Raw genomic sequence first — 53,671 nt, forward strand, 5'->3', positions numbered from 1 at the left:
CGGCGGCGCCGGCGGCCACCGGGTCGAGCGCGCCTTCCGAGACCTCGGGCGCGGCGCTCATGGTGCCGCCTTCGGCGTCCTCGCCGGGGGCGGGCGTCGCGGCGGGCACGGTTTCGGCCCCGGCGGGGGACTCCTCGCGGCGCAGGGCCACGACGTCGAGGTTGGTGGGCGAGCCCGCGAGCATTCCCAGCGCGGCGGCGGCATCGGAGGAGACCTGCAGGCGCGGGCCGGGGGTCTGCCGCTCGCGCCGGAAGAGCGCGCCGATCACGAACTGGCCGTTCTGCTGGTTGCGGATGATGACGCGCTCGGGCTCGGCGACCTCGGGGTGGGCGACCCAGACACCGCCCAGCGAGGGGCGGCCATCCCAGAGCCCGGCCTCGCGGACCTGGAAGACCTCGGGGGCCTCGACGTCGCGCTCGGTGCCGCGGGCGGCGCGGCTGACGGTCCCGGTGCCGCCCTCGGCCTCGGCCGCGGGTTGCAGGAAGCCGGGCATCTGCGCGTCGTCGCAGCCGGCCAGCAGGCCCGCGGTCGCGCAAAGGAGAAGCCCGCGCCGAAGCGCGCTGCGGAATGTCACGTCGTGTCTGCCCATCGTCTGTCCCTGCTCGTCAAGCCTGCCCGGGCCGCGCCGCCGCCCCGGCATGACAGCGACCCCCTGCGGATTTTCCGCGTTTTGCGGGCAAGGGTACAGTTTCGACCGGGGCAAGAAAAGCCTGCAGTCCGGCGGCGGGCGGATTTTCCCATGCATCGCTTCCAGAATCGCCCGTCCCGGCGTAGAGCACGGCGACGGAGGCTTGGCAGAGTGGTCGAATGCGGCGGTCTTGAAAACCGTTGACCCTTCACGGGGTCCGTGGGTTCGAATCCCACAGCCTCCGCCACCCATCTTCGCCGCTGTTTCCATAGGTGTCTGACGCGCTATCGAGGGGCGCCAGGGCATTTGGGTTCCGTTGTGCAGGGACGGCATGTCCGACGCGGGTCCGAAGGCCGGGCGATCCGAAGAGCATGTGATGGCCGAGCCCGTGAGCGCGGTCGACATGGCCGATCTCATGGCCGGGGCCCGTGACGGCGGTGTCGCCCGGCTGGCAGAGCCATGCCTGACGTTCCGGGGCGAGCTTTGATATGATCTTTTCGGTGATCCGACCGGACACCAGACGATTCCGCTTCTCTTGTTTGCCATGACCGACATCGACATCTTCCAGCGCCTCGGGCTCGCCTTGCTGATCGGGCTGCTGCTCGGCCTCGAGCGCGGCTGGCATGAGCGGGTATACGACGAGGGGCGGCGCGTGGCCGGGGTGCGGACCTTCGCGCTGGTGGCGCTTTTCGGCGGCGTGCTGGGGTGGGTGGCCACGGAGGTCTCGCCGATCATCCTGGCGGCGGGCCTCGTATCGCTCGCCATGCTGCTGGTCGCGAGCTACTGGATCAGCCTCGGCCGCGAAGACGACGTCGGGATCACGACCGAGATCGCGCTGCTGCTGACTTTCGCGCTTGGCGCGGCCTCGATGCTGGGTCCGATGGAGCCGGCCGCGGCAGCGGCGGTGGTGGCCGCCCTGTTGCTCTCGATGAAGACGAAGCTGCACCTCTGGGTGGCGCGCATGGAGCAGATCGAGGTTTCGGCGGTGCTGAAGCTGGCCCTGATCTCGGTCGTTGTCCTGCCGCTCATGCCGGACCAGGGCTACGGGCCGGGCGGGACGCTGAACCCGCACGAGATCTGGTGGGCCATCGTGGTGGTCGCAGGGCTGTCCTTCCTGGGCTATGTCGCGATCCGGCTCGGCGGGGCCGACCTGGGCATGCTGATGACGGGGGCCTTCGGTGGTCTTGCCTCCTCGACCGCGACCACGCTGTCGCTGGCGCGCGTCGTCCATGCGCAGCCGGCCTTCGCGGCGCGCGCTGCCGTGGGGGTCCTCGTCGCGGGCTCGGTCACCTTCCTGCGCATCCTGGTCCTCGCCGCCATCTTCCAGCCGCTGCTGGTCGCGCCGCTCGCGCTGCCGATGGGCGTCATGGCGGGCGTGGGGCTGGCCGGGGCCGCGGCGATCTATGCGCTGTCGGGCAGGGGGCGGAAAAGCGGCGAGCGGATCGAGGGGGTTGGCAATCCGCTGGAGCTGGTGGCCGCGCTTTCCTTCGGCGTGGTCCTGGCGGTGGTCCTGCTGGGCGTGCATTACCTCCAGCAGTGGCTCGGTGCCGGAGGGGTCTACGCGGCCGCGGCGCTGTCGGGGGTGACCGACGTGGATGCGCTGACGATCTCGGTGTCGCGGCTGGTCGGCACGGATCTCGTGGCCGCGCGCGGCGTGACGGCGATCTTCATCGCGGTCTCGGTCAACACGGTCGTCAAGGGAGGCATCAGCCTCATCGCCGGGAACGCGGCCCTGGGGCTGCGTGTCCTGCCGGTCTACGCGGTGGCGATTGCGGCGGGAGGCGCGTCCCTGTTTCTCTGAAGCTGGAGTGCCGGTGTGCCGGCTGGTGACCCTACCACTCACCAGCCAACCCTGGCATGATCCTGACCGACCCTTTCGTCAGCCTTGCGCCATCCTGAGGGAAAGGACCTCGAAACCGGGTTTTCGCGCGAGGGCGTAAGGTCGACCCCGCCCAGAGCCAAGAAAACAAGGGGTGCGCGCAGGAGCGCGCCTGAGATGCCCTTTGCCTCATGCAGTGCGGGCCCGCGGGTGCCGCCCGGGATCGCGCTCAGCGCTCAGCACGGCCAGCCCGTCAGCGTCCTGGCCCAGCTGCATTCGGTCTGCACGGCGCGTGCCGTGCCGTTGCGCCCAAGCGAGGTCAGTCCGCCAGGTCGGCGAGGTTTGCGTCGAGAAGCGCCTGCTGCTCGGATGGGGCAAGCCCCTCGTCGAGGATGTCGCAGAGAACCTCGAAGACCGCGGCGGCCCGTCCGTCCGACGCGGTCTGCCAGATCCATTCGGATCCCTCCATGGCGACATCGATGAGGTCGCCACGCACCGCGTCGAGATCATTCTCGGGCAGATCGAGCGCGATGCGCACATCTCCGCGGCCCTGTCGAGGCAGGTTCGGCTCTTGGGCATAGCGCTCGAAGTTGGCGAAGAATTCCTGCTGGATACCGGAGGAGAGGGCTCGGCTTATGATCTCCAGGATCGGGCGCAACAGGGCCTTGGTCTGCTTTCTTCCCTCAACGGCCTCCAGCGCATCCAGCATCTGCGTCTGGCCGCGAAGGCTCGTCGGAACAGTCAGTTCGAGTCTCAATCTGGTGCCAACCCCCCGGCAATGATCGTTTGAATCAACCTATCGTGCAGCAAGGGGATGGCAAGGCGACTCCGGGGGGCTTCGATCTGCGAGACGGTCGACGTCCTGGTGTTCCTTGGCCGCTGTGCAGGTCAAGACGCGCTGGCGCTTGCGCGCCGTGTCGGATCGCGTGCGTGGCAGCTTCGGGGGCGGGTTGGCAACCGGACAGGCCGGACAGGCCGGGCAGGGAGCCGAGCCACGGCCCCCTGCGTCGATGGATCAACGCTGCGCTTTCGGCGTCCAGGCGAACTTCTGCATCGGCGCATCGACCGGCGTCTCGGCCAGGTGGTTGGTGTAGTTGCTCATCACCTTCTGGGCGAGGCCGAGCACGATCTCCAGCACCTGCTGTTCACCGTAGCCCTCGGCGTAGAAGGCTTCCAGTTGCGCATCCGTCGGGTTGCCACGGCTTTCGGCCATCGCCAGCGTGAAGGTCCGCAGCGCCTCGAGCTTCTGCGTCGGCAGCGGGGTCTCGTCGCGCAGCGCATCGGTGATCGCATCGTCCACCTTCATCGCCTTGGCGATGCCGGTGTGGGCGGGAACGCAGTAATGGCACTGGTGGTAGACGTTGATGGTCTGCCAGACGACCGTCTTTTCGTCGGCGTCGAAGGATGTCTCCTCGGCGAACAGGCGGTGCAGGACCTGGTAGCCGTCCAGCAGGGCGGGAGCGCGCGCCATCACCGCGTGCAGGCCCGGCAGGCGGCCAAACGCGGCTTTGGATTTCTCGATCAGGGGAAGGGCCGCGGGGGTTGCCGACGTTTCGTCGAGCTTCTCGAACTTGGTCATTGGGGGCTCCTTTCTGGGTGTGCCTCGTTGCAGCAGCACCAACCTGTCGATTATTGAGTGATTGCTCAAGAATATATTTGAGCGTTCGCTCAAACGTTTTCGTGAAGCCATTGTGCCCGGGCGCGCGACGTTCTTAGATGCGTGGCATGGCACGCACCGCTTCATATGACCGGGACGCCGCGCTCGACGCGGCGATGGTCCTGTTCTGGACGAAAGGCTACCACGCGACCTCGCTGAAGGATCTCGAGGCCACGCTGTCGATGAAGCCCGGCTCGATCTACGCCGCGTTCCAGAGCAAGGAGGCGCTGTTTCGCGCCACACTCGACCGCTACGCCAAGCGCATGACATCGGAGCTCGAAGCTCTGATCTCCAGCAGTGCCTCGCCTCTGAGCGCGATGCAGGCGCATCTTCGTGGCCTTGCCGACCTCGCGCCCTGTGACCGCCCGTCGACGGCCTGCATGCTGGTGAAGTCGCTGCTCGAGGTCCCGCAGGAAAGCGAACTGCGTGCCTTCATCACCGGGCATCTGGATCGGGTGGAGCAGGTGATCGGCGCGGCTCTCGTCGAGGCCCGGGACAAGGGCGAACTTCCGAAGGACTGCGACACCGGGCGGCTGGCGCGCCGGGTGCAGACCTACATCTTCGGCCTGAAGGTGCAGGCGCAGCGTGAAACCGACCCGGAGCGCATGCGCGACCTGTGTTCGGATCTGGCCGAGGAGATCGGCCGCATGACCGTCGCCTGATCGAATGGCGCGTCACCCGGTCTCCGGCGGGCGTGAGCAAGCCCGCCGGCGAGAACACGCGTCTTGGCGATCCTCGGCCAGCATTGACGGCTCCGGCCCGAACGCCTGAGGCCGGGGAGCGCAGGCGCGTTCCCCGGTGGTCCGGCGCATCCTGCCCCGTGCCCGCGTCAGGCGATCCGGGCGGAGTGCTCCACGGTGGTGCCGCGTGTTCTGACGCCAGCGGGGCGGTTTGCCCGCTGGCCGAACCAGACCGAGCCGAGGACGATCATGGCTCCGCTGATCTGCAGAGGCGTCAGGGACTGACCCAGCCAGCCCCAGCCGAGGATCACCGCCGTGACGGGGCTCATCAGTCCGAGCATGGAGACCGCGCCGGGTTCCAGCCGGGCGACGCCCCGAAACCAGATCGCATAGGTCGCGGCAGCCCCGATCAGGCCAAGCCAGGCAAGGCCGGCCAGGTTGGACATCGTGAGCGGCGGCAGGGGCGGCTCCAGCACCAGCGCGAGGGGAAGAAGGATCAGCCCGCCTGCGCTCAGTTGCCAGGCCGTGAAGCTCAATGCCGACACGGGTGGCTGCCACTTGCGGCTGAGCACGGTGCCGGCCGCCATGGATGCCGCACCACCGAGGCCGGCCGCGATGCCGACGGGGTCGAGCCGCGCCTCCGGCCCCGTGAGCAGCAGTGCGACGCCACACACACCGGCGGCGGCGGCAAGTACGGCACCGGCCCGGATCGGTGTGCCGAGCCAGCCGCGTGCCATGCCGATGACCATCATCGCCTGCAGCGCGCCCAGCGTCGCCGCGACCCCGCCGGGAAGGCGGTATGCGGCCACGAACAGCAGCACCCAGAACAGCGCGAAGTTGAAGGCGCCCAGCAGGAACACCCGGGCCAACCAGTTGCGCGGCGGCAGGCAGCGCGTGAGCGCCAGCAGCAGCAGCCCCGCGGGCAGCGCGCGCAGCGTCGCCAGGGTCACGGGATAGCCCGGCGGCAGAGCTTCGGTCGTGACAAGATAGGTGCTGCCCCAGATCGCCGGGGCAAGCGCGGTCAGAAGAATGTCGGCGCGGCGGGTCATGTCCTGCCTCCTTGCCGGGGCCGTTGCCAGAGCGGATGAGACTGGCCTTGCGGGCAGGGCGTGGTGCTCTCGAGGCCGACGTCACACAGCAGGCCGGGCGGCACGTCGGGGCGCGTCCGGGGTATGTGCGCGGGCGCGAAACGCATGCTGTGGGAGCGGATGAGAAAAGTCATTCCGTGATCCTTTCAGACGGTCAGGTGAAGGGCGGCGCCGATCTGCGCGGCGAGAGCCTCGCGCGGCCCGTTGATCAGGCGTGTGCCCGTCTCGCGGATCACGAGGGCGGGAATGGCACGGACCTGAAGCGTCCGGGCGTGTTGGCGGTCGGCCTCCACCGCGCCTGAGGTGGTCGGAGCGTCGAGCATCCCGGCAAAGGCCTCGGTCTCGAAGCCGAGTTCGTCCGCGACATCCAGCAAGGTTGCCCGGTCCGCGATGTCGCGCGCCTCGGCCAGGTTGCGCATCCGCGAGGATATGTTGAAGCACCAGCAGCAGACGACGTCGTGAAAGAAGTCGATGGTGAGCGAGGGCATCATGCGGCCTCCTCTTGCAGGGCCGCCCCGGTGAGTCGCGCGGCGATCCGGGCGACGTGCGCCCCCTGGAAGCGTGCTCCGGCAAGGTCGGTCTCGGTGGGGCTGCGCGATCCGTCGGCGCCGGCGATCGTTCCCGCGCCGTAGGGCGCCCCGCCGACGATGGCATCGGCGGTCGTCTGCCCCGCAAAGCTGTAGGGCATGCCGACGATGAGCATGCCGAAGTGCTGGAGCGGGATCTGGGTGGACAGCATCGTCGCCTCGTGCCCGCCGTGCTGCGAGCCGGTGGAGGCGAAGACGGCACCGACCTTGCCGACCAATGCGTTGCGTGCCCAGAGGCCGCCGGCCTGGTCGAGGAAGGACTTCATCTGCCCGGCCATCATCCCGAACCGGGTCGGCGTGCCCAGAATGATGGCGTCGTAGGCTTCGAGATCGGCGGGGGCCGCGACGGGCGTGTCGTCGGAGATGAAGCCGGCCTTTCGCCGCAGGTCTTCCGGCATGGTGTCAGGCACGCGGCGCAGGTCGGCATGGGTTCCGGGCACGGACAGGGCGCCGTCGGCCTCGGCCTGCGCGAGGGCGCGGACATGGCCATAGCTGGAATAGTAGAGAACGAGAACGCGGGTCATGGGATCCTCTCGGGTTGGGGTTTCTGTGCCCGGAAGGATCGCGGACGCGCTGCGGCGCAATAAGCCGCGCGCGCTCACTTCATTCTTTACGCTGGTTGAAGAATGTCAGGACCGCAAGGCGTGGCCCAGGTGGTCGAGAAAGGCGGTGACCTTTGCATCCATTCCAAGCCGCGACGCGGTGACGGCGAAGATCTCGGGCGCGGGAAGCTCCCAGTCCGGAAGCACGCGCACAAGCTCGCCGCGCGCCTCCGGTTCGTGCGAGACGAAATCGGGCAGGGTGCCAAGCCCCTGGCCTGCGACCAGCAGGTCGCGCAGCACGAGGCTGTTGCCGAGGCGGACGGGCGGGTCGAGCGCGACGGTGGTCGTGCCGGCGGGCCCGTGCAGGACCCATGAGGTCAGGTGATCTGCCAGCAGGAACCCCAGAACCCGGTGGTTGGCGATGTCCTGCGGCTCCTGCGGCGTGCCGGCGCGCTCAAGATAGCCGGGGGCGGCAAAGATCCGTTGCCGCATGGTCCCGATCTTTCGCGCGAGCAGGGCCGAGTCCGGCATGGCGGCACGTATGCGGATCGAGACGTCGAACCCGCCCTCGATCATGTCCACCACGCGGTCGTCCATGGAGAGGGTCACGCGCAGATCGGGGTAGGCATCGAGAAAGCCCGGCAGGATCGGGGCGATGACGGCCTGCCCGAAGGAGCTGGAGGCATTCACCTTCAGGTGGCCTCCCACGGTCCCGGCGCCGTCGCGGATACGTGTCTCGACTCCGGTGACGGCATCGAGGATGCCGCTGGCCTCGTCGTAGTAGAGCCTGCCTGCATCGGTCAGGGACATGGCGCGCGTCGTGCGCGTGAGCAGCGTGGTCCCGAGGCTTTCCTCGAGCAGCTTGATTTCCCTGCTGAGCAGCGCCGGCGAAACGCCGAGATCCTCCGCTGCCCGTGCGAAACTGCCGCGTTCGACGATGCGCCGAAAGGCGCGCATGACGGAAAGCTTGTCCATATGTCGTCAGTCATTCGCTCCGGGGTCGGGCTGCGCGTCGAGGCGCCCTGTCAAGGTGATAGCACGTGGTCCCGACCCCCGCGAAGGGCATCGCCGATGGCCGGGGGAGATCGTTGCGCGCGGGCGATTGGCGCTGGACGGGGAGATCGTGCTGCGAGCGTGTTCCACAAGGCGTGATGGCTCAATGTCCGGTTCGCGCCTCCGGCATGGTCAGCAGCTGGAGACCGTCCTCAAGCGTGGACGCGCTTCCGGTCGTCGCCAGCCGTGCATCCCGCCCCTCATTCGCCTGCAACGAGGGGGGCTGAGCGACCCAAGTCGCGACCCGACCGAATCGTGCCCGGCGGGCTTCTCCAGTGCGAACTCCGGTCGTCCCGGTCCCGGTCTCCGTCGCGTCGATCCTGCTGTCGGTCTCAGCGCGCTGGATGTGCCGCGCCAAGGGCGGGCGGCGGCTGCCGGAGGCGCCGGCGGAAGGCCGCGAGGCAGAGCGCGGCGATCACCAGTTCGACGACGAGCGCGCCGATGACGCTGCCGGACGGCGTCCCGTCCATCGCAAGCCCGACCAGCCGCCCCGCCGGAAAGGCGATGAAGACCGTCAGGGCAGCCGCAATGGAGGCGGGCAGCACCTCGTGCCGCCAGATCCCGAGCAGCATCAGGACGCCGAACCCGGCGAGACCGGCGCCGGGGGCGCGCAATTCGCTCAGCAGGCTGGCATCCTTGCCGAGCGTGATGCCGTAGCCGGCATAGAAGGCCTGCGGTGCGAGCAGGATGAACGCGCCGATGGTGAGCGCGGTGAGGCCGGAGACGCCGAGCGCGAACGTCTCGAACGTGGTGGATCTCATGACGTGTTCCTTTCGGGGCGGGGTGTCAGGCGGCGCTTGTCCAGGCGCCGGTTCGGGCGGCGGCCCGGGCGAAATCCGCGAAGTCGCGGGGCGGGCGCCCGAGCGCGCGCATGACGCCGTCGGTGGTTAGCGCGTTGCGCCCGTCCAGCGTCTCGCGTGCGATGGCGGTGAAGACATCGGCGACGAAGGTGCCGCCCGCTTCGGCGACATTCGCGTGGAACGCCTCGAAGCTGATCGGGACATGCCGGATCTCGCGGCCGGTGGCCCGCGACAGCTCGCCCGCCATGTCCGCGAAGGTCATCAGGCGCGGGCCGGTCACCTCGTAGAGTGCGTCCCTGTGACCCTCTTCGGTCAGTGCCGCGACCACGACATCGGCGATGTCGTCGATGTCGATGATGGGCTCGGCGATATCGCCACCGGGCATCGGCAGGACACCGGCGAGGACCGGATCGCGCAGGTAGCCCTCGGAGAAGTTCTGCGCGAACCAGGCAGCCCGGACGATGGTGAAATCGACGCCGGAATGGCGCACCACCTCTTCGCCCAGCTGGGCGTGGTGTTCGCCGCGGCCGGAGAGCAGCACGAGGTGTTCGACACCCACGTCGCGAGCGGTCTCGCAGAGGGACTCGAGCTTTTCCACGGCGCCGGGGAAGGCGAGATCGGGGAAGTAGGTGACATAGGCCGCACGGGCTCCGCGCAGGGCCGGGGCCCAGGTCTCGGGCGCCTCCCAGTCGAAGGGCGTTGCGGAAGTGCGCGCGCCGCGCCGCAGGGGCAGGCCCCGCGCTTCGAGGCGGCTGGCGACGCGGCGGCCGGTCTTGCCGGTCGCGCCGATGACGAGGATCGGTCGGTCTTGCATGGGGTGTCTCCCTGGCTTCGGTTTCGGTCGCCAAGGGATAGACGTGTGGCGGCCGCGCGGTATTGACCGGCCTTGCCAGCCTTTTGACCGACCTCGCCAATGCGCCCGTCAGCGGCGGGACACGTCCTTGCGATAGGCCGCGGGCGTCGTCCCCATCCAGCGCTTGAACGCGCGGGTGAAGGCGCTCTGCTCGGAAAAGCCGGTGAGAAACGCGATCTCGGCCAGTGAATGGCTCTCGTCGCGCAAGAGCCCCTCGGCGAGGTCGCGGCGCGTTTCCTCGGTGAGGCCCTGGAAGCTGAGCCCGTGCTCCGAGAGGCGCCGGTGGAAGGACCGCGCGCTGAGCCCGAGGCCGCGGGCGATCTCGGCCATCTTGGGCGTCCCCTCGCTGAGGGCCTGGGCGATCGCGGCCTGGGCCTGCGTGACAAGCGCGGGCGCCCGGGTGAGCTCGGACAGTTCCGCGTCGAGATGCGTGGCGAGGTATTGCGAGATCCCCTCGTCCCCGAGGATGTTGGGCCGGGCCAGCGTCTCGTCGTCATAGAGGATCGCGTCGAGGTCCGCGCCGAAGCGCACCGGGCAGCCGAACCACGCCTCGTGCGCGGCGACCGAGCGCGGGGCGGGATGCCGGACCAGCACTTCCACGGGCGCGAGCGGCACCGGGCAGACCTGCCGCGCGATGGACACGGCGCTGGCCAGCGTGGCCTCGTTCGACAGCCGCATTCCGAGGCGCCGCTCGCCCGCCCGATGCAGGATGAAGAGCGTGCCCCCGGTCGCCGGCCGCAGCTCGTATTCGACGACGCTGGTCCACAGGCGCGCATAGCGTTCCACCCGCGCGTAGGACGCCCCGAGCGTCGTCGCGGCCTTGAAGGCCAGCCCGAGCGCGCCGTATTCGTCAAGCCGCATCGAGGCGCCTGTGCGCACCGGAAGATCGGTCACATCGATCTGATCGGCGATCCTTTCGAGCATGTCGTAATAGCGCTCGGCCGGGATCATCTGTCCGGGGTCCCAAGGCGCTTCGGGCGCGATCCCGACGCTGGCCAGCATGGCCGCAGCATCGATCCCGCCGCCTGCCGCGGCGACCACCTTGCGCGCGAAGAGCGACGTGACATACCCCATGCCGCGTAGTCTACGGTGCGCGCGGTGAGCCGCAAAGCTCGGGGTGTAAACGGGCGCATGACGGACGGGATGTCGTCCGTTCGGTCGACCGCAAATCCTGCTTCCACGCGCGGGCTAGACGCGTCCTGTCCGCTCCCAGAATGCCGATTTGCGGCCGTGAACGGCCCGCAGATGCTCCACGAAGGCATCATGGCCGGGGTGTCGCTGGTAATCGGCAATCGAAGCATCTGCCGCAGCACAGGAGGCGAGATGGCGCGCGGCGTGCCCGTAGCGGCTCGACCTGCCGCGCTCGAGCGCGAAGGTGATCATGGCGCGCCAGATCAGGACCGCAGCCAGCGGGTGTTCGCTGCACAGAGCCTCCGCAGCCGGCGTGAGGATCTCGTAGGCGTTGCCGTCCAGCTCGTCGGATCGGTTGTGCACCAGCCTGGCCGCCAATGCCGTGTCCGGCCAGGACAGGCAGAACGCGAGCCCGGCCTCGACGGGCGTGTAAGCCAGGACCACCTCGCGGGCCCGATCCTCGGCCTCGATATCGTCGAAGTCGGGCAGACGTTTCAGAAGGCCCCCGAGTGCATGGGGGCAGAGGCGACGCTCGAAGCGGGCCCAAAGGGCGTGCCGAAGTTCCTCCTCGCGTCCGAGGGCCTCGAGGCAGGCAAAATGCGCCTCGTCGAGGTCCGGCGTGTCGAACCATGAGCTGTCGCGCGCGTCACGGCTCAGCGCCTGGCTGACGATCCGGAGCGCCTCCTCGGCACGTCCGGCGTTCAGCAGCCGGGCGGCGGCGTCGGGGGCGATGGTATGATACGTGAGCTGCTCGGCCGAGTATCGTTCAAGCCAGGCATCGACATCGCCTTGGAGGTCCGCGACGTCCTGCAGGATCATCTCGGCCGTCAGGTTTCGGCGATCCCGCGCAAGCGCCTGCTGCCGGTCCGGGTCACCGACGAAATCATAGATTGCCAGATCCGCGTCCGTCAGAGGTGCCGCGCGCATCTCCTCGGCAAGGTCCTTGAGACGCTTGAGGCCTGTCTGACCGAGAGGGTCGGCAAGGGCCGGCACCACTTGATCGAATTCGCCATAGCCGTTGTCCCGCAGCGCATCGAAGATCAACTCGGCCAGGTGCACCGGGTCCTTGTCGATCTTCGAGGAGAGGCGCGCGATGGCGCTCATCGCCTCGTCCATGACGTCACCGATCAGGCCGTTGCTGTCATCGGTCCGCTCGTGGATGCCGGGCGCGAGGCCCAGCAGGTCCCAAAGGAGATCGAAGGCGATGTCAGGGCTGTCCGGTGCGATCCGGGTCTCGATCAGTCCGGTGAGGTCGGACAGCTCCGTCGCGACCTTCTTTTGCGTCTTCCGCGAGATGTAGCTGCGGGACCGGCGGATCGATGCAAATCGCTTGCGAACGTCCGCGGCCGCGTCCTGCGGGCTCTGCTCGGCGGACAGCGCCATGCGCACCCGCCGTTGTCGCGCCGCGTCTCCCTTGACGGCCTCGAGCAGCAGGTCGGCCAGGACGTCAGGTCCGAGCTCGACGAGGTTCTTCTTGTTGAGGCTCTTCCGGGCCATTGGCGATCCTGTTGGCAGTCGGATCACTCATGCACCGTCTCGTGGGCGAGCGCAAACCCCGCCAAGTCCGCCAGCACGGGGGCGCCGCGTCGGGACCATGTCGTCGCGACCACCGGTCGCTTCGCTCCCGCATGGAGCGTTGCCATGCGGGAGCGGTGCCGTCACGCCTCCGACGCCAGCAGGCTCCGCAGCTGGCTCGGGAACAGCTGCATCAGCCAGGTCTCGGTGCGTGCGCTGCCGTTCACGTCCACGTACATCCGCAGGTCGATGGGCGCGTCGTCATCCTCGGGGATTTCCGAGAAATCCAGGTCGAAGATCGCGCGCCAGTAGTCTTCGCCCACCACCGGGTAGGCCGTCTCGCCCGAGATCTCGCCGCGCGAGGTGGTCACCACCGGCCGGATCCCTTCGTCCCGGGCAAGCCCGGCAAAGCCCATGTCGTCGAAATCGCAGACGATCTTGACCACGCCCTCGGGGCGCGGCTGACCGGGCACGCCGCCCGCGCCCAGGCGGGTCGCGATGAAGCGCGCGGCGTTGGGCGGCACCGGGGCGTCCTCGAACCACGTCAGGCGATAGCCGAAGTGGTGCTCGTTTCCGGCCTCGGCCCCGGCGGCGGGGGTCCACATGGCCACGATGTTGTCGTGGATCTCGTCGTCGGTGCGCAACTCGATCAGCGTCACCGCGCCGTCGCCCCAGTCATAGCTCGGCTCGACCCAGGCCGAGGCGCGCTTGTCGTAGAACACGCCGTCGTCCTGGTACTCGTCGAACTCCCGCTCGCGCTGCATGAGGCCGAAGCCCTTCACGTCGGGCGCGACGAAGCTGTTGGCGGTGGTGCGCGGCGGGTTGTTGAGCGGACGCCAGATGCGTTCGCCGCCGGCCATGTGGATCTCGAGCCCGTCGCTGTCGTGTACCTCGGGGCGCCAGTCGGCGGCGACGTGGGCGTTGGGCTTGCCGTACCAGTACATCGAGGTCAGCGGGGCGAGGCCGAGCCTTTCGACCCCGCTGCGCAGGAAGACATGCGCCTCGACGTCCTGCAGCACGCCGCGGTCTTCGTGGACGGAGGCGATCTTGTAGGCGCCCGTGGCACTGGGACTTTCCAGCAGCGCGTAGGCCGTCAACGCGCCATCGCCGTGCTCTTCGAGCCAGAAGCGGGTGAAGCGGGGGAATTCCTCGGGCCCGGTCGGCACGGCGGTATCCAGCGCAAGACCGCGGACCGAGAGGCCGAACTGCCCCGAGTAGCCCGAGGTGCGCCAGTAGGAGGCGCCGAGGAAGGCCATCCAGTCGTTCCCGCCCGGCTCGTCCTGCACCCGGAAGCCCGCGAACCCTTCGGTCTGGGAGAGGCGGCGGGCCGGGTTGCCCTCGGGGATGTCGAAGAGCTCGGTTGAAAAGGGCACCTCGCGGGCGAGGCCGTCCTCGAGCGCGTAGATGTGCACCGGTTCGCGGAAATAGCGGCCCGGGAAGAAGAACTGCACCGGCGAGCTTTCGTCGTCGTTCCACAGAGTGCGGTCGGCGCGATAGCGGATCTGGTTGTGGTAGTCGTAGTCCACCTGTTCGAGGATATCCTCGTCGGCGACCTTCATGGGGAAATAGTCGCCCTTGGCCAGCGCCTTTGCCAGGTCCTGCAGCCCCTCGAACGAGAACTCCCGCGCGGGGCCGAGTGCCAGGCCCTCGGAGGTCGCCTCGTGCTGGGCCCGCGCCGCCTCGGGCAGCAGGAAGAACGCCCCGGCCCCGAGCCCCGAGGCAAGCATCTGTCGTCGGTTCAATTTCGATCCGGTCATTTGCACCATCCTGGATAACTGAATCCTGTGATCCGGATTGGCGTGCCGTGGTGGCAGGGACAAATGCTCAAATCAGCATGTGGCAGTTTCCTGCCCAAGTTGCATCGGTGTCGGGTGGATTGCGGCTCATGAGCCGCCCTTTTCATCAAGAGCCTTGTCAAAGACCGGGCAGGATGACCGAAGGTGGCCACGGAGCCGTCGTGACATCGCATGACCGTTGGCCTGCGCAAAGGCGCAGGCCTGACCGGCTCGCCGGCGGGGCCTTCGACGGTCCGAGCATCGCCATGCCATCAGCGCGGGCGTGCTGCGCTGACCGACTTCGGGGGGATTCCGCCGCGCGTCAGCGGCGGCGCGGGATCCCGCGTTCCAGCTCCGGCGTGATCGGGATGAACTCGTCGTCGTCGCCGGGCGGCAGACGGAAGGGGCCGTTCTGCCAGTCGCCGGCCTTCCAGGCTTCCTTGGCCGTCTCGATGCGGTCCCGGGACGAGGAGACGAAGTTCCACCAGATGTAGCGCCCTTCGTTCATGGTGGCGCCGCCGAGCGCCAGCAGGCGTGCGCCGCGTGCGCCCGCGCGCACCGAGATGCCGTCGCCGGGGCGGAAGACCATCATCCGGCCGGCCTCGAAGGTGTCGCCCGAGACCTCGACGGAGCCCTCGGTGATGTAAAGTCCGCGGTCCTCGTGGTTGTCCGGCAGCGGGAAGCTGGCGCCGGGTTGCAGCGTCACGTCGAGGTAGAAGGTCTCGGAGGGCAGGGTGACCGGGCTGCGCTCGCCGTAGGCGTCGCCGAGGATCAGCCGCGCTTCGGCGCCGCCGTCGCGGATCATCGGCAGCGCGCCCCTGCCGTGGTGCTCGAAGGCGGGTGCCATTTCCTCGCGGTCCTCGGGCAGGGCGATCCAGGTCTGGATGCCGAAGAGGTCGTGCCGGGTCTTTCGCGTCTCGGCGCTGGTGCGTTCCGAGTGGGTGACGCCGCGGCCGGCGATCATCCAGTTGACCTCGCCGGGGTAGATCATCTGGTGCGTGCCGAGACTGTCGCGATGTTCGAACTCGCCCTGGTAGAGGTAGGTCACGGTGCCGAGCCCGATGTGCGGGTGCGGCCGCACGTCGATGCCGCCCTCGTTGATGAACTCGGCGGGGCCCATCTGGTCGAAGAAGATGAAGGGCCCGACCATCTGCCGCTTGGGCGAGGGCAGGGCGCGGCGCACCTCGAAGCCGCCAAGGTCGCGGGCGCGGGGGATGATGAGAGTCTCCAGCGCGTCCGCGCCGGCGTCGGGGCATTCGGGGCTCTGGGTCGGGTTCCAGCTCATGACGGGGTCCTTTCGGGGATGGGGCGATTTCGGCGCGGCCTCGGGGCCGTCACCACTGGATGACGTCGGCGAGTTCCTCGCGGTGACGGTGAGCATAGGCCTTGAAGAAGGGACAGAGCGGAACGATGCGCTGTCCGGCGGCGCGGGCATCCTCGATCACGCGCCGGGCGAGGGCGGCGCCGATGCCCTGGCCGCGCAGCGCGTCGGGCACGCCGGTGTGATCGACGATGATCGCGCGGTCCGACATCTTCGAGAGGGTCAGCTCCGCCTCGGCGTCGATGCCGTCGACGCGGGCGAGGTAGCGGCCCTTGCCGCCGGTTTCGGTGTAGGTGATCACGGGGTCGGTCATGGGCCTGCCTCCTGGTTGCGCGGTTCAGTCGGCCAGAAGCCGGGAGAGAGCCTCGATTTCCTGCGGCCGGAGTTCGTGGCCGCCCTCGTGGATCTCGGTCGTCACGGTTGCGCCCTGCGTTTGCGTCCAGTCGATGAGCGCGCTGGTCATGGGCCAGGGGCAGATCGGGTCGCGGCGGCCGGCGGCGATCAGGACGCGCTTGCCCGAGAGGCCCGGCACCGGCGCCGGCTCCCAGGGGATCAGCGGGTGCAAAAGGCCGATCCGGTCGAAGAGCTCGGGCCGGCTCATCGCGACGGAGGCGAGGATGTTGGCGCCGTTCGAATAGCCGAAGCCGTAGACCGGCGCGCCCGGGTGCCGCGCGCGGTGGGCGGCGATGTAGTCCGCCATCCGCTCGGTGCGCAGCGCCAGATCCTCCATGTCGTAGACGCCCTCGCCGGTGCGGCGGAAGAAGCGAGCCGCCCCGCGCTCGGAGACGTCGCCGCGCGGAGAGACCACGCCCGCCCCGGGCAGCAGCTTTCGGGCGAGGTCGAAGAACTGTGCTTCGTCCCCGCCGGTGCCGTGGAACGCGAAGAGCAGCGGGGCGCCCGGGGCGGGCTCGGTCGTGAGGGCCGTGTAGAGGTCGGTCGACATGGGGTGGCTCCTCACTCGGCGATCTCGGGCAGGATCGCCTCGATCCTGTCGCGCAGCGGCTCGTAACGGGTGGGCAGCTTCAGCGCCTCGCCGAGATGGGTGGTGTCCTCGTCGCGGTCGAAGCCGGGCTCGTTGGTCGCGATCTCGAAGAGCACCCCGCCGGGGGTGCGGAAGTAGATCGCGTAGAAGTAGTCGCGGTCGATCACCGGGGTGACCTGGTAGCCGGTGTCGAGCAGAGCCTTGCGCACCTCGGCCTGCGCCGCGCGATCCTCGACCGCGAAGGCGATATGGTGCACCGAGCCGGCGCCCTGGCCCGCGGCGGCGGCGTTCGGCAGCTCCTCGATGTCGATGCTGTCGGCGGCGTTGCCGCCTTCGATGACATAGCGCGTCACCGCGCCGCTTTTCTCCGCCTGCCGGTAGCCCATGAAGCGCAGCAGCTCCGCCGCGCCGCCGGCGTCGCGCAGCCGCAGCCGGGCGCCGTGGAAGCCGAGCACCGCCGCCTCCTTGGGCACGTCCGCGCCGTCCCAGCCGGTGCGCCCGCGCCGGTCGCCCTCGACGAGCGCGAGGGAGTCGCCGTCGGGCCCGTCGAAGGCGAGGCGGCGCTGGCCGAGGAAGCTGTCCTGCTGAAGCCCGCTCACGCCGCGCGCGGCAAGGCGCCCGGCCCAGTAGTCGAGCGCACCTTCGGGGATGGCGAATTCGGTCACGCCGACCTCGCCGGTGCCGCGCCGGCCCTTCGGCATGCGACCGAAGGGGAAGGTGGTCATGACAGAGCCGGGGGTCCCGACCTCGTCGCCGTAGTAGAGGTGATAGACCTCGGGGGCGTCGAAGTTGACGGTCTTCTTCACGCGCCGGAGGCCGAGCGTGCCGGTGAAGAAGCGGTTGTTGGCCGTGGCATCCCCCGCCATCGAGGTGATGTGGTGCAAGCCCTTGATCTGGTCGATCATCTGCGGTCTCCGATCTGTCGTCGTTCGCTGTCTGGATCAAGATAGGGCTGGCTTGCCGTTTCGAGAATGATAATGTGTGCTGATCCTTCATTGTCGGAAATGCAACGATGCGCGATCTCAAACCCGTCCGTGTCTTTCTCGAGGTCTCGGCGCGGAAGAGCTTCGCGCAGGCCGCGCGCAATCTTGGCATGACGCCGGCCTCGGTCACGCGGATCGTCGCGCGGCTGGAGCAGGACCTTGGCCAGCAGCTGCTGGTGCGTACCTCGCGGCAAGTGGCGCTGACGGCGGCGGGGGCCCGCGTCGCGGCACGCTACCGCCCGATCGTGGCGGAGTTCGACAGGGCCTCCTCCGAGCTCGACCGGGCGATGCAGCCCGATCGCGGCAGGCTGTCGATCAGCGTGCCGATGTCCTTCGGGCAGCGGACCATGCCGGGGCTGATCTCGGCCTTCCGGCTGGCCTGTCCGCACGTGCGCCTGCAGGTGAACCTCGCCGACAGGCTGATCGACATCCTCGACGAGGGCGTCGATCTGGCCATCCGCATTTCGGCCCCGCCGACCGACAAGTCGACGATCTGGCGCCGGATCTGCGCCATCCCCCGCCACGTTGTCGCCGCGCCGGACCTGTTCGACAGGGAGCCGCGCCCCGGCGAGCCGGGCGCGCTCGACCCGCGGCTCTGCATGTCCTACGGCGCCGCCGGCAAGGCCGAACGCTGGCACTTCGCCAGGGACGGGGAGACGCGCAGCGTCACGGCCGGGTCGGAGATCATCTGCAACAACGGGGACGTGCTGCTGGCGCTCGCCGGCAGCGGCGTGGGGATGACCCTGCTGCCGGATTTCCTGACCGCGCGGGCCGAACGGTCCGGCGCGGTGGAGAAGGTCTTTCCCGACTGGGAGGGCGAGCCGCTGTCGCTGGGCATCTTCTATCCGCCCTACGACACGCTTCCGCCGCTCGTTGCGACCTTCACCGACTTCTTCGAGGCCTACCTGCGCGACGAGGCGGGGTTCGAGTTCCAGGGGCCTCCGCAGGCCTCCTGACCGATCCGGCATGCCACGAGGTCGTCAGGCGGGGCCGCGTTGCAGGCCGTGTTCGCCGCACAGGTCGGCGAGGACCGCGTGCAGGCGCGCGATGATCGCCTCGCGCGGGGAGACGGTGCGCTCGACAAGGCCGATCTGGCGCTTCACCTGCGGGGTGCCGAAGGGCAGGCGCATCAGCTTGAGATCCTCGGGCTCCTGCAATGCCACGTGCGGCACGACCGAGATGCCCAGTCCCTGCCGCACGCAGGTGACGATGGCCCCGATGGTGTCGATCTCGGCGATGTCCTGCGTGATCATGCCCATGCGGGAAATCTCGGTGTCGATCATGTTGGCGAGCGGCACGGCGCTGCGGAACCGGATGTAGGGAAGGGTGCGCATGAGCTCGGTCGGGGGACGCTCGGGCGTGCCCTGCGGCGCGATCAGCCAGAGCGGCTCGCGCAGGAAGGGGCTCCAGCGGAGGGCCTGCGGGAAGCCGACATGCTCGGCCACCACCGCCGCGTCGAGCCGCCCGGCGGCGACATCCGCGATCAGGGTGGACGAGAGCGAGACCCGGAGGCTGGATTTCAGGGCCGGGTACTGGTGCCGCATCCGCACGATGGCCTGCGGCAGCAGGTTGAGCGCGCTCGACCGGACCGAGCCCAGCATCAGCGTGCCGGCGATCTGGTCGCCGCGCAGGGCCGCCTTGGTGTCCTCTTCGCGGCGCAGGATGTCCTTGGCCATCTCCAGCACCTGAAGCCCCTGCGGCGTCAGCTTCGGCGGCCGCGCGCTGCGGTCGAAGACCTGGATCCCGAGCTCCTGTTCCAGCGCCTGGATCTGCTGGCTCACCGCCGACGGCGTGAGCCGCACCACGTCCGCCGCCTGGGCGAAGGTGCCATGGGTGTCGATGGCGATAAGGGTCTTGAGCTGGCGGGTGTCCAAGGTCTGATCCAGTTTTGCTTAATCTGATAACCAGAATTACGCGCTGCCGTGAAGTAAAAGTTTTCTATAACCTCTGTCGACAGGAGGAATGCCGCGCCCCGCTGGGAGGCAGGGTGCGTGCTTCACGAACACGGAATGATCAGAACCAGCGTCCCGCCATCGTTCGGGACGCGCCGGAGACATGCGCGATGAGCAAGACCATCCTCGTAACGGGCCCCGATCTCGATCCTGCGGCCGTCGCCCTGGCGAAGGAGCATGGCTTCGACCTCGTCCACACGCCCGCCTATGCCGAGAGCGCGGTGATCTCCGAGCACCTGCAGGCCAGCGGCGCCGTGGGCATCGTCTCGCGGATGGGGCGGATCGACGCCGAGGTCATGGACGCGGCCCCGCAGCTCAGGGCGATTTCCAAGCACGGGGTGGGGGTCGACAACATCGACCTCGCCGCCGCCGCCGCGCGGGGCATTCCGGTGTTGGTGGCAAGTGGCGCCAACGCGGTCTCGGTGGCCGAGCATGCCATCGCCCTGATGCTCGCGGCGGTGAAGCGGCTGCTGCCCCTCGACGCGGGCCTGCGCGCGGGGCGTTGGGACAAGCCGGGCTTCGCCGGGCGCGAACTTGACGGGGCCACCATGGGCCTGATGGGCATGGGCGCGATCGCGCAGGCGACGGGCCGGATGGCGCAGGGGCTGGGCCTGACGCTTGTGGGCTTCGATCCCTACGCGCCGGACAGCGTCTTCGAGGCGCTGGGCGTGACCCGCTGCGAGACGGTCGACGAGCTGCTCGCCCGGTCCGAGGTGCTGAGCCTGCACTGCCCGCTGACCCCGGACACCCGCGAGATGCTGAACGCCGAGAGCATCGCGAAGATGCCGAAGGGCGCCTACGTGGTGAACACCGCGCGCGGCGGGCTGATCGATGAGCCGGCGCTGGTCGCGGCGATCCGCTCCGGTCATCTCGCCGGGGCAGGGCTCGACACCTTCGCCTCCGAGCCGCCGGCGGCCGACCACATCTTCTTCCAAGAGCCCGCCATCGTGCTGACCCCGCATATCGGCGGCGTCACCCGCCAGGCCGGCGCGCGCGTCGGCGTCGAGGCGGTGCGCGGCATCATCCAGATCGTCGCGGGGGACGAGGTGCCGCAGTCGCGGATCGCCAACCGCAAGCTGCTTGCGGACGCCCCAGCATTCGCAAACGTGGAGAAATGAACATGACCATCGGCTTCCGCATCCTGAACCGTGACCGCGCCGCCCCGAAGGAGCTGGTCGATGCCTTCGCCAAGCTGCCTGTGGCGAATGTCTCGGACAGCATGTCGCGCATGACCGCCGGCGGCCCGGGCCTGCGCCCGATGCATGCCTCGGGCGGCATGGCCGGTGTCGCGCTGACCGTGAAGGCGCGGCCGGGCGACAACCTGATGCTGCACAAGGCCATCGACATGGCGGTGCCCGGCGACGTGATCGTCGTCGATGCGGGCGGCGATCTTGCCAACGCGCTGATGGGCGAGCTGATGCTGGCCTACGCGATCAAGAAGGGCGTCGCGGGCTTCGTGCTGAACGGCGCGATCCGCGACGCGGACAATTTCGTCGAGACCAACCTGCCGACCTTTGCCGCCGGCATCACCCATCGCGGCCCCTACAAGGACGGCCCCGGCGAGATCAACGTGCCCGTCGCCCTCGACGGCATGGTGATCCATCCCGGCGACATCATGATCGGCGACAGCGACGGCGTTCTCTGCGTGCCGATCGACGAGGCCGAGGACATCCTGGCCCGGACGCAGGCGAAATCCGACGCCGAGATCAAGCAGATGGCGGCCATCGAGGCCGGCACCAACGACCGCAGCTGGGTCGACCGCGCGCTCAAGGAGCGTGGGTGCGAATTCCCGGCTGACTGAACCCCAAGCGTGTAAACAGGAGGAGAACACATGCTCAATCTCATCAAGACCACCACCGCCGCCAGCGTCATGGCGCTCGCCGCAGGCGCCGCCTTCGCGCAGGACTACCCCAGCAAGCCGATCGAGGTGATCGTCGGCTATTCCGCCGGCGGCGGCACCGACGTGATGGCCCGCACCGCGGCGCCCTTCATCGAGAAGTACCTCGGCGACGGGGCCAGCCTCGTGGTCAAGAACATGCCCGGCGCCAGCGGCCAGATCGGCGTGACCGAGGCGGCCACCGCCGATCCCGACGGCTACACGCTGGGCACGTTCAACCTGCCGGGCATGATGGCGCGGACCATCGACCGCGAGGCCGACTACGACCGGGACAGCTTCACCTATCTCGCCAACGTGGTGAACGACCCAAACGTGATCGTCACCACCAAGGGCGGCGGGCTCGACACCATCGACAAGCTGGTGGAAGAGGCCAAGGCGAACCCCGGCGCGGTGACCGTGGGCATGTCGAGCCTCGGCGGCGACGACCACTTCATGCTGATCAAGCTGCAGGAGCTGACCGGCGCCGAGTTCACCATCGTGCCCTTCAAGGGCTCGGCCCCGGCGCGCACGGCGCTGATGGGCGGCCACGTGGCGATGGGCATCCTGAACATCTCGGAAGTGGCCGAGTTCCAGGAAGAGCTGAACGTGCTGGGTGTCGCGACCGAGGAGCGTTCCGACTTCGCGCCCGACCTGCCGACCTTCGAGGAGCAGGGCTATGACCTGATCAACGGCTCGATGCGCGGCTTCATCGCTCCGGCGGGCCTGCCCGAGGACGTGGAGGCCAAGCTGCTCGACGCCTTCGCCCAACTCGAGACCGACGAGGAATTCCTGGAGGCCATGAAGGCAACCGCGAACCCCGTCGAGGTCGTCACCGGCGAGGAGTTCAAGGAGCTGACCAGCGATCTCTACGACCTTGCGAAGGGCGTCTGGGAAGAAACGCCCTGGAACTGAGGCGCGCCGGCGCGGGGGACGTCCCCCGCGCCACACCTTCCCCTGATCCCGGAGCCAGTGTCATGTCCCATCGCCTGTCCCGCCCCGAGACCCTGACGGCCCTCGGCATCGTCGCGGTCGCCGCCGGCTTCCTCGTGCCCGCAATGTCGCTGCGGCCCATTTCCGCCCTTCTGCCGATCGCGATGCTCGTGGGCCTCATCGTGCTGGCCGTCATCCTGCTGCTCATGGACCAGCGCAAGGCCGCGGCGGGCGAGCCCGCGCAGCAGATGACCAAGTCGCCCGGGCGCGTCGCGGGGGCCTTTGCCCTGATCGTCGTCTATGCGCTCGCCACCGATTTCATCGGCTTCTACGTAAGCACCGTCGTGGCGGTGCCGCTGACCGCCTTCCTGTTCGGCTTTCGCCACCCGCTGGGCCTCGCCCTGGCCACCGCCATCGTGGTGGGCGCGATCTGGCTGATCTTCGACTTCGGCATGTCGCAGGATTTCCCTGCCGGCCGTCTCTGGGCCGCGTGAGGTCACCATGTATTCCGATCTTCTCCACGCCCTTCCCGAGGTCATGGGCCTCAGCAATTTCGCCGCCGTGATCATCGGCGTCATCGCCGGCATCGTCGTGGGCGCCATGCCCGGCCTCAGCGCCACCATGGCGATCTCGGTCCTCGTGCCCTTCACCTTCGGTCTCGAGCCGCTGGTGGCGCTGGGCCTCATGGCCGGCATCTACAACGGCGCCATGTACGGCGGCGCGATCCCGGCCGTCCTGCTGCGCATCCCCGGCACCCCGGCGGCCGTGGCCACGACCTTTGACGGCTACCCGATGGCCCGGAAGGGCGAGGGCGGCTTTGCGCTTCAGGTCGCGGTGGTTTCCTCGGCCATCGGCGGCATCGCCTCGGCTTTCGCGCTGATGCTGCTGGCGCCGCCGCTTTCCAAGGTCACGCTGCTCTTCGGCCCCTCCGAGGTGTTCTGGGTCGCCGTCTTCGGCCTGGCCTCGATCATCTTCCTGCTGGGCGGCAACCCGGTGAAGGGCCTCATCAGCGCCTGTTTCGGGGTCTTCGTGTCGGTCATCGGCGCGGATCCGATCTATGGCACCGACCGTTTCACCTTCGGCCAGCTCGAGATGCTCGACGGCATCAACATCGTGATCCTGCTCGTCGGCCTCTACGCGCTGCCGCCGGTGATCGACCTGCTCGAGACGCCGCTCAAGACCGACAGCGTCGAGAGCTCCAAGCTCGGGACCGAGCCGATCTGGAAGGCCATGCCGCGCATGAAGGGGTTCTGGAAGACCTGGCTGCGCTCGTCCGTCTTCGGCATCTGGATCGGCATCCTGCCCGGGGCGGGCGGCTCGATGGCGGCCTTCATGTCCTACAACGAGGCGCGCCGCACCTCGAAGAATCCCGAGAAATGGGGCGAGGGCGAGCCCGAGGGCGTCGCCGCCTCCGAGACCGCCAACAACGCCGACACCGCCTCGGCCCTGATCCCGGCGCTGACGCTGGGCATCCCGGGCACCGCCGTCGCGGCGGTCATGCTGGGCGGGCTGCTGGTGCACGGCCTGCAACCGGGGCCGATGCTCTTCCGCGAGAACCCCGACGTGGTCTTCGGCTTCATGTGGCAGTTCCTGTTCGGGGCGATCCTGCTGATCCTGCTGGGCGGCTCGCTCGCGACCAACAGCTTCGCCCGGCTGCTCAACCTGCCGCGTCCGCTGCTCGGATCGGTGATCATCGTGCTGATGCTGATCGGGGTCTACTCGATCCACGGGCGGATGTTCGACGTCTACCTGATGCTGGGCTTCGGCGCCGTGGGCTGGGTGATGGACAAGCTCAAGTTCCCGCTGCCGCCGGTGGTGCTGGGCCTGATCCTCGGCGGCTTTGCCGAAGAGAACCTGCGCCTCGCCCTGCGGATCGGTCGCGGCGACTGGGGCGTGCTGTTCCAGAACACGACCAGCCTCGTGCTCGTGGCGCTCACCGTCGCGGTGGTGGTCGGCCCGATCATCAAGCGCCGGGTCATCGACCGCCGCAAGGAGGCGGAAGGCTGACGGCCGCCGAGAGGTCTCGGGAGGGGCGGCAGGATGTGCCGGCCCTCCCGCCACGAGAAGACCGCCCCGGCATGTCGCCGCTCTCTGCAAATCGCGGAGGGCGGCGATGTCCCGGGGGTCTTCATGTCCGCGCATCAGAGGCGCCGGGCGGCGCGCCCATTGACGGCGCTGATCGCCGGTTGGGGTGGACGCGTCCGGGGAGCGCGGCAGCCCCCCTGGTCTGCGCGGCGCACGCAGGAAGATTGCGGGGCCCGCCGCCCGGTGTCAGAGTGGCAGTTCTTCATCTGCCCTGGAGGTCCGCCGGTCCACATGGTTCAACTCGATTCCATCGATCTGAAAATCCTCAAGGCCTTGCAGGATGATGCGGAGATATCGAATGTCGATCTCGCGGATCGGATCGGGCTTTCCCCTTCGCCGTGCCTGCGCCGCGTGCGCATCCTCGAGGATGCGGGGGTCATCAAGAAGCGCGTCACCCTGGTGGACGCCGCCGTGCTGGGGCTGAACGTCTCGGTCTTCGTCTCGGTGCAGCTGGAAAAGCAGTCCAAGGAACGCCTGATGGAGTTCGAGAGGGAGGTCAGGGAGCGGCCGGAAGTGGTCGAATGCTACCTGATGACCGGGGAGAGCGATTACCTGCTGCGGGTGGTCGTGCCCGATCTTGCCACCTACGAGCGCTTCCTGAAGGAAAGCCTGACCCTGATCCCCGGCGTTGCGAACATCCGCTCGAGCTTTGCCCTGCAACAGGTGAGCTACACCACGGCGCTGCCGCTCGATCACCTGATGTAGAGGCGCCCTCGGACGTAGGCTCAGGCCGCGCGGTCCCGCGGCACGTTGCGCAGGTGGCTGCCGACAACGCCGCCGGGCAGGGCGGCGATCCGGTCGCCCACGGCGAGGAGCCTGTCCATGTCGATGCCCGTGTCGAGCCCGCCCTCGTTGAAGGCAAAGACGAGATCCTCGGTCGCGGTGTTGCCGGTTGCCCCCCGGCGCGAAGGGGCAGCCGCCGAGGCCTTGTCGCGGTCGCGGATCCAGTTGATCACGCCGCCGGCCATCAGGATGTCCAGCTGCAGCGGGCTCAGGTCGTGGCGCAGGGTCAAGGTGCGGGGCCCGACCTCGGCACGCACCTCGGGCCGCTCGGACATCCGGGTGCGCAGATCGCGGATGCGGATCGTGTCGCCGCGGCCGATCTTCTTGCGGTCGGCCGGATCGGCGAAGGTCAGCGTCTCGAGCACCTGCCGCGACGATGGATTGATGTCGAGCGAGGCATCCTCGGCGATCTGCCGGCCGGCGACGATATCCGCCACCATGGCGAAATCGCGGTAGCCCGGATTGGCCGAGGAGCCGATGTCGCTCTGCCAGCAGGGCTTGCCCGCGATCTCGGTGACAGGCACCACGTTGCCCGGCGAGGACGGCGTCGCGATCGGCGGTTCGAGCGTCGAGAGGTCGACCGTGTCGTGCAGGTCGTAGTCGCAGCCGGGGTCGGCCGAAAGCGGGGTGAAGGCCTCTCCGCGGCCGCGGGCTTCGAGGAACCGACGCACCGCCTCGTCGGACGGAAACACGGTGGTCGTCGCCCCCATTTCGGTGCCCATGTTCGCGATGACATGACGGTCCATGGCCGAGAGGCCTGCGAGCCCGGGCCGGTGAAATTCGAGGATGCAGTTCCTGGCCCCGGCCACTCCGTGGCGGGGCAAGGGCTCGAGGATGACGTCCTTGGCCGAAACCCGGTCGGGCAGGGTGCCGGTGACCTCGATCCCCCAGAGCCGGGCATCGGGATGCAGAGCGGCTCGCGCGTCATGGCAAGCGCCACCTCGATCCCGCCCGCGCCGATGGCGAGCATCCCCAGCGAGCCCGCCCCCGTCGTGTGGCTGTCCGAGCCCACGAGGCTCTGGCCCGGCACGCCGAAGCATTCCATGTGCACGGGATGCGAGATCCCGTTGCCGGGCCCGGAGTAGGTGATGTCGAACCTTGCGCACGCCGACTTCAGAAAGAGGTGGCTGTCGGCGTTGAGGTGGTCGGACTGCACGAGCCCGTGGTCGATGTATTGCACCGAAGGGTGCGTCCTGATCTGGCCGATGCCCATCGCCTCGAACTCGAGCATGACGAGCGTGCCGAGCATGTCCTGCAGCAGCGCCTGGTCCATCCCGAGCGCGATCTCCTCGCCGGGTGTCATGTCGCCCGAGATTAGCTTGGACGCGATCAGTTTGCGGGCGAGGTTCTCAGACATTCTGCAGATCCTCGCCATCCTCCTGGTCGCGGCCGGTGATGGCATCGAGGATGTTCAGCGCGAAGCGGATCGCCAGCAGGCCGAAGCCGAGGGGCAGCATGGCATAGGGATAGACCATCGGCGTGCCGAAGCTCGACGAGACCCGCTCGCCGTATTCCCAGGCCTGGTAGGCCATCAGGAAGCCGCGCCACGCCATGATCCCCGAGAAGACGACCCCGAAGGCGCCGATGATCATGCGGTTCACCCGCTGGGCGCCCCGTCCCATCATGTCGGAGAAAAAGGAAATCCGGATGTGGCTGTCGGTCCGCTGCACGTCGGCCGCCGTCATGACCGCGACGTAGACGATCAGGAAGGTGTTGACCTCGAGCGACCACGAGGTCGGTGCCGTGAAGAGGTAGCGCATGATCGCGTCGTAGCAGATCGTGATCACCATGAAGGCGAGAACGAATTGGCCGCCGACGCGGGTCAGCTTCTCGATACCGTCGATGATCCGTCGCATGAGCGCATCCTTCTGTCGCGTTGGTCGGTCGTGTCCGCAGGCGGGGCGGCAACCCCGCCTGCGGCCGTGGTCTGGATCAGGCCTCGTTGCCCATGGCGAGCGCGATGGCGCGTTCGCCGACCTCCGGGCCGACTTCCTCGATCCATGCCTCGTGCACGGACTGGGAGGCTTCCTGGAGCGTGGCGATGTCTTCCTCGGAGGGCTCGACGATCTCGAGGCCGGCCTCCTCGATCATGGGCCAGTACTCGTCCTTGTAGATCACGTCGTTCGAGTAGGCGGCGCCGTTTTCCTCGAACCAGGCGCCGGCCTCCTCGAAGGCGGCCTGTTCGTCTTCGCCCATGCTGTCCCAGCGCTGGGTCGTGGTGAACAGGCCGATGCCGTAGGCCGTCATCGGCAGCTTGTAGGCGACGTCGAGCTGCTCCTGCAGCGAGCGGCCGATGATCGTCGAGATGTTGGCGACCGCCGCGTCGACCGTGCCGCGCTGAAGCGCCAGGTAGAGTTCCGACGAGGGGATGCGCACGGCCCCGGCGCCGAAGCCCTCGATCAGCTTGGTGGCCTCGAAGCTCACCACGCGGACCTTCTTGCCGCCCACCTCGGCGATCGAGTGGATCGGGCCGGCGTCGGTCGACCAGATGTATTCCGGCTCGAGGATGTTGCCCATCATGGAGACCATGTAGAGGTCTTCCTTGGCCAGTTCCTCGTTCACGAGATCGAACAGCGGCGCGCCCTTCGCGATGCGACCCGGGTTCTCATAGAGGGCCTCGACGACGCCCGGCAGGCCGGTGATCCCGAGGATCGGGATCGAGCGGGTGACGTAGGAGGTCGTGTGGAACATGAAGTCGATCGTGCCGGCGCGCAGCGCGGGCAGCTGCTCGTCCGCCTTCAGCAGCTTGCCGCTGTCGTAGTAGTCGACATTGACCGCGTCCGAGGCGTTGAGCCGCTCGACGAAGCCGGCCGAGCCGTAGGACAGCGCCTTGTAGCTGGGCGGCAGATAGCTCACGCCGGTCAGCGTGGTTTGCGCGGCCGCCGGGCTGGCGAAGCCGCCGAGCCCCAGGGCGGTGCCGCCCATCAGCAGGCCTGAATTGGTCAGGAACGTGCGTCTTGTCTGGGTCATTTCGTTCTCCTCCTCTTGGTGAAACGACAGGTGGTCAGAGCAGTCCCGGCAGCCAGAGGCTGATCTCCGGGAACAGGATGAAGATCATCAGCATCACGAACTGGACGATGACGAAGGGCACGACGGAGCGGATGATCTCTTCGACCTCGAGCTGGGGGCAGACCCCCTTCAAGGCGTAGAGATTGAGCCCCACAGGCGGCGTCACCACCGCGATCTCGAGGTTCATCACCAGCACGATGCCGAACCACAGCGGGTCGTAGCCGAGGGTCGTGACGAGCGGCAGAAGGATCGGCGTCGTGACGACGATCAGCGACACGGCGTCGACGAGCATGCCCAGCAGCACTAGCGCGATCATGATCAGCGTCAGGATGGCCCAGGCGGGCAGGTCGGTCGCGGTCAGGGCCGCCGAGACGGTTTCGGGCACCCGGACGAGGTTCAGGTAATCGCCGAAGATCTTGGCCGAGCCGATGATCAGCATGATCGCGCCCGAGACCTTGATCGAGCTCTTGAAGATGTCGAGCGCGGTCTTCCAGTCGAGACAGCGGAAAATGACGGCGGCGATGAAGATCGCGCCCGCGGCGCCGAAGGCTGCCGCCTCTGAGGGGGTCGCGATGCCGGTGTAGATCGCGCCGAGAACGATGATGACCAGCAGCATGGCGTGCCAGATGTTCCCGAGCGACCGGATCTTCTCGGCCATGGCGGGCTTCGGGCCATCCATCGCCGGGGCCTGGTCGGGGTTCCTGAGCACGCGCAGGTAGATGTAGACCGACAGGGCGAGCGCCAGCGCGAAGCCGGGAAGGATGCCGCCGATGAAGAGGGCGCCAACGGAGACGCCCGAGACGGCGCCGTAGATGATGAAGGGCACCGAGGGCGGGATCAGCATCGCGAGCGCCCCCGAGGAGGCGACGGAGCCGGCCGCGAGCTTGCGCGAGTATCCGCGTTCGAGCATCTGCGGCACGGCGATGGAGCCGACCGCCGCGACGCCTGCGACCGACACGCCCGAGACCGCGCCGAAAATCGCCGAGGCTCCGACCGTGGCGATCGCGAGCCCGCCGCGCAGCCATTGCAGCCAGAGCGACGCCGCGTGGAACAGGTTTCGTCCCACCGGCGTTGCGCCCAGGACGTTGCCCATCAGGATGAAGAGTGGCAGGGCAATCAGCTCGAAGCTGTTGAGCTGACCGAAGAAGGACGTCGGCGCGAAGAAGAAGGCGATGGACCCGCGGGCCATCCAGAGGCCGAGGAGCCCGGAGGCGCCGAGTGCCAGGAAGATCGGAGCGCCGGCCCCGATGAGTCCGAGCAGGACCACCACAACGATAGTCGGTTCGATCATGGGGCCTGCCCCACGGTTTGTCCGTGCATGTCTGTTCTCCTCCCGTGCGAGCCGCGCGTGACGCGGAGCTCGGCTTTGATGTCCGGCCTGCCTTCGGCGCGGCCTAGATCACGCCCCGGTCGCGCAGCGCGCTTATCCTGTCGGCGTCGTAGTGCAGCACCGACGACAGGACGTCGTCGGTATCCTGGCCCAGCTCCGGCCCCAGCGCGCGGATCTCTCCCGGGCTCTCGGAGAGGCGCGGGAAGACGTTCTGCATGGCCAGCGTGCCGCGTTTCGGATCGGGCACCCGGACGATGCTCTGCCGTGCCTCGAAATGCGGGTCGTCGATCATGTCGGCGGCCGTGTAGGCGAGGCCCACTGGCACGCCCGCCTCGGCAAGGCGGTCGACGATCTCCTGCGCCGGCACGGTCCGCGTCCACTCCCCGACGCGGGCGTCCAGCTCCTCCTGGTTGCGGCCGCGGGCCTGGTGATCGGCGTAGCGCTCGTCCGTCGCCAGCTCGGGCGCGCCCATGACCTCGCAGAGCCGCGCGAAGACGGTGTCCTGGTTCGCGCCGATGATGACCTCCTTGCCGTCGGCGGTCGGATAGGCGTTGGACGGGGCGATGCCGGGCAGGGCGGAGCCGAAGCGCTCGCGTATGTGGCCGCCGGAGTCGTATTCGGCGACGAGCGCCTCGGTCAGCCCGAGGACCGCCTCGTAGATCGCGCTGTCGACGACCTGGCCCTTGCCGGTCGCGTGGCGGTGCTGGAGGGCCAGCAGCACTCCCATCGCCGCGTTGAAGCCCGCCATGCTGTCGCCGAGGCTGAGCCCGACCCGCACCGGCGGCCGGTCCGGGTAGCCCGACAGGTATCGCAGCCCGCCCGCGGCCTCGCAGACCGAGGCAAAGCCCGCCCGGTCGGAGTAGGGGCCGTCCTGCCCGTAGCCCGAGACGCGGGCCATGATCAGGCGCGGATTGACTTCGGACAGGGTGTCGAACCCGAGGTCCCAGCGCTCCATCGTGCCCGGACGGAAATTCTCGATCAGGACATCCGCCTCGCCCACGAGGTCCTTGAGGACCGCCTGGCCCTCTTCGGTGCGAAGGTCGAGCGTGATCGAGCGCTTGCCGCGCGCGATGACAGACCACCAGACGGGGTCGCCGTCAGCGTCGGGGCGGCCCCACTGCCGCATCGCGTCGCCCTTGCCGGGCGGTTCGACCTTGATCACCTCCGCGCCGAAGTCGGCCAGAATCTGCCCGCAGTACGGTCCGGCGATCAGCTGGCCGAGTTCGACAACACGGACGCCCGTCAGTGGCCCCATCACGAATTCTCCTCCCTGCCTCCCGAACAAATTATGTCAGCCTTTCAGAAGGCACATTCCAAACTTCGCCAAGTCAGTCGGCGATCTTGAACAATTGTTTCAAGAATTGGGCCGCTTTTGGCAGATCGCGCCTGGGTGAGCCTTGGCAGGGCCTTGCCGGGCAAGCAGGATTCCGGTCGGGCCGGCGGCCCGTGTCCGAGCGGGCTTTCCGGACGGCGGACGTCACGGGACCCCTCTGCGCCGCGGCCGCGTTCACCGCGCCCCTGATTTCGCACTGGGAAACCGGAGCAGGGCCTGACACTAGGGGGCGCAGACTTGCCAGACACCAGGACGACCCAGATGACCATCACCACGCTTGTCACTCACTCCGGCGGCTTTCATGCGGACGAGGTCCTGTCGACCGTCATCCTCACGCGCCTCTACCCGGAGGCGGAGGTGGTGCGCAGCCGCGCGCCCGAGTGGATCACGCCCGCCGAGGGCCGCGTGATCTATGACGTCGGCGGTGCCCATGACCCCGAGGCGGGAATCTTCGACCACCATCAGCGCGAAAGCCCGCTGCGCGAGGACGAGACGCCCTTCAGCTCCTTCGGGCTTGTCTGGACGCACTTCGGCATGGACTACCTGCGCAGCTTCGACATCCCCGAGGGCGACCTCGAGAAGATCCACGCCTCCTTCGACCGCAGCTTCGTGCTGCCCGTGGACCAGGTCGACAACGGCGTCGTGAGCGTCTCCGACGCGGGCCCGCTCGCCTCGCTGACGCTGCCCGGCCTGATCGAGACGCTGAAGCCGGTCTTCGATGACACCGACCCCGAGAGCGAGACCCGCGCCTTCCACGCGGCGGTCGGCATCGCGCGGCAGTTCGTCGAGGCGCGCGTGAACCGCAGCGCCGCCAAGCGCCGCGCCGAGGTCCTGGCCGCCGAGGCCGTTCGCGCCGCGGGCGACAGCCCGATTCTCGAGCTGCCGATGGGCATGCCCTTCCGCCCCGCCGTGGTCGAGGCCGGGGCCGATCACCTGCTCTTCGTGGTCACCCCGCGCGACGGCGGCGACTGGACGCTGGGCGGCATCCGCAAGCATGACGAGGGCTTCGAGCAGCGGGCCGATCTCCCGGCCGCCTGGGGCGGTCTCACCGACGCCGAGCTGGAAGAGGTCAGCGGCGTCAAGGGCGCCAAGTTCTGTCACAAGGCGCTTTTCATCGCCGCCGCCTCGAGCCGCGAGGCGATCATGAAGATGGCGGAGCTGGCGGTGGAAGAGGCGCGCTGCCGCGCGACCGAAGGCGGCAGCGCTACCGGCGCCTGAGCGACGCGACGAACGCCAAGGGGCAGCGACATGCTGCCCCCGGGCATTTGCGAAGGTTGTCTGCGCTTCTGCCCCGGCGGGTGTCCATCGACAGGCCGCAGCCGGGGTCAGCATCGCTTCGGGCGACAGCCCGTAGCGGTCCCGGTCGCGACGATCCAAAACCCGGGAAGCGCCCGGCGCGAGCGCTCCCCCGCGCAGTCCCAATGAAAATCACTGCCGCGAAAGGCGGGTGCCGCGCCCGGCGCCCGAGGATGCCGGCTGTGCTGCCGCGGCCGGAGAGCCGCGAGCCGGTGTCGGGGCGGGGCGGGGCAGGCCCCCAATGATCGCCCGATTGACGAATTGTCTGGCAATCGGACCTTTCGGCTGATAGCGCGGTCCGCGGAGGAAGTTCTGAAAATGGAGGAATCATGATGTCCAGAGCCCTTGCAGCCGTCCTGACCGGCTCCGTGCTGATCGCGGGTGCCGCGAGCGCGCAGACCACGCTGCGCATCCAGACGCACCAGTCGCCGGAGTCCACCTCGGGCAAGCTCGTCAAGCAGTTCGTCGAGCAGGTCGAAACCATGTCCGGCGGTTCGCTGGACATCGAGATGTTCTACAGCTCCGCCGTCGTCGCATCGGCCGAGACCTTCGGGGCCGCCGTGAACGGCATCCTCGACTGCGACATGACCAACGCGAGCTACCAGACCGGCATCAACCCGGCCTACCAGTTCGTCGCCGACACGATGGGCGGCTATGACACCCCGCTGCAGTATCTCAGCTGGATCTCCTACGGCGGCGGCCGCGAGGCGATCAACGAGCTCTACAACGACAGCGGCATGCAGTTCGTCGGCGCCTACCTCGGCGGGCAGGAGTCGCTCAACTCCTCCACGCCGCTGAACGGCATCGAGGATCTCGAGGGCTGGAAGTTCCGCTCGCCGCCGGGCATGGAGTCCGAGATCTTCGCCGAGCTGGGCGCGACGCCCGTGGTGATGGACTTCACCGAGATCTTCACCGCTCTGGAGACCGGCATCATCGACGGTGCCGACGCCTCGACGCTGGCCAACAACGTGGGCCTCGGCATCTACGACATCGTCAAGCACACCACGTTCCCCGGCTTCCACTCGATGAGCTCGGACCACCTGGCCTGCAACAAGGACGTCTGGGACGGTCTCGAGCCCGCGCAGCAGGAGATCCTGAAGACGGCGATGGACTCGCTGGCGATGAACCTCATGATGCGCACCCTCGTGGAGAACGGCGAGGCGCTGACGAAGCTTCCCGAGCTGGGCGTGACCTTCTACGACTGGTCGGCCGAGGATCGCGCCGCCTTCCGCGAGGCCGCCGTCAGCCGCTGGGACGTCTGGGCCGAGAAGACGCCCGAGGCGGGCGAGCTGGTGCAGAGCCACAAGGACTTCCTCGCGCGGATCGGCCTCGGCGGCTCGTCCGAGGAGTGATCCGTCCCGGGACCGCCCTCCGCGGCGGTCCCGTTTCCAGGACGCGAAAGACACCCAAGACACGCAAGAAAGGACACCCTTCACAATGAATGTCACGATCATCGGCGGTGGCGGCTTCATCGGCCAGAAGGTCGCGCGGAAACTGGCGGAGCAGGGCAGCCTGCGCGGTCAGCCCATCGACAGCCTGACGCTCGCGGACATCGCCGCGCCCGCTCCCGTGGACGGGCCGTTCCCGGTCGAGACAACCGCCTGCGACATCACCGACCGCGCCTCGGTCGACGCGCTGATCTCGGCCGACACCGACGTGATCTTCCACTTTGCCGCCGTCGTCTCGTCCCATGCCGAGGCCGAGTTCGAGACCGGCATGAAGGTCAACCTCGACGGCACGCTGAACGTGCTCGAACGCTGCCGTGCGCTCGGCACCTGCCCGGTGGTGGTCTTCACCTCCTCGCTTGCGATCTTCGGCGGCGAGGTGCCGGACCCGATCACCGACCACACGATCCCCAATCCGCAGACCTCCTACGGCATGCAGAAGGCCGTGGGCGAGCTGCTGCTCAACGATTACTCGCGCCGCGGCTTCGTCGACGGACGGGGCTTCCGCCTGCCGACGATCTCGGTCCGCCCGGGCAAGCCCAACCGCGCCGCCTCGAGCTTCATGTCCTCGATCATCCGCGAGCCGCTGAACGGCCAGGAGGCGATCTGCCCCGTGGACGAGAGCCAGGAGCATTTCTACCTCTCGCCGCGCCGCTGCGTGGAGAACCTGATCAAGGGCGCCGAGCTCGACGCCGCGGCCCTCGGCCAGCAGCGCTGCATGACCCTGCCGGGCCAGCGCCTGTCGATCCGGCAGATGATCGACGCGCTCACCGCCGTCGCCGGGCCCGAGCCCGCGAAGCTCATCAAGTGGGAGGACCAGCCCGAGATCGCGACGATCGTGCGCGGCTGGCGCTACGACTACCGCTTCGACAAGGCCTTGGCGCTGGGGCTCGTAGCCGATAACGGGTTCGAGGAGAATGTCCGTTTCTACATGGAAGACGATCTTCCGAACGCCTGAGGCACGCCGATGCTGAGCCCGATCGTCCAGACGCCGCGTTACCGGCTGGTGGCCGAGGAAATCGCCGCGCGCATCCGCGCCGGCGAGTTCCCGCCCGACACCAAGATGCCGGCGGACAAGGATCTCGTGGCCCAGCTCGGCGTCAGCCGCACCACCGTGCGCGAGGCGATGATCGCGCTGGAACTGATGGGCTACGTGGTGACCCGCTACGGTGCGGGCGCCTTCGTGGTCCGCGACCTGCCGCCGGCGCAGAGCGAGACGCCGGGTCTGCCGGGCTACTTCGAGCTGGTCGAGGCCCGCTTCGTGATCGAGCCCGAGATCGCGGCCACCGCCGCCGGCTCGATCACCCGCGAGGAGATCGCCCAGCTCGAAACCTGCGTCGCGGGGATGTGCGACACCAGCCTCAGCTTCGACCGGATCGAGGCGCATGACCGCGAGTTTCACCTCGTGGTCGCGCGTTCGACCGGCAACTCGGTCTTCGTCTCGGTGGTGACGGAGTTCTGGCGCGTGCGGCAGCGCTACCCTGAATGGACGCGGCTCAACAACCGCCAGAGCGCAGAGGACATCGCGCGCTTCTCGCGCGATGAACACATGGCCATCGTCGAGGGGCTGCTTGCCCGCGATGCCGAGGCCGCCCGCGCCGCCATGGCGCTGCACTGCCGCAACTCGGGCCGGCCGCTGCTCGAACGCTGGGAGCTGCTCGAGGGAGAGGGCGGCGGCGAGGATGTGCTGCAACGCCTGCGCCGCCGAACGGCCGCAAGCGGCTGACTTTCGCCATCCGCGCGGCGCCGATCGCCCGGATGGTGCGACCGTGTCCTGCGATGCGTCAGGCCACGGCGATCGCGGCAGCTCCGGCGTGGACGATCCTGACGTCATCGGTTCTCTGTCGGTCGCCTTGCCCGGACCGGGGGCGAAGCCGCGTGTCTCGGTGGCGCGCGAAGAGCTCCAGCCCGGCGCGTCGGCCAGCGCGGCAGGACCATGAAGACCTCTTCCATCTGCCTGTCGTCCGGTCGGGGCGGAGTCGTCACGGGGCAGGGTCAGCAAGCTTCGTGCCGATGGACACACTGCCAGCGGCCTTCCTGCGCGCGGCCGCGCAGGCCGACGCGGCGCCGAGCTTGGCGGGCCCAGACTTGCAATTTCCACCGCTGCCCTGTTTCCAAGGGCACGATCGGGTGTAATGAGGCGCCAGCCATGTCCGCCCCCGTTCCGCTGCCGTGGACGAGGGCCCCGATACGAGGATTGCCCATGACCCTGACACGACGTTCCGCCCTGAAACTCGGCGCCGCTGCCGTCGCCCTCGCCGGCGCGCCCCGGCTGGCGCAGGCCGCCTATGCGCCCCGGCCCGACGGCTGGCGGCGTTTCGAGCTGACGACCCGCGTGGCCGTCCCGCGCGACGGCAAGACCGTCGAGGTCTGGGTTCCGGTCCCCTCGGTGACCGAGGACGACTGGATGCGCGCGGGCGACACCGCGTGGCAGAGCGACGCCGAAGAGGTGACGCTGCGCACCGACGAGGCCTCGGGCGCGCGCTACGTCCACGCGGTCTGGCCCGAGGGCGAGGGCGAGGCGGTGATCCAGATCGTCTCGACCGCGGCCGCGCAGGACCGCTCCACCGATTTCGACGCCCCGGGCAATGCCGCGCCGCTGACGCCTGAAGAACGCGAGCGTTTCACCTCGGCCACAGAGCGCGGTCTGGGCGACATCGCCTCGATGCTGGAAATGGGCGACCTGACCGGCAAGTGCGCCGACCTCAACGCGCTCTACGTCGGGCTGGCGCGCGCGGCGGGCCTGCCGGCGCGCGACGTCTACGGCCTGCGCGTGGCGCCTTCGGCCTTCGGCTACAAGAGCCTCGGCGCCGGGTCCTCGAATGTGACCAAGGCGCAGCACTGCCGGGCCGAGGTCTACCTCGAGGATCACGGCTGGATCCCGGTCGATCCCGCCGACGTGCGCAAGGTCGTGCTGGAAGAGCCGCCGAAGACGCTGGAGCTTGGCGACCCCGAGGTGCACGACGTGCGCGAGGCGCTCTTCGGCGCCTGGGAGGGCAACTGGCTGGCCTACAACTTTGCCCACGACGTTTCGCTGCAGGGCATGGAACGGGACGAGATCCCGTTCCTGATGTACCCGATGGCGGAAGTCGGCGGAGAGGAACTGGACGAGCTCGACCCCGATAGCTTTGCCTACACGATCACGGCGCGCGAACTGAGCGTCTGACGCCCGCCGCCGGGCCTGCCCGGCTTTGGCTGACATCTCGAACCGGCCGGCGTCACGTGGAAGCGCCGTGACCCGCCCATGGTCGTAGCGGTCATGTCGTGAGGCGCGTGCAAAAATGTCCGCGGCCAGCGCGTCCTTGTCGGGACGCCCCCGCGGCACCTTGCGTCGGTTCCGGGCCTTTTTCCTTTAGGGCCTGGCGCGCGATCTGTGCCCTGCGACGTCCCGCTTCGCGGATGCGCTCGCGGATCATTGCCGGCGCATGTCCTGACCCGCGTGAGCGCAGGCGGCATGCGCCGCCTGGCTCGGCCTCAACTGTCCTGGGTCAGCCCACTTGCATGCCGCCGAAGAGCATGTCGCGCGGCAGGTCGAAAACGAAACAGGGGTTGAGCGCGGGGAGGGCGCTCACGGCGTTCAGACGCTCGCGCTGGTCGTCGGCGCTGGGCACAGTGGCGCCTTCGGACGCTGCGGCGAGCTTCTCACGCCCGTATTTGCCGGTCAGCAGACCACCCCCCAGCGGGCTCCACGGCATCATGCCAATGCCGAACTCCCGCGCCATGGGCATGATGTCCAGTTCCACACCGCGCTCCACCAGCGACCAGGCGTATTGCAGGCCGGTGGGTCCCGGCAGGCCGTGCGCGCGGGCCAGCGTGGCGACCTTGGCCACATACCAAGAGGGCGCGTTCGAGAAGCCGTAGTAGAGGATCTCGCCCCGCGCGACGGCATCGGCCAGCGTGCGAAGCACCTCTTCGGCGGGGGTCAGCTGGTCCCGGACATGCACCCCGTAGAGGTCGATCCGGTCCACGCCGAGCCGCTTCAGGGAGCCTTCGATGCCAAGCCGGATGTTGTATGCGCCGTTGCCCGCGTGCACCGGCGTGCCCTCGGAGCGGGAAAAGCCTGCCTTGGTCGAGACCACCAGGCGGTCGCGCATCCCGCTGTCCTTCAGGAACCGGCCGAGCATCTATTCGCTTTCGCCGCCGCTGTAGACGTCGGCGGTGTCGATCAGGTTGCCGCCCGCCTCGACATAGGTGTCGAAGATCGCGCGCGCGGTCGGCTCGTCCGTGCCCCAGCGGCCGGCGCCGAAGGTCATGGTGCCAAGCGCCAGCGGGCTGACGATCAGGCCCGAGCGGCCAAAGGGGCGGTATTCGGTCATCTGCATGGGTGTCTCCTTGTCGTTGATGTGACGACAGGAGGCTGCTTCCTTGAGGATTAGATGCTTCCCGTGCCATGAGCCTGCGAGGAATATTCAGCAATGGCGCGCATGCCGCTCAATGATCTTGGTGCCTTCGCCGCCGTGGCCCGCACGCGCAGCTTCACCGCTGCCGCTGCAGAACCGGGCGTGTCGCCCTCCGCGCTCAGCCACGCGATGCGCGGGCTGGAGGAGCGGCTCGGCGTTCGGCTGCTGGCGCGCTCCACCCGCTCCGTCGCACCGACCGAGGCGGGCGCGGCGCTGCTGGACCGGCTCACCCCGGCGCTGTCCGAGATCGACGAAGGCCTCGCGACTCTGGCCGCGTTTCGCGATGCGCCCGAGGGTATCGTGCGCATCACCACGTTCCACTGGATCGCCTCCACCTTCCTCGCGCCCGGCTTCCGGCCTTCCTCTCGACCCATCCCGGGATCACCGTGCAGGTGACGGTCGATGACAATCTGCAGGACATCGTGGCCGATGGATCCGACGCGGGCCTGCGGTTCGGCGACGACGTCGACAAGGACATGATCGCCGTTCGCGTCGGTCCACGCTTGCGGCACCTCGTGGTGGCGACACCGGCCTACTGGGATCATCACGGCCGTCCGACCCATCCCCGCGACCTGAAGGATCACATCTGCGTCGCCTACCACAACCTGTCGAGCGGCAGCATCAGTCCGTGGGAGTTCGAGAAGGACGGGCGCGAGCTACGGCAGCGAGTCGAGGGCGGGTTGATCTGCAACTCCGCCGATCTCGCGCTGGCCCTTGTTCGGGGCGGGGAAAGCGTGAGCCTGCATATGGAGGAGGACGTGGCCGGTGACCTTGCCTCGGGCCGGCTGGCGGCCGTGCTAGAAGACTGGAGTCCGGCCTTTGAGGGAGTCACCCTCTACCACCCTAGCCGCCGGCAGAGCCCACTCGCGTTGCGGGCGCTGATCGATTTCCTGAAGCGATAGTCTCCCAGGAATATTTGCGAGTAGGGGCCGATCGGATGGGAGGCCATTGCCCGGCCCGTCTATTTCTTTTGGCTTTGGCCCAGGAAAAGATGGTCGCCGTCGCTCGAGGTGTTATTCGCCGCGAAGAGGGCGCCGCTGTGGACACTTTCCCGGTGTCATGGTGGCACGGTCACGACAATCTTTTTGCACCAGTTTCGCTGTTTGTTGCAGCTTCGGCTATGAGGTGCGGCGGAACGTGCGGCCTGCCGCTATCAGCTGGTCCGGAACGGGTTATAGGTCATCTGGGAGCCCCTGGCCGTGCATCGGTTCGGGCATGCGATTGTACTCCAGAAGGTGCACGTGCACGCGTGGCTCTGACTCCGGTCGGGGCTCACCCAATGAAATCATCCACTTAGGTGCTTTTGGCTCCGGCGGTAGGGATCGAACCTACGACCAATTGATTAACAGTCAACTGCTCTACCGCTGAGCTACGCCGGAACACGGGGCGTCGTATAGCAACAGGCTCCAGCCCCGTCCAGAGCCTTTTCCAAGGTTTTTCCGGATTTCCGAGATTTCTCTCAAAGACCTGAAAAAACGGCGTTTTCGGCAAGCTCTCCCACCGGGCGCGCCAGGCCGCGCGCGGTCAAGTCGATCAGGTGGGCCAGCACGTTGCGGGCTGCCGCAGGGTGAAGCGCGGCCGGAATGTCGGCGTAGATCCGACTCGCGAGGGCGCTGGCCGTTGCCGGACCCTCATCCAGAGCCGCGCGGATCTCGGCCTCGCGCGAGCGGCGGTGGGCAAGCAGGGCATCGAGCCGGGCGGCCGGGTCGGCGACCGGGGCGCCGTGACCGGGATGCATCACGCGCCAAGGCCGGGCGCGCAGGCGGTCCAGAGAGGCCATGAAGGCCGTCAGGTCGCCGTCGGGCGGCGAGACCAGCGAGGTCGACCAGCCCATCACGAGATCGCCCGTGAAGAGCGTATCGCCCCAGGCCAGCGCCAGGTGGTTGCCGAAATGCCCCGGCGTGTGGATCGCCTCGAGTTGCCAGTCGGCGCCTTCCAGCACCGCGCCGTCCTCCATCCGCTCGTCCGGCGCAAAGCCCGCGTCCACGCCCTCGCCGCCGCCGATGGCGCCGCCGCGGGCCAGGGCCTCCATCACCGGGCTGCGGCCGGCGCGGGCGTCGCCGAAGGCCAGCACCGGGGCGCCGGTCACCGCCGCCAGCGCCGGCGCCAGGGCGGAATGGTCTCGGTGGGCATGGGTCACGACGATATGCGTCACCCGGGCGCCAGGGTGCAGCGCGGCGCGGATCGCATCGAGATGGCTCGAGTCGTCGGGGCCGGGGTCGATCACCGCGACGCCGCGGGTGCCCAGCAGGTAGGTATTGGTCCCGCGCAGCGTCATGGGCGAGGGGTTGGGCGCCACGATGCGGCGCAGTCCGGGGGCCAGCGTCTCGGGCCGGCCGGGAACAGGGTGGAAATCGGGTTGCGGATCCTGCATCGGCCGGCCTCTTTCGCGATGGCGGCGCGGGAGCGCCCCCGCTAGGGTTAGCGCATGATGTTCCAGTGGCTCAAACGCTATATGCCGCGCGGCCTCTACGGGCGGGCGGCGCTGATCCTCGTGCTGCCCGTCGTGACGCTGCAGCTCGTCGTCTCTGTGGTCTTCATCCAGCGCCACTTCGAGGGGGTGAGCGCGCAGATGACCCGCGATATCTCGCGCGAGATCAACCTGTCGCTCGAGGACCCCTCGGCGGCGGCTCCGCTCGAGCTCGAGCTGCGCGAGGTGCCGGTGGGAGAGATGCCGGAGGCCGACCTGCGGCGGTGGTACGATTTCTCGGGGCTGGTGGTCATGGACCGGCTGCGCCGCTTCGTGCCGGGGCTCGAGCGCGTGCTGCTGCCGGACGACTACGACGTCATCGCCTACGTCCGGCGGGGCGATACGGTGACCGAGGTGACCTGGGCGCGCCAGCGCGTCTCGGCCTCGAATCCGCACCAGTTGCTGGTGAACATGGTCGTCTTCGGCGTGCTCATGACGGTGATCGCCTTCCTCTACCTGCGCAACCAGCTGCGGCCGATCACCCGGCTGGCGGAGGCGGCCGAAGCCTTCGGCCGCGGACGGCACATGCCCTATTCGCCCTCGGGCGCGGTCGAGGTGCGCGCGGCGGGCCATGCCTTTCTCGACATGCGCAACCGGATCGAGCGGCAGATCGAGCAGCGCACGATGATGCTCTCGGGCGTGAGCCACGACCTTCGCACGCCGCTCACGCGGCTGCGCCTGGGGCTCTCGATGCTCGACGACGAGGACCGCCTGCCGCTGGAGCGCGACGTCGAGGACATGCAGGAGCTCATCGACGCCTTCCTCGAGTTCGCGCGCGACAACAGCCAGGAGGGCGAGGTCGAGCCGGTGGACCCGGTGGCGCTGGTGGAGCAGATCGTGGGCGATGCCGGGCGCGCGGGCCGGCCGGTGACGCTTCGCTCGGTCGAAGGCGAGGGCGAGGTCATGCTGCGGCCGCGCGCCATCCGCCGCGCGCTGGAGAACCTCATCGGCAACGGTGCGCGCTACGGCACGCAATGCGAGGTCTCGGTGACGCTCTCGGACAAGAGTTTGCGCCTGCGGGTCGAGGACGACGGACCCGGCATCCCGCCCGACCGGCGCGAGGAGGCGCTGCGCCCCTTCGTGCGGCTGGACCCGGCGCGCAACCAGGACAAGGGCACCGGCGTGGGGCTGGGGCTGGCCATCGCCGCCGACATCGCGCGGGCGCATGGCGGCGTGCTGCGGCTGGGCGAGAGCCAGCGGCTGGGCGGGCTGCGCGCGGACATCGTGATCGCGCGGTGATCCGAGGGCCGAGGTCCGGGCGCGCAATGACCGGCACGGTGACCGCAGCCCGGGCCATCGCGGTTGTCGCTTTCAGCTCTCAGGTGGTTCCGGCCCGGTGGCGGGCCGGAGCGAGGTCAGTCCTCGAGCAGGATCTGGCCCATGGCCTCGACCAGCAGCTCCGAGCGGCGCGCGCGCACCGCCTCGGGGCTCGACCGGTCGCCCAGGTCCTGCGCCACCTTGCGCACCACGTCCTCGTGGCCCGCCTCCTCGAAATCGGCCTTTATGACCTCGCGGGCATAGGCCTCCGCGTCATCGCCGGACTTGCCGAGCATCTCGGCCGCCCAGAGCCCCAGCAGCTTGTTGCACCGCGCCTCGGCGCGGAACTTCATTTCCTCGTCATGCGCGAACTTGTTCTCGAAGGCCTTTTCGCGATCGTCGAAGGTGGTCATTTCGTTCTCCGCTCCCCATAAGGATCCCCTGTTTCGACGGTATTCCACGCGTATCCTGCCGTGCAAGCCCCGCAGGGCGCTTGCGGGGGCGGGGGGCTTGATTTATGAGAGCCGGCATACCGCACCGGGCCGCGCGTCGGCCCCAGGCGAAAGGATGTCCATGGCACGTCGCAAGAAGATCTACGAAGGCAAGGCCAAGATTCTCTACGAGGGGCCCGAGCCGGGCACCATCGTCCAGTACTTCAAGGACGACGCGACCGCCTTCAACGCCGAGAAGAAGGACGTGATCGAGGGCAAGGGCGTGCTGAACAACCGCCTGTCCGAGTTCTTCATGACCGGCCTCAACACCGTCGGCGTGCCGACGCACTTCCTCAAGCGGCTGAACATGCGCGAACAGCTCGTCCGCGCCTGCGAGATCGTGCCGCTTGAAGTGATCGTGCGCAACTTCGCGGCCGGAAGCCTCGCCAAGCGTCTGGGCCTCGAGGAGGGCACGCCGCTGCCGCGCCCGATCGTGGAATACTGCTACAAGGACGACAAGCTGGGCGATCCGCTGGTCACCGAAGAGCACATCGCCGCCTTCGGCTGGGCCAGCCAGCAGGACATGGACGACATCCTGAGCCTCTCGCTGCGGGTGAACGACTACCTGTCGGGCCTGATGTACGGCGTGGGCATCCGCCTGGTGGACTTCAAGATCGAGGTCGGCCGGGTCTACGACGGCGACTACCAGCGACTCATCGTGGCCGACGAGATCAGCCCCGACTCGATGCGCCTTTGGGACATCGAGACCGGGCAGAAGCTCGACAAGGATGTCTTCCGGCGCGACCTGGGCTCGCTCACCGACGCCTATACCGAGGTGGCGCGGCGGCTGGGCGTCATGCCCAAGCAGGCCACGCACGTGGCCAAGCCCAAGCTCATCAACTGAGACGTGACCCGCCCCTCCGGCGGGGTTTGCGTATTTGGAACAAGAAGAAGGGCAGGGGCCTTTCGCAGCGACAGAGAGGGATGGCCATGAAGGCGCGGGTGCATGTGATGCTCAAGGACGGTGTGCTGGATCCGCAGGGCGAGGCGGTGCGCCACGCGCTGCACGGGCTTGGCTTCGAGGGCGTCGGCGGCGTGCGGCAGGGCAAGGTCATCGAGATTGAGCTTGCCGAGGGCACGACCGAGGCGACCGTGACCGAGATGTGCGAGAAGCTGCTCGCCAACACGGTGATCGAGAGCTACTCGGTCGAGATGATCTGAGGCGCTCTCCCTCCCCCGGGCGAAGGGGGAGGCCCGGGGAGGGGCGGCGGCGCGCAGCCGCTTGCACTTCCCGCGAAACTGTCGTCCTCTCGCGGAAAACCGGAGGAGAGGACCATGCGCGCAGCCGTTCTGAGAACCTACAACGAGGATCTGTCCATCGAGGAGGTGGACATGCCGTCCTGCCCCCGCGACGGGGTGGTGCTGAAGGTGCTGGCCTGCGGTGTCTGCCGGTCGGACTGGCACGGCTGGGTGGGCGAGCATCCGCGCGTGAAGCCGGGCCAGATCCAGGGCCACGAGTACTGCGGCGAGGTCGTCGAGGCCGGCCCGGATTCGCAGTGGCAGGTGGGCGACCGGCTGGTGGCGCCCTTCATCCTGTCCTGCGGCAGCTGCCCGGCCTGCCGCTCGGGCGAATCGAACACCTGCGCCGATCAGCGCCTGCCCGGCTTCGTCGAGCCCGGCGCCTTCGCCGAATACGTGGCCGTGCCGCGCGACTTCAACCTTGCACGGCTGCCCGAGGGCATGTCGCCGACGCTGGCGGCGGGGCTCGGCTGCCGCGTCACCACGGCCTGGCACGCGCTCACCGGGCGCGCGCGGCTCGCGGGCGGCGAATGGCTGGCGGTCCACGGCACCGGCGGCATCGGCCTTTCGGCCGCGATCCTCGGCCGGGCGCTGGGGGCCCATGTCATCGTGGTGGACATCGTGCAGGAGAAGCTCGACCACGCCATGTCGCTCGGCATGGACGCGGCGGTGAACGCCACCGAGGGCGACGCGGCCGAGAAGATCCGCGAGATCACCGGCGGCGGCGCCGACGTCAGCGTCGAGGCCCTGGGCATCCAGGCCACCGTCGATGCCTCGATCCGCTGCCTCGCGCCGCTGGGACGCCACGTGCAGGTGGGCATGCCGGTGGGCCACACCGCGCACATGGACGTCAACATGAACGCGGTCTACATGGGCAACCTCGCGCTTTACGGGACGCGCGGGATGCCGGCGCATCGCTATCCCTCGCTGCTTGGATTGATCACGCGGGGAAAGGTCGATATGTCCCCGCTCATCGCACGGGAGATTCCGTTGAGCGCCGCCGGCCGCGAGCTTGCCGCCTTCAACGGGCCGACGCCCCCGGGCGTCGCCGTGATCACCGATTTCACCCGCTAGGGAGAGCGCCCCATGAAAGCCGCCGTCGTCACCTTTCCCGGTTCCAACTGCGACCGGGATCTCCGCATGGGCTTCGAGCAGGCGGGCCTGCAGGTCGAGATGGTCTGGCACAAGGACACCGCGCTGCCCGAGGGCGTCGACATCGTCGGCATCCCCGGCGGCTTTTCCTTTGGCGACTACCTGCGCTGCGGCGCCATCGCCGCCAACTCGCCGATCTGCCGCGAGATCGTCCGCCACGCCGAGGCGGGCGGCTACGTGCTGGGGATCTGCAACGGCTTCCAGGTGCTGACCGAGACCGGCCTGCTGCCCGGCGCCCTGCTGCGCAATGCCAACCTCAAGTACATCTGCCGCAGCGTGCCGCTTCAGGTCGAGGAGACGCAGAGCGTCTTCACCCGCGGCTACAAGGCCGGCGAGGAGATCGTCATCCCCATCGCGCACCACGACGGCAATTATACCGCCGATGCGGCGACGCTGGACGCGCTCGAGGACGAGGGGCGCGTCGCCTTCCGCTACGGGGCCAATCCCAACGGCTCGGACCGCGACATCGCGGGCGTGCTCTCGGCCAACCGCCGGGTTCTGGGAATGATGCCGCACCCCGAGCGCGCCTGCCATGCGGCACAGGGCAACGAGGACGGTGCGCGCCTTTTCGCCCATCTGGCCGACGCCCTCGCGGAAGCCTGACTTGAGCCTCAAGCGCGCCGGGCGTACCCTGCGCGCCATGTCTCGGACCGAGGACACCATGGCAGACCGTGCGCGCCGCAGCGGCCCGCTCAGCTGGCGCGTGCGACTGGCACTGGGCCTGCTCATCGTGCTCGCAGTGGCGACGGTGTGGGTCACCAACCTCCTGCTCACCGACCGCTTCACCGAGACGACGCGCAACCGGGCCGAGCTGCGGCTGGCGCTCTATTCCGGCAACATCCTGTCCGAGCTGCGCCGCAACGCCATCGTGCCGCAGCTGCTGGCGCGTGATCCGGCGCTGATCGGAGCGCTCAACTCGGGCGATTTCAGCCAATCCTCGCAGCGGCTGATCTCCTACGTCGACGAGATCGGCGCGGCCTCGCTGATGCTGCTCGACCGCGACGGGCGCACCGTGGCCGCGACCGACCGCAACCGGCTGGGCGAGGGGCATCGCAACCAGTCGTATTTCGTGGATGCGCTGCGCTCGAACACCACGGTCTTCACCACGCAGCCGCGCGAGGCGGGGGGGTATTCCTTCACCTACTCGCGCCGGGTCGAGAGCCAGAACAGCGCCATCGGCGTCATCGTGGTCGAGGTCGATCTCGCCAAGTTCGAGCGCGCCTGGGCCGGCATCACCGACGCGGTGGCGGTGATGAACTCCGAGGGGACCATCGTGCTCGCGACGGAGCCGCGCTGGCGCGGGCGCACCATGGGCGAGGCGCTGACCCGCCAGCCGCCCGAGAACGCCATCGAGCGCGCGATCAAGGCCACCGCCGACTGGACGGCGCTGCCGCCCGACGCCTACCTGCGCGGCGAGGCGGTGATGCGCATCGACGGGCGGATTCCCTTCCGCGGCTGGACCATGGCGACCTTCACCACCTACGCCAGCGTGCGGGAAAAGGTGAACGCGGTGCTCGCGCTCGAGATCATGGGCTTCGCGCTGCTGGCGGCGCTGGCTTTCTACGCGCTGTCGCGCAAGACCGCGCTGCGCATGGCGCTCTTCCAGCGCGAGTCGGTCGAGCTGCGCAAGCTCAACGCCCGGCTGCATCGCGAGATCGCCGAGCGCGAGAAGGTGCAGAAGGACCTGGCCAGCGCCGAGCAGACGCTCGAGCAGAGCTCGAAGCTGGCCGCCCTCGGCGAGATGTCGGCCGCGGTCAGCCACGAGTTGAACCAGCCGCTCGCGGCGATGAAGACCTACCTCGCCGGGGCGCGCCTGCTGCTGAACCGCAACCGCCCCGACGAGGCGCTGACCGCCTTCCACCGCATCGACGACCTGATCGAACGCATGGGCGCCATCACCCGCCAGCTCAAGAGCTATGCCCGCAAGGGGCAGGAGGCGCTGAGCCCGGTGGATCTCACCGACGCGCTGGCCTCGGCGCTGTCGATGATGGAGCCGCAGCTCAAGGCGCGCCGCGTGCGCATCACCAAGATCCTGCCGGACGAGCCCGCGCGCGTCATGGGCGACCGGATGCGGATCGAGCAGGTGCTGGTGAACCTGCTGCGCAACGCCATCGATGCCACCAAGTCCGTGCGCGACCCCGAGATCGAGATCATCCTCGCCACCGGCGAGACGGCGACGCTCAGCGTGCGCGACAACGGCCACGGGATCGAGGACCTGGATGCGCTTTTCGAGCCGTTCTACACCACAAAGCAGCCCGGCGACGGCACCGGCCTGGGCCTTGCGATCTCCTCGCAGATCGTCTCGGACCTCGGCGGGCGTCTCACGGCACGGAACGGAGCCGAGGGCGGCGCCGTTTTCGAGATGCAGCTACCCGTTCTGAACGAAAAGACCCGGGCGGCCGAATGAGCCGGCCCGGCTTGACCCGAAGAGAAGGCGGCAGAAGCCAATGACAAAAGCAATGAAGATCGCCATCGTCGACGACGAAAAGGACATGCGCCAGTCCATCAGCCAGTGGCTGGCGCTGTCGGGCTATGACACCGAAAGCTTTTCCAGCGCCGAGGAGGCGCTTGGCGCGCTCGGCACGGACTACCCGGGAATCGTGATCTCGGACATCAAGATGCCCGGAATGGACGGCATCCAGTTCCTCAAGAAGCTGATGGGCACCGACAGCGCGCTGCCGGTCATCATGATCACCGGCCACGGCGACGTGCCGATGGCGGTCGAGGCCATGCGCGTGGGCGCCTTCGACTTCCTCGAGAAGCCCTTCAACCCCGACCGCATGTCCGAGCTCGCCAAGAAGGCCACCAACGCGCGGCGGCTGACGCTCGACAACCGCGCGCTGCGGCGCGAGCTTTCGGACGGCGGCCAGATCATGCGCAAGCTCGTGGGCGCCTCGCCGGCGATGGAGCGGCTGCGCGAGGACGTGCTCGACCTCGGGCAGGCCGACGGCCACGTGCTGATCGACGGCGAGACCGGCACCGGCAAGACGCTGATCGCCCACGCGCTGCACGCGGTGGGCATGCGCGCCGGCAAGCGCTTCGTGCTCGTCTCCTGTGCCGCGATGGACGAGGACACGCTGATGCGCCGGCTCTTCGGCCCGATGCAGCCCGAGGACAGCCGCCTTCCGGCCATCGAGGAGGCGCGCGGCGGCACGCTGGTGCTCGAGGATGTCGAGTCGCTGTCGGATGCCTCGCAGGCGCGGCTGCTGTCGGTCATCAACGATCAGGGCACGCCGCCCGAGACGCGCATCGTCGCGATCTGCAACCTGCAGGACGAGGGCCGCACCTGCGAATCCGCGCTGCGCCCGGACCTCTACTACCGGCTCGCCTCGCTCAAGATCACCGTGCCGCCGCTGCGCCAGCGCGGCGAGGACATCCTGACGCTCTTCACCAGCTTTTCCGAGCAATACGCCGACGAATACGGCTGCGAGGCGCCCCAGGTCAGCGCGCAGGAGGCCGCGCAGCTGCTGCAGGCGCCCTGGCCGGGCAACGTGCGCCAGCTCATCAACCTCGCGGAACGCGCGGTGCTGCAGTCGCGGCGGGGGCAGGGCACCATCGCCTCGCTGCTGATGAGCGACCACGAGGAGATGCAGCCGGTCATGACGACCGAGGGCAAGCCGCTCAAGGAATACGTCGAGGCCTTCGAGCGCATGCTCATCGACAACACCATGCGCCGCCACAAGGGCTCGATCTCGGCGGTGATGGACGAGCTCTGCCTGCCGCGCCGGACCCTGAACGAGAAGATGGCCAAGTACGGCCTGCAGCGCTCGGACTACCTCTGAGCGCCACCCGCCGGACATGAAAAAAGGGCGCGGGAAACCCCGCGCCCCAGAACTCCGGCAGGTCCGGGGATCAGCCCTGCCAGAACATCCTGCGTGCCTCCTTGAGCGCCGCGTCGCGTTCCAGCCCGACGTCGCGCAGGAGATGATCGTCGAGCTTCACCAGGGCGCGCCGGGTTCGGCTGCGCTCGGACCACCTGGCCAGCACCACCGCGAGACGCAGCGCGATATCGGCCGTCAGCGGCAGCGGATGCTGCGTGCCGAGATAGGCGAGATGCGGGGCGTGGGCGGTCTGTGCCATGGTGTGGTCTCCTTCTGGATTGTATCGACACAATTATCTTGATCGCATGCGATATTTGGTACATTGTGTTGGTATGTCCGTCGAGGGAAACATTGTAACCGATACAATATCGGCGCTCTTCGCCGCGCAGGCCAACGGGCCCAAGTACCGCGGCCTGGCTGACGCGCTGCGCGAAGGCATCTCCGAGGGCGGGCTGCCGCCGGGCACCCGTCTGCCGCCGGTGCGCGAGCTGGGCTGGCACCTGGCCATGACGCCGGGCACCGTGTCGCGGGCCTACACGATCCTCACCGACGAGGGCCTGCTCGAGGCCGAGGTGGGGCGCGGCACCTTCGTGCGCGACACGGCGCCCCCGCCGCCGCCCGCACCGCTGCTCGAGACCCGGACACTGGCCGACCGCACGCCCGAGGGCGCGCCGGTGGTCAACCTCTTCACCGGCCGGTTGCCGGACTGCGGCCAACTCGCGCTGATCCAGCAGGCCTTCGCCCGGCTCGCCACGGCGCCTCAGCCGGGGCTGCTCGACTATCCCAGCCGCGAGACCTTCCGACCCGCGCGCGAAGCGGTGGTGCACTGGCTCGAAAGCGTGCCCATGGGCAATTTCGGGCACGAGGATATCGTCATGGCCCACGGCGGGCAGAGCGCGATCTCGCTGGTGATGCAGGCGGTGCTGACCGGGCGCCGGCCCGTCGTGCTGGTCGAGGAGCTCTGCTACCCGGGCTTCCGCCGCGCGGCCGAGATCCTGCGCGCCGAGGTCGTGCCCGTGCCGATGGACGAGCAGGGCCTGCGCCCCGACGCGCTGGCCGACCTCGCGCGCCGGCACGAGGCGCAGATGCTCTGCACCTCGCCCGCGCTGCACAATCCCACCACCGTCGTCACGCCGACCGAGCGTCGGCGCGAGATCGCCGACGTCGCCCGCGCGCAGGGCTTCCAGGTGCTCGAAGACGACTGCACCCGCCTCGGCGATACCCGCAGCGAGACCTACCGCGCACTGCTGCCCGAGCAGGGGTGGTTCGTCTCGTCGATCTCCAAGATCCTCAGCCCGGGCCTGCGCATCGGTTTCGCCGTGGCGCCCATGACCCGGCGCGGCGAGCTGCGGCGGGTCGCGGAATACGGCGCGGGCAAGCTGGCCCAGCCGCTCGCGCAGATCGCGGCCGACCTGCTGTCGCGCCCCGAGACGCGCGACGTCGCCGCCGCCGTGCGGGAGCGCAACGCGGAATACGTCCGCGCGACGGTCAATGTCCTCGGCGTCCACGAGCTGCGCTGGCACGAGGACGCGGGCTTTGCCTGGATGCGCCTGCCCGCGGGCTGGCGCCCGGCCGCCTTCTGCCGCGCCGCCGAGGCCCAGGGCGTGTACATCCGCGCGGCCGAGGAGTTCGCGCCGCGCGACCATGTCGTGCCCCCGGCGGGTGCGGCTGGGTATCAACCTGCAGATCCCGCTCGCCGAGTTCGAGGGCGCGCTCGGCCGTTTGCGCGACCTGCTCGACGAGCCGCCGGAGCAGATTCTGGTCTGACATTGGGGTATATAGTTACCGTAATTTCAGGCCATTGATATTGCTTGATTAATCTCCGGTTCCGCGTCTTGACTGAAACGCCGCGATGCTTATAACCCGCCCATCGGAATGCGGCCCCCTCTGCGGGGGCCTTTCAGACTCACAAGGGCAACCCACGATGAAAACCTATTCTGCGACTCCGGCAGACATCGACAAGAAATGGATCGTGATCGATGCCGAGGGCATCGTTCTCGGCCGTCTCGCCTCGATCGTCGCCACGCGTCTGCGCGGCAAGCACAAGCCGTCCTTCACCCCCCACATGGACATGGGCGACAACGTCATCGTCATCAACGCCGACAAGGTCCAGCTGACCGGCAAGAAGCGTGACGAGCACTTCTACTGGCACACCGGCCACCCCGGCGGGATCAAGTCGCGCACCAAGGAGCAGATCCTCGAGGGCGCACACCCTGAGCGCGTGGTCTTCCAGGCCGTCAAGCGCATGCTTCCGGGCAACCGCCTGGCGCGCCAGCAGATGACCAACCTGCGCATCTACGCCGGCGCCGAGCATCCGCACGAGGCGCAATCGCCCGAAGTGCTGGACGTCAAGACGATGAACAAGAAGAACACCCGGGTGTAATCATGGCCGAACAAGTGAATTCCCTCGACGACCTCGCGAAGGCCGTCACCGACGACATGGTTGCCGGCACCGAGGCCGAGGAAACCCCGCGCGAGCCCGTCCGCGACGAGCTGGGCCGCTCCTATGCCACCGGCCGCCGCAAGGACGCGACCGCCCGCGTGTGGATCAAGCCCGGCTCGGGCAAGGTCACCGTGAACGGCAAGGAGATGAACACCTACTTCGCCCGTCCGGTGCTGCAGATGATCCTGCGCCAGCCGTTCCACGTGGCCGGTGTCGAAGACCAGTTCGACGTCTATGCCACCGTCAAGGGCGGCGGCCTCTCGGGCCAGGCCGGTGCGGTCAAGCACGGCATCAGCCGCGCGCTGCAACTCTACGATCCCTCGCTGCGCGGCGCGCTCAAGGCCGCAGGCTTCCTGACCCGCGACAGCCGCGTGGTCGAGCGCAAGAAGTTCGGCCGTCGCAAGGCACGCCGCAGCTTCCAGTTCTCGAAGCGCTGATCCCTCGCGATCCGCAAGGATCCAGAGGCCGCCCGCCCGGGCGGCCTCTTTTCGTTGCGGCTCAGCCCAGGAGCCGGGCGTGCGGCCAGAGCTGGCGCGCTTCGGGAAAACGGGCCGTGACCGCGGCGTAGTCGCTTTCGAAATGGGGAAAGACCCGGCGCGCCAGGTCTTCGGGCAGCGCGGCCCGGTCGCCCGCCGCGTTGACGCGCGCGCCGCCGGCCGCGGGGCGGGCGGGCACGCCTGCGAAACCCGAGAAGGCGGTGATCGTCTCGGACGTGAAGAGCGTCTCGTAAAGCGTTGCGAAGAGGTCATTTTCCGGGAAAACAGCCTCGAGTGTCTCCAGCGTGTCGGCATAGGGCACATCGCCCGGTCCTTCGCCTCCGAAGCGCGCGACAAAGGCCTCCGCGTCGCTCTGGCTCTCCGGGAGCCGCCCCTTTCGCCGGTCCATCTTGAGCGCCGACCAGGCCCGCTCGATCGGATCGCGCATGGTAAAGACGGCGCGCGTGCGGATGCCGTCCCGGCCGAAGGTGTCCCGCAACCGCGCGAAGGTCTCGGCCGAGAGCCCGGCATAGCCCGGCGAGACGTCGCCTGTCAGGTGCACGCCGGGCCGGCGCAGCAGCTTGCGGAAATAATCGAAGTAGCGGTCGGGATGCGTCTGCATCTCCCAGCGCAGCATGTTGCCGCGGATCGGCAGGCGCAGCGGCCGTGCCAGCGCGTATTCCAGCCGGAGAAGTGCCGAGGGCGCGATCCGGTAACGCGCGTTCGCGGGCAGGGTGATCGCGTCCCAGACCTGCATCTCGCCCAGCCGCCCCATGTCGGTGCCCGGCGACTCGCCCAGGTAGTGGCGGATCCACGTGGTGCCAGACTTGGCGGCACCGGGACATAGCAGAAAGGTCTTTTCGGTCATGGGATCTGGGTCGCGCAGCTGCCTGTCTTCAGTGTCTGGCAGGTTTCGGCGCCCGGCGGAAGTCCCCGGCGCGCCGTCCGGGACCCTCGGGGCGGTTTCCAGCACCGGTGCCGGGATCGGGCTCAGCTGTCGGGTGCGATGAGGCCCAGCCCGCGCAGGTAGATGCCGATGCCGGTTTCCAGCAGGTCCTCGGGCGGGAAAGGCGAGCGTGTGCCCGGCGAGTTGCGGGCGTAAAGCTCGACCACCCCGTGCGACATCGCCCAGATGTGGGCCGAGACCATGGAGGCCGGAGGGCGCTTTTCCGGTGCGATGTGCTGCGACAGGTCCGCCGCGGCCTGCTCCTGCACGCCGCGCGCCCGCGCCGAAACGGCGGCGAGCTCGGGCGAATGGTTGACCGAGATGCCGCTCTCGAACATCGCGATATAGTGGCCGGGATGCTTGCGCGCGAAGGCGAGATAGGCACGGCCGGTCGCCGCGAAGGCCGCCATCGCGGAAGGCTGGCCGCTGTCGTAGGCGTATTGCATGAGGTCGGCGAAGATCTCGTAGCCCTGCCGCGCCGCCTCGGCGATGAGGTCCTCGCGCCCCGCGAAATGGCGGTAGACGGCCGCCGGGGTCACGCCCGCCTGCTTGGCCGCCTCCGACAGGGTGAACCCCATCGGGCCCTTTTCCTCGATCAGCTTGAGCGCCGCGTCGACCAGGGCCTGCCGCAGGTTGCCGTGGTGATAGCCGCGTTTACGCATCCCAGATCTCGGGGCCACCGGAGATCTCCGGATCGGGCGTGCCCACGACCTTCTCGGACTTGCCGGTGTAGTCGATGCCGTTCAGCACGTGGCGGATCGCGGCGAGCCGCGCGCGCTTCTTGTCGTCCGAGCGGATGACCGTCCAGGGCGCCTCGGGCGTGTGGCTGCGCGCCAGCGTCTCGCGGATGGCCGCGCTGTAGGCCTCCCAGCGGTGCAGCCCCTCGACGTCGATGCGGCTCAGCTTCCACTGCTTGAGCGGGTCCGTCTCGCGCTTGAGAAAGCGCCTCAGCTGCTCGGCCCGACCGACGTTGAGCCAGAACTTGAAGAGCAGGATGCCCTCGTCGACGAGCATGCGCTCGAACTCGGGCACCTGGGCGAAGAAGTGCTCGCGCTGCGCCTCGGTGCAGAAGCCGAAGACATGCTCGACCACGCCCCGGTTGTACCAGGAGCGGTCGTAGAAGACGATCTCGCCGCCCGCGGGCAGGTGGTCGATGTAGCGCTGGAAATACCACTGCGTCTTCTCGGTGTCCGAGGGCGTGCCCAGGGCCACCACCCGCGCGCCGCGCGGGTTCAGGTTCTCGCGGAACCGCTTGATCGTGCCGCCCTTTCCGGCGGCGTCGCGGCCCTCGAAGATGCAGGCGATGCGCGCGCCGGTCTCCTTGGCCCAGGCCTGCATCTTGACCAGCTCGATCTGCAGCGCCTCGATGTCCTTCTCGTAGCGCTTCTTCTTCAGCTCCTCGGAATAGGGATAGCTGTGCGACAGGATCTCGTCCTTGTCGGCGCGCTTGAGGGTCTTGCGGATGTCATCGGGGGCGTCGTGCTCGAAGAAGGTGCTGATCGCGCCGTCGAAGGGAAGGGTCA

52 protein-coding genes, 2 tRNA genes and 3 pseudogenes (1 of these 57 only partly in view) are annotated in these 53,671 nt (G+C 68.6%); 27 read left to right on the forward strand and 30 right to left on the reverse strand.

The window, feature by feature from the left end; genetic code table 11:
• Nucleotides 1-589, reverse strand: a pseudogene (locus tag SALMUC_RS30695) (SPOR domain-containing protein); the annotation flags it as partial.
• A gap of 196 nt (nt 590-785) precedes the next feature.
• Between SALMUC_RS30695 and SALMUC_RS23840 the strand changes: the two are divergent.
• Nucleotides 786-875, forward strand: a tRNA-Ser gene (locus SALMUC_RS23840).
• A 297-nt stretch (nt 876-1,172) separates the two neighbouring features.
• Entirely contained in the window at nt 1,173-2,429 is a 1,257-nt protein-coding gene (locus tag SALMUC_RS23845) for an MgtC/SapB family protein (protein ID WP_020041520.1), read from the forward strand.
• Between the two features lie 337 nt (nt 2,430-2,766).
• Here SALMUC_RS23845 and SALMUC_RS23850 read toward each other — a convergent pair whose 3' ends face one another.
• Entirely contained in the window at nt 2,767-3,156 is a 390-nt protein-coding gene (locus SALMUC_RS23850; RefSeq protein ID WP_020041521.1) for a hypothetical protein, read from the reverse strand.
• 306 nt (nt 3,157-3,462) lie between these two features.
• Nucleotides 3,463-4,026, reverse strand: coding sequence for a carboxymuconolactone decarboxylase family protein (locus SALMUC_RS23855; RefSeq protein WP_020041522.1), 564 nt, complete (start codon nt 4,024-4,026; stop codon nt 3,463-3,465).
• A 146-nt stretch (nt 4,027-4,172) separates the two neighbouring features.
• On the opposite strand from SALMUC_RS23855, the gene SALMUC_RS23860 reads away from it, so the two are divergent.
• Nucleotides 4,173-4,766, forward strand: coding sequence for a TetR/AcrR family transcriptional regulator (locus SALMUC_RS23860; RefSeq protein ID WP_021120908.1), 594 nt, complete (start codon nt 4,173-4,175; stop codon nt 4,764-4,766).
• 167 nt (nt 4,767-4,933) lie between these two features.
• Here the strand turns inward: SALMUC_RS23860 and SALMUC_RS23865 are convergent, their stop codons facing one another.
• From SALMUC_RS23865 to SALMUC_RS23925, 13 genes are all read right to left on the reverse strand, one after another.
• Nucleotides 4,934-5,833 (reverse strand): EamA family transporter, encoded by a 900-nt coding sequence (locus SALMUC_RS23865; protein WP_020041524.1) that lies wholly within the window; start codon nt 5,831-5,833, stop codon nt 4,934-4,936.
• Between the two features lie 185 nt (nt 5,834-6,018).
• Nucleotides 6,019-6,363 carry a DsbA family oxidoreductase gene (locus SALMUC_RS23870; RefSeq protein WP_020041525.1) on the reverse strand — a complete coding sequence of 115 codons (345 nt, stop codon included), beginning with the start codon at nt 6,361-6,363 and terminating at the stop codon, nt 6,019-6,021.
• A complete protein-coding gene (gene wrbA / locus SALMUC_RS23875; RefSeq protein ID WP_020041526.1) occupies nt 6,360-6,983 on the reverse strand; it encodes an NAD(P)H:quinone oxidoreductase in 624 nt (207 codons plus the stop codon). Before wrbA ends, SALMUC_RS23870 begins: the two co-directional genes overlap by 4 nt.
• 105 nt (nt 6,984-7,088) lie before the next feature.
• On the reverse strand, nt 7,089-7,976 hold the full coding sequence (locus SALMUC_RS23880; RefSeq protein ID WP_020041527.1) for a LysR family transcriptional regulator: 888 nt from the start codon (nt 7,974-7,976) through the stop codon (nt 7,089-7,091).
• Nucleotides 7,977-8,386: 410 nt separating this feature from the next.
• Nucleotides 8,387-8,815: a DUF4345 domain-containing protein gene (locus SALMUC_RS23885; RefSeq protein ID WP_020041528.1), complete on the reverse strand. Its 429-nt coding sequence runs from the start codon at nt 8,813-8,815 to the stop codon at nt 8,387-8,389.
• Nucleotides 8,816-8,840: 25 nt separating this feature from the next.
• The gene (locus tag SALMUC_RS23890) at nt 8,841-9,668 is read right to left on the reverse strand and encodes an NAD(P)H-binding protein (protein WP_020041529.1); all 828 of its coding nucleotides are present in this window, start codon (nt 9,666-9,668) and stop codon (nt 8,841-8,843) included.
• A gap of 108 nt (nt 9,669-9,776) precedes the next feature.
• A complete protein-coding gene (locus tag SALMUC_RS23895; RefSeq protein WP_021120909.1) occupies nt 9,777-10,781 on the reverse strand; it encodes an AraC family transcriptional regulator in 1,005 nt (334 codons plus the stop codon).
• A 114-nt stretch (nt 10,782-10,895) separates the two neighbouring features.
• Nucleotides 10,896-12,335, reverse strand: coding sequence for a DUF6880 family protein (locus SALMUC_RS23900; protein ID WP_020041531.1), 1,440 nt, complete (start codon nt 12,333-12,335; stop codon nt 10,896-10,898).
• 161 nt (nt 12,336-12,496) lie between these two features.
• Nucleotides 12,497-14,110 carry an OpgD/OpgG family glucan biosynthesis protein gene (locus SALMUC_RS23905; RefSeq protein WP_020041532.1) on the reverse strand — a complete coding sequence of 538 codons (1,614 nt, stop codon included), beginning with the start codon at nt 14,108-14,110 and terminating at the stop codon, nt 12,497-12,499.
• Nucleotides 14,111-14,450: 340 nt separating this feature from the next.
• Complete coding sequence (locus SALMUC_RS23910) at nt 14,451-15,413, reverse strand: pirin family protein (RefSeq protein ID WP_020041533.1); 963 nt, start codon at nt 15,411-15,413, stop codon at nt 14,451-14,453.
• 49 nt (nt 15,414-15,462) lie between these two features.
• The gene (locus SALMUC_RS23915; RefSeq protein WP_020041534.1) at nt 15,463-15,762 is read right to left on the reverse strand and encodes a GNAT family N-acetyltransferase; all 300 of its coding nucleotides are present in this window, start codon (nt 15,760-15,762) and stop codon (nt 15,463-15,465) included.
• 24 nt (nt 15,763-15,786) lie between these two features.
• The gene (locus SALMUC_RS23920) at nt 15,787-16,392 is read right to left on the reverse strand and encodes an alpha/beta hydrolase (RefSeq protein WP_020041535.1); all 606 of its coding nucleotides are present in this window, start codon (nt 16,390-16,392) and stop codon (nt 15,787-15,789) included.
• Between the two features lie 11 nt (nt 16,393-16,403).
• Nucleotides 16,404-17,336, reverse strand: a complete 933-nt coding sequence (locus SALMUC_RS23925; protein WP_020041536.1) for a VOC family protein — start codon at nt 17,334-17,336, stop codon at nt 16,404-16,406.
• Nucleotides 17,337-17,443: 107 nt separating this feature from the next.
• Here SALMUC_RS23925 and SALMUC_RS23930 point away from each other — a divergent pair, with 107 nt between their 5' ends.
• Nucleotides 17,444-18,370, forward strand: a complete 927-nt coding sequence (locus tag SALMUC_RS23930; protein ID WP_020041537.1) for a LysR family transcriptional regulator — start codon at nt 17,444-17,446, stop codon at nt 18,368-18,370.
• A 24-nt stretch (nt 18,371-18,394) separates the two neighbouring features.
• Here the strand turns inward: SALMUC_RS23930 and SALMUC_RS23935 are convergent, their stop codons facing one another.
• Nucleotides 18,395-19,288 (reverse strand): LysR family transcriptional regulator, encoded by an 894-nt coding sequence (locus SALMUC_RS23935; RefSeq protein WP_020041538.1) that lies wholly within the window; start codon nt 19,286-19,288, stop codon nt 18,395-18,397.
• Nucleotides 19,289-19,476: 188 nt separating this feature from the next.
• Between SALMUC_RS23935 and SALMUC_RS23940 the strand changes: the two genes are divergently transcribed.
• The 6 genes from SALMUC_RS23940 (at nt 19,477) to SALMUC_RS23965 (ending at nt 24,962) form a co-directional block, all read left to right on the forward strand.
• Nucleotides 19,477-20,484: a hydroxyacid dehydrogenase gene (locus tag SALMUC_RS23940; protein ID WP_020041539.1), complete on the forward strand. Its 1,008-nt coding sequence runs from the start codon at nt 19,477-19,479 to the stop codon at nt 20,482-20,484.
• Nucleotides 20,481-21,167: an RraA family protein gene (locus SALMUC_RS23945; protein ID WP_020041540.1), complete on the forward strand. Its 687-nt coding sequence runs from the start codon at nt 20,481-20,483 to the stop codon at nt 21,165-21,167. The genes SALMUC_RS23940 and SALMUC_RS23945 overlap by 4 nt, the downstream gene beginning before the upstream one ends.
• Nucleotides 21,168-21,197: 30 nt before the next feature.
• Complete coding sequence (locus SALMUC_RS23950) at nt 21,198-22,154, forward strand: Bug family tripartite tricarboxylate transporter substrate binding protein (RefSeq protein ID WP_020041541.1); 957 nt, start codon at nt 21,198-21,200, stop codon at nt 22,152-22,154.
• A 62-nt stretch (nt 22,155-22,216) separates the two neighbouring features.
• Complete coding sequence (locus tag SALMUC_RS23955; RefSeq protein WP_020041542.1) at nt 22,217-22,666, forward strand: tripartite tricarboxylate transporter TctB family protein; 450 nt, start codon at nt 22,217-22,219, stop codon at nt 22,664-22,666.
• A gap of 7 nt (nt 22,667-22,673) precedes the next feature.
• Nucleotides 22,674-24,179 carry a tripartite tricarboxylate transporter permease gene (locus SALMUC_RS23960; RefSeq protein WP_020041543.1) on the forward strand — a complete coding sequence of 502 codons (1,506 nt, stop codon included), beginning with the start codon at nt 22,674-22,676 and terminating at the stop codon, nt 24,177-24,179.
• Between the two features lie 309 nt (nt 24,180-24,488).
• Nucleotides 24,489-24,962 carry an Lrp/AsnC family transcriptional regulator gene (locus SALMUC_RS23965; RefSeq protein WP_020041544.1) on the forward strand — a complete coding sequence of 158 codons (474 nt, stop codon included), beginning with the start codon at nt 24,489-24,491 and terminating at the stop codon, nt 24,960-24,962.
• Nucleotides 24,963-24,982: 20 nt separating this feature from the next.
• Here SALMUC_RS23965 and SALMUC_RS31355 read toward each other — a convergent pair.
• The 5 genes and pseudogenes from SALMUC_RS31355 to SALMUC_RS23990 form a co-directional block, all read right to left on the reverse strand.
• Nucleotides 24,983-26,442, reverse strand: a pseudogene (locus SALMUC_RS31355) (aconitase family protein).
• Complete coding sequence (locus tag SALMUC_RS23975) at nt 26,390-26,896, reverse strand: TRAP transporter small permease (RefSeq protein ID WP_020041547.1); 507 nt, start codon at nt 26,894-26,896, stop codon at nt 26,390-26,392. Before SALMUC_RS23975 ends, SALMUC_RS31355 begins: the two are co-directional and overlap by 53 nt.
• Nucleotides 26,897-26,972: 76 nt before the next feature.
• Nucleotides 26,973-28,010 (reverse strand): TRAP transporter substrate-binding protein, encoded by a 1,038-nt coding sequence (locus SALMUC_RS23980; protein ID WP_020041548.1) that lies wholly within the window; start codon nt 28,008-28,010, stop codon nt 26,973-26,975.
• Nucleotides 28,011-28,044: 34 nt separating this feature from the next.
• A complete protein-coding gene (locus tag SALMUC_RS23985) occupies nt 28,045-29,340 on the reverse strand; it encodes a TRAP transporter large permease (protein WP_020041549.1) in 1,296 nt (431 codons plus the stop codon).
• Between the two features lie 103 nt (nt 29,341-29,443).
• Complete coding sequence (locus SALMUC_RS23990) at nt 29,444-30,634, reverse strand: CaiB/BaiF CoA transferase family protein (protein WP_020041550.1); 1,191 nt, start codon at nt 30,632-30,634, stop codon at nt 29,444-29,446.
• Nucleotides 30,635-30,973: 339 nt separating this feature from the next.
• Here SALMUC_RS23990 and SALMUC_RS23995 point away from each other — a divergent pair, with 339 nt between their 5' ends.
• The 5 genes from SALMUC_RS23995 to SALMUC_RS24015 all read left to right on the forward strand — a co-directional run bounded on the left by SALMUC_RS23995 (nt 30,974) and on the right by SALMUC_RS24015 (nt 36,619).
• Entirely contained in the window at nt 30,974-31,930 is a 957-nt protein-coding gene (locus SALMUC_RS23995; RefSeq protein WP_020041551.1) for an MYG1 family protein, read from the forward strand.
• 410 nt (nt 31,931-32,340) lie between these two features.
• A complete protein-coding gene (locus SALMUC_RS24000) occupies nt 32,341-33,360 on the forward strand; it encodes a TRAP transporter substrate-binding protein (protein WP_020041552.1) in 1,020 nt (339 codons plus the stop codon).
• Nucleotides 33,361-33,445: 85 nt separating this feature from the next.
• Nucleotides 33,446-34,411, forward strand: coding sequence for a D-erythronate dehydrogenase (denD, locus tag SALMUC_RS24005; RefSeq protein ID WP_020041553.1), 966 nt, complete (start codon nt 33,446-33,448; stop codon nt 34,409-34,411).
• Between the two features lie 9 nt (nt 34,412-34,420).
• The gene (locus SALMUC_RS24010) at nt 34,421-35,179 is read left to right on the forward strand and encodes a FadR/GntR family transcriptional regulator (RefSeq protein WP_020041554.1); all 759 of its coding nucleotides are present in this window, start codon (nt 34,421-34,423) and stop codon (nt 35,177-35,179) included.
• Nucleotides 35,180-35,656: 477 nt separating this feature from the next.
• Nucleotides 35,657-36,619 carry a transglutaminase-like domain-containing protein gene (locus SALMUC_RS24015; protein ID WP_021120917.1) on the forward strand — a complete coding sequence of 321 codons (963 nt, stop codon included), beginning with the start codon at nt 35,657-35,659 and terminating at the stop codon, nt 36,617-36,619.
• A gap of 322 nt (nt 36,620-36,941) precedes the next feature.
• Here the strand turns inward: SALMUC_RS24015 and SALMUC_RS24020 are convergent.
• Nucleotides 36,942-37,775: pseudogene (locus SALMUC_RS24020) on the reverse strand (aldo/keto reductase).
• 93 nt (nt 37,776-37,868) lie between these two features.
• Here SALMUC_RS24020 and SALMUC_RS30715 point away from each other — a divergent pair.
• Both SALMUC_RS30715 and SALMUC_RS30720 read left to right on the forward strand, forming a co-directional pair.
• Nucleotides 37,869-38,249, forward strand: a complete 381-nt coding sequence (locus SALMUC_RS30715) for a LysR family transcriptional regulator (protein ID WP_021120918.1) — start codon at nt 37,869-37,871, stop codon at nt 38,247-38,249.
• On the forward strand, nt 38,246-38,755 hold the full coding sequence (locus tag SALMUC_RS30720; RefSeq protein WP_021120919.1) for a LysR substrate-binding domain-containing protein: 510 nt from the start codon (nt 38,246-38,248) through the stop codon (nt 38,753-38,755). The genes SALMUC_RS30715 and SALMUC_RS30720 overlap by 4 nt, the downstream gene beginning before the upstream one ends.
• Nucleotides 38,756-39,157: 402 nt before the next feature.
• Here SALMUC_RS30720 and SALMUC_RS24030 read toward each other — a convergent pair.
• Nucleotides 39,158-39,232, reverse strand: a tRNA-Asn gene (locus SALMUC_RS24030).
• Nucleotides 39,233-39,312: 80 nt separating this feature from the next.
• Nucleotides 39,313-40,227 carry an MBL fold metallo-hydrolase gene (locus tag SALMUC_RS24035; RefSeq protein ID WP_020041558.1) on the reverse strand — a complete coding sequence of 305 codons (915 nt, stop codon included), beginning with the start codon at nt 40,225-40,227 and terminating at the stop codon, nt 39,313-39,315.
• A 54-nt stretch (nt 40,228-40,281) separates the two neighbouring features.
• On the opposite strand from SALMUC_RS24035, the gene SALMUC_RS24040 reads away from it, so the two are divergent.
• Nucleotides 40,282-41,562 (forward strand): ATP-binding protein, encoded by a 1,281-nt coding sequence (locus tag SALMUC_RS24040; RefSeq protein WP_020041559.1) that lies wholly within the window; start codon nt 40,282-40,284, stop codon nt 41,560-41,562.
• Nucleotides 41,563-41,678: 116 nt separating this feature from the next.
• Here SALMUC_RS24040 and SALMUC_RS24045 read toward each other — a convergent pair whose 3' ends face one another.
• Nucleotides 41,679-41,993, reverse strand: a complete 315-nt coding sequence (locus SALMUC_RS24045) for a DUF1476 domain-containing protein (RefSeq protein WP_020041560.1) — start codon at nt 41,991-41,993, stop codon at nt 41,679-41,681.
• A gap of 160 nt (nt 41,994-42,153) precedes the next feature.
• On the opposite strand from SALMUC_RS24045, the gene purC reads away from it, so the two are divergent.
• From purC to SALMUC_RS24075, 6 genes are all read left to right on the forward strand, one after another.
• Nucleotides 42,154-42,915, forward strand: coding sequence for a phosphoribosylaminoimidazolesuccinocarboxamide synthase (gene purC / locus SALMUC_RS24050; protein WP_020041561.1), 762 nt, complete (start codon nt 42,154-42,156; stop codon nt 42,913-42,915).
• A gap of 86 nt (nt 42,916-43,001) precedes the next feature.
• Nucleotides 43,002-43,232, forward strand: a complete 231-nt coding sequence (gene purS, locus SALMUC_RS24055; protein WP_021120920.1) for a phosphoribosylformylglycinamidine synthase subunit PurS — start codon at nt 43,002-43,004, stop codon at nt 43,230-43,232.
• Nucleotides 43,233-43,346: 114 nt separating this feature from the next.
• Nucleotides 43,347-44,384: a zinc-dependent alcohol dehydrogenase family protein gene (locus SALMUC_RS24060; protein ID WP_020041563.1), complete on the forward strand. Its 1,038-nt coding sequence runs from the start codon at nt 43,347-43,349 to the stop codon at nt 44,382-44,384.
• Between the two features lie 12 nt (nt 44,385-44,396).
• Entirely contained in the window at nt 44,397-45,065 is a 669-nt protein-coding gene (purQ, locus tag SALMUC_RS24065; RefSeq protein WP_020041564.1) for a phosphoribosylformylglycinamidine synthase subunit PurQ, read from the forward strand.
• Nucleotides 45,066-45,123: 58 nt separating this feature from the next.
• On the forward strand, nt 45,124-46,869 hold the full coding sequence (locus SALMUC_RS24070; RefSeq protein ID WP_037372882.1) for a sensor histidine kinase: 1,746 nt from the start codon (nt 45,124-45,126) through the stop codon (nt 46,867-46,869).
• 40 nt (nt 46,870-46,909) lie between these two features.
• Nucleotides 46,910-48,244 (forward strand): sigma-54-dependent transcriptional regulator, encoded by a 1,335-nt coding sequence (locus SALMUC_RS24075; RefSeq protein WP_037372863.1) that lies wholly within the window; start codon nt 46,910-46,912, stop codon nt 48,242-48,244.
• A 70-nt stretch (nt 48,245-48,314) separates the two neighbouring features.
• Here SALMUC_RS24075 and SALMUC_RS24080 read toward each other — a convergent pair whose 3' ends face one another.
• Entirely contained in the window at nt 48,315-48,542 is a 228-nt protein-coding gene (locus SALMUC_RS24080) for a DUF1127 domain-containing protein (RefSeq protein ID WP_020041567.1), read from the reverse strand.
• Between the two features lie 73 nt (nt 48,543-48,615).
• Between SALMUC_RS24080 and SALMUC_RS24085 the strand changes: the two genes are divergently transcribed.
• From SALMUC_RS24085 to rpsI, 3 genes are all read left to right on the forward strand, one after another.
• Entirely contained in the window at nt 48,616-50,088 is a 1,473-nt protein-coding gene (locus SALMUC_RS24085) for an aminotransferase-like domain-containing protein (RefSeq protein ID WP_342663055.1), read from the forward strand.
• A 119-nt stretch (nt 50,089-50,207) separates the two neighbouring features.
• On the forward strand, nt 50,208-50,666 hold the full coding sequence (gene rplM / locus SALMUC_RS24090; RefSeq protein WP_020041568.1) for a 50S ribosomal protein L13: 459 nt from the start codon (nt 50,208-50,210) through the stop codon (nt 50,664-50,666).
• Between the two features lie 2 nt (nt 50,667-50,668).
• Nucleotides 50,669-51,163, forward strand: coding sequence for a 30S ribosomal protein S9 (rpsI, locus tag SALMUC_RS24095; RefSeq protein ID WP_020041569.1), 495 nt, complete (start codon nt 50,669-50,671; stop codon nt 51,161-51,163).
• A 61-nt stretch (nt 51,164-51,224) separates the two neighbouring features.
• Here rpsI and SALMUC_RS24100 read toward each other — a convergent pair whose 3' ends face one another.
• The 3 genes from SALMUC_RS24100 to ppk2 form a co-directional block, all read right to left on the reverse strand.
• Nucleotides 51,225-52,070, reverse strand: a complete 846-nt coding sequence (locus SALMUC_RS24100; RefSeq protein WP_020041570.1) for a sulfotransferase family protein — start codon at nt 52,068-52,070, stop codon at nt 51,225-51,227.
• A 122-nt stretch (nt 52,071-52,192) separates the two neighbouring features.
• The gene (locus tag SALMUC_RS24105) at nt 52,193-52,810 is read right to left on the reverse strand and encodes a TetR/AcrR family transcriptional regulator (RefSeq protein ID WP_020041571.1); all 618 of its coding nucleotides are present in this window, start codon (nt 52,808-52,810) and stop codon (nt 52,193-52,195) included.
• Nucleotides 52,803-53,671: the 3' portion of a polyphosphate kinase 2 gene (ppk2, locus tag SALMUC_RS24110; protein ID WP_020041572.1), read on the reverse strand. 1 nt of this gene lie beyond the right edge of the window; the window shows 869 of its 870 coding nt (coding positions 2-870); the start codon is cut by the window's right edge — 2 of its three bases fall inside, at nt 53,670-53,671; it ends in the stop codon at nt 52,803-52,805. Before ppk2 ends, SALMUC_RS24105 begins: the two co-directional genes overlap by 8 nt.

This window comes from Salipiger mucosus DSM 16094 (genome assembly GCF_000442255.1).
GTDB lineage: Bacteria > Pseudomonadota > Alphaproteobacteria > Rhodobacterales > Rhodobacteraceae > Salipiger > Salipiger mucosus.

What these genes read in the sequence shown, in the direction of transcription:
- SALMUC_RS23845 (WP_020041520.1), top strand. Translation starts at nt 1,173, where the DNA reads ATGACCGACATCGACATCTTCCAGCGCCTCGGGCTCGCCTTGCTGATC.
- SALMUC_RS23850 (WP_020041521.1), bottom strand. Translation starts at nt 3,156, where the DNA reads ATGCTGGATGCGCTGGAGGCCGTTGAGGGAAGAAAGCAGACCAAGGCC.
- SALMUC_RS23855 (WP_020041522.1), bottom strand. Translation starts at nt 4,026, where the DNA reads ATGACCAAGTTCGAGAAGCTCGACGAAACGTCGGCAACCCCCGCGGCC.
- SALMUC_RS23860 (WP_021120908.1), top strand. Translation starts at nt 4,173, where the DNA reads ATGGCACGCACCGCTTCATATGACCGGGACGCCGCGCTCGACGCGGCG.
- SALMUC_RS23865 (WP_020041524.1), bottom strand. Translation starts at nt 5,833, where the DNA reads ATGACCCGCCGCGCCGACATTCTTCTGACCGCGCTTGCCCCGGCGATC.
- SALMUC_RS23870 (WP_020041525.1), bottom strand. Translation starts at nt 6,363, where the DNA reads ATGATGCCCTCGCTCACCATCGACTTCTTTCACGACGTCGTCTGCTGC.
- wrbA (WP_020041526.1), bottom strand. Translation starts at nt 6,983, where the DNA reads ATGACCCGCGTTCTCGTTCTCTACTATTCCAGCTATGGCCATGTCCGC.
- SALMUC_RS23880 (WP_020041527.1), bottom strand. Translation starts at nt 7,976, where the DNA reads ATGGACAAGCTTTCCGTCATGCGCGCCTTTCGGCGCATCGTCGAACGC.
- SALMUC_RS23885 (WP_020041528.1), bottom strand. Translation starts at nt 8,815, where the DNA reads ATGAGATCCACCACGTTCGAGACGTTCGCGCTCGGCGTCTCCGGCCTC.
- SALMUC_RS23890 (WP_020041529.1), bottom strand. Translation starts at nt 9,668, where the DNA reads ATGCAAGACCGACCGATCCTCGTCATCGGCGCGACCGGCAAGACCGGC.
- SALMUC_RS23895 (WP_021120909.1), bottom strand. Translation starts at nt 10,781, where the DNA reads ATGGGGTATGTCACGTCGCTCTTCGCGCGCAAGGTGGTCGCCGCGGCA.
- SALMUC_RS23900 (WP_020041531.1), bottom strand. Translation starts at nt 12,335, where the DNA reads ATGGCCCGGAAGAGCCTCAACAAGAAGAACCTCGTCGAGCTCGGACCT.
- SALMUC_RS23905 (WP_020041532.1), bottom strand. Translation starts at nt 14,110, where the DNA reads ATGACCGGATCGAAATTGAACCGACGACAGATGCTTGCCTCGGGGCTC.
- SALMUC_RS23910 (WP_020041533.1), bottom strand. Translation starts at nt 15,413, where the DNA reads ATGAGCTGGAACCCGACCCAGAGCCCCGAATGCCCCGACGCCGGCGCG.
- SALMUC_RS23915 (WP_020041534.1), bottom strand. Translation starts at nt 15,762, where the DNA reads ATGACCGACCCCGTGATCACCTACACCGAAACCGGCGGCAAGGGCCGC.
- SALMUC_RS23920 (WP_020041535.1), bottom strand. Translation starts at nt 16,392, where the DNA reads ATGTCGACCGACCTCTACACGGCCCTCACGACCGAGCCCGCCCCGGGC.
- SALMUC_RS23925 (WP_020041536.1), bottom strand. Translation starts at nt 17,336, where the DNA reads ATGATCGACCAGATCAAGGGCTTGCACCACATCACCTCGATGGCGGGG.
- SALMUC_RS23930 (WP_020041537.1), top strand. Translation starts at nt 17,444, where the DNA reads ATGCGCGATCTCAAACCCGTCCGTGTCTTTCTCGAGGTCTCGGCGCGG.
- SALMUC_RS23940 (WP_020041539.1), top strand. Translation starts at nt 19,477, where the DNA reads ATGAGCAAGACCATCCTCGTAACGGGCCCCGATCTCGATCCTGCGGCC.
- SALMUC_RS23945 (WP_020041540.1), top strand. Translation starts at nt 20,481, where the DNA reads ATGAACATGACCATCGGCTTCCGCATCCTGAACCGTGACCGCGCCGCC.
- SALMUC_RS23950 (WP_020041541.1), top strand. Translation starts at nt 21,198, where the DNA reads ATGCTCAATCTCATCAAGACCACCACCGCCGCCAGCGTCATGGCGCTC.
- SALMUC_RS23955 (WP_020041542.1), top strand. Translation starts at nt 22,217, where the DNA reads ATGTCCCATCGCCTGTCCCGCCCCGAGACCCTGACGGCCCTCGGCATC.
- SALMUC_RS23960 (WP_020041543.1), top strand. Translation starts at nt 22,674, where the DNA reads ATGTATTCCGATCTTCTCCACGCCCTTCCCGAGGTCATGGGCCTCAGC.
- SALMUC_RS23965 (WP_020041544.1), top strand. Translation starts at nt 24,489, where the DNA reads ATGGTTCAACTCGATTCCATCGATCTGAAAATCCTCAAGGCCTTGCAG.
- SALMUC_RS23975 (WP_020041547.1), bottom strand. Translation starts at nt 26,896, where the DNA reads ATGCGACGGATCATCGACGGTATCGAGAAGCTGACCCGCGTCGGCGGC.
- SALMUC_RS23980 (WP_020041548.1), bottom strand. Translation starts at nt 28,010, where the DNA reads ATGACCCAGACAAGACGCACGTTCCTGACCAATTCAGGCCTGCTGATG.
- SALMUC_RS23985 (WP_020041549.1), bottom strand. Translation starts at nt 29,340, where the DNA reads ATGATCGAACCGACTATCGTTGTGGTGGTCCTGCTCGGACTCATCGGG.
- SALMUC_RS23990 (WP_020041550.1), bottom strand. Translation starts at nt 30,634, where the DNA reads ATGGGGCCACTGACGGGCGTCCGTGTTGTCGAACTCGGCCAGCTGATC.
- SALMUC_RS23995 (WP_020041551.1), top strand. Translation starts at nt 30,974, where the DNA reads ATGACCATCACCACGCTTGTCACTCACTCCGGCGGCTTTCATGCGGAC.
- SALMUC_RS24000 (WP_020041552.1), top strand. Translation starts at nt 32,341, where the DNA reads ATGTCCAGAGCCCTTGCAGCCGTCCTGACCGGCTCCGTGCTGATCGCG.
- denD (WP_020041553.1), top strand. Translation starts at nt 33,446, where the DNA reads ATGAATGTCACGATCATCGGCGGTGGCGGCTTCATCGGCCAGAAGGTC.
- SALMUC_RS24010 (WP_020041554.1), top strand. Translation starts at nt 34,421, where the DNA reads ATGCTGAGCCCGATCGTCCAGACGCCGCGTTACCGGCTGGTGGCCGAG.
- SALMUC_RS24015 (WP_021120917.1), top strand. Translation starts at nt 35,657, where the DNA reads ATGACCCTGACACGACGTTCCGCCCTGAAACTCGGCGCCGCTGCCGTC.
- SALMUC_RS30715 (WP_021120918.1), top strand. Translation starts at nt 37,869, where the DNA reads ATGGCGCGCATGCCGCTCAATGATCTTGGTGCCTTCGCCGCCGTGGCC.
- SALMUC_RS24035 (WP_020041558.1), bottom strand. Translation starts at nt 40,227, where the DNA reads ATGCAGGATCCGCAACCCGATTTCCACCCTGTTCCCGGCCGGCCCGAG.
- SALMUC_RS24040 (WP_020041559.1), top strand. Translation starts at nt 40,282, where the DNA reads ATGATGTTCCAGTGGCTCAAACGCTATATGCCGCGCGGCCTCTACGGG.
- SALMUC_RS24045 (WP_020041560.1), bottom strand. Translation starts at nt 41,993, where the DNA reads ATGACCACCTTCGACGATCGCGAAAAGGCCTTCGAGAACAAGTTCGCG.
- purC (WP_020041561.1), top strand. Translation starts at nt 42,154, where the DNA reads ATGGCACGTCGCAAGAAGATCTACGAAGGCAAGGCCAAGATTCTCTAC.
- purS (WP_021120920.1), top strand. Translation starts at nt 43,002, where the DNA reads ATGAAGGCGCGGGTGCATGTGATGCTCAAGGACGGTGTGCTGGATCCG.
- SALMUC_RS24060 (WP_020041563.1), top strand. Translation starts at nt 43,347, where the DNA reads ATGCGCGCAGCCGTTCTGAGAACCTACAACGAGGATCTGTCCATCGAG.
- purQ (WP_020041564.1), top strand. Translation starts at nt 44,397, where the DNA reads ATGAAAGCCGCCGTCGTCACCTTTCCCGGTTCCAACTGCGACCGGGAT.
- SALMUC_RS24070 (WP_037372882.1), top strand. Translation starts at nt 45,124, where the DNA reads ATGGCAGACCGTGCGCGCCGCAGCGGCCCGCTCAGCTGGCGCGTGCGA.
- SALMUC_RS24075 (WP_037372863.1), top strand. Translation starts at nt 46,910, where the DNA reads ATGACAAAAGCAATGAAGATCGCCATCGTCGACGACGAAAAGGACATG.
- SALMUC_RS24080 (WP_020041567.1), bottom strand. Translation starts at nt 48,542, where the DNA reads ATGGCACAGACCGCCCACGCCCCGCATCTCGCCTATCTCGGCACGCAG.
- SALMUC_RS24085 (WP_342663055.1), top strand. Translation starts at nt 48,616, where the DNA reads ATGTCCGTCGAGGGAAACATTGTAACCGATACAATATCGGCGCTCTTC.
- rplM (WP_020041568.1), top strand. Translation starts at nt 50,208, where the DNA reads ATGAAAACCTATTCTGCGACTCCGGCAGACATCGACAAGAAATGGATC.
- rpsI (WP_020041569.1), top strand. Translation starts at nt 50,669, where the DNA reads ATGGCCGAACAAGTGAATTCCCTCGACGACCTCGCGAAGGCCGTCACC.
- SALMUC_RS24100 (WP_020041570.1), bottom strand. Translation starts at nt 52,070, where the DNA reads ATGACCGAAAAGACCTTTCTGCTATGTCCCGGTGCCGCCAAGTCTGGC.
- SALMUC_RS24105 (WP_020041571.1), bottom strand. Translation starts at nt 52,810, where the DNA reads ATGCGTAAACGCGGCTATCACCACGGCAACCTGCGGCAGGCCCTGGTC.